Source organism: Streptococcus sp. HMSC074B11, assembly GCF_001808705.1.
In the GTDB taxonomy this organism is placed as follows: Bacteria; Bacillota; Bacilli; order Lactobacillales; family Streptococcaceae; genus Streptococcus.
In genome coordinates, this window is sequence record NZ_KV794260.1 from 115,364 (window position 1) to 172,422 (window position 57,059).

Sequence of the window (57,059 nt, forward strand, 5' to 3'; positions counted from 1 at the left end):
GATAAAAACTACTTGGAATGGTCTCCAATCACTGAAGAAAAAAAGCAAGAGGAAGCCAAGCCTCTTGTAAAACCGATTGAGAAAAAAGAAAAATCCTATGCTGAATTAGCGCGTGAAGAAGCGCGCGCGGATTTGAAAAAGAAGCGCTCGGCTAGATATTTGACTCAGGATGTGAGTCATACGAGACGTCAAACGAAACCAAGCCATGTGCGTCCATCAAATCAACCGACAGCACCTTTTCAAAAGGAAAATCCAGGAGAATTTGCGAAATATAGTCAGAAGTTAGGTCAGTCTCACTATATTTTGGCAGAAACAGTTTCTCAAGTGGAACATCCAATTTCAGATGGTGAAACAAGTCATTCCAAGAAAAACAATTATGACTTTTTAAAGAAAAGCCAAATTTATAACAAAAAAAGTAAACAAAAAGAACAAGAACGTCAAGTGGCACAAGAGCTTAACTTGACTAGAATGAGCGAATAGAGGGGAAGAAAATGGCAAAAACCTATCATTTTATCGGAATCAAAGGATCAGGTATGAGTGCCTTGGCTTTGATGTTACATCAAATGGGGCACAAGGTGCAAGGTTCTGACGTTGAAAAGTACTATTTTACACAACGTGGACTAGAGCAAGCAGGGATTACAATTTTACCGTTTGATGAAAAAAATCTTCAAGGTGACTTAGAAATTATCGCTGGTAATGCCTTCCGTCCAGATAACAATGTTGAAATTGCTTATGCTGACCAAAATGGTATCAGCTACAAACGTTATCATGAGTTTCTTGGTAGCTTTATGCGTGACTTTATTAGTATGGGAGTTGCTGGTGCACACGGTAAGACTTCAACGACTGGGATGCTTTCTCACGTCTTGTCACACATCACTGATACAAGCTACTTGATCGGAGATGGTACAGGTCGTGGTTCTGAAAATGCCAAGTATTTTGTCTTTGAATCAGACGAGTATGAGCGCCATTTCATGCCATATCATCCAGAGTACTCTATCATCACTAACATTGATTTTGACCACCCTGACTATTTCACAAGCTTGGAAGATGTCTTCAACGCCTTCAATGATTATGCCAAACAAATTACCAAAGGTTTGTTTGTCTATGGTGAAGATGCTGAGTTGCGTAAGATTACGGCTAATGCTCCGATTTACTACTATGGTTTTGAAACAGAAGGTAATGACTTTGTAGCAAGTGACTTGCTTCGTTCTACAACAGGTTCAACCTTTACCGTTCACTTCCGTGGTCAAGAGTTGGGCCAATTCCACATTCCAACTTTCGGTCGCCACAATATCATGAATGCCACAGCAGTGATTGGTTTGCTTTATACTGCTGGCTTTGATTTGAATTTAGTGCGTGAACACTTGAAGACTTTTGGAGGAGTGAAACGTCGCTTTACAGAAAAGGTTGTTAATGATACGGTTATCATCGATGACTTTGCTCACCATCCAACAGAGATCATTGCGACTCTTGATGCTGCACGTCAAAAATACCCAAGCAAGGAAATCGTGGCTATCTTCCAACCACATACCTTTACTCGTACCATCGCCTTGTTGGATGATTTTGCTCAGGCCTTGAATCAGGCTGATGCAGTTTACCTCGCACAAATCTATGGATCTGCTCGTGAGGTGGACCATGGTGATGTCAAGGTAGAAGACCTTGCCAATAAAATCAACAAGAAACATCAAGTTATCACAGTTGAAAATGTTTCTCCACTCCTAGACCATGACAATGCTGTCTATGTTTTCATGGGAGCTGGCGATATCCAAACTTATGAATATTCATTCGAACGTCTCTTGTCTAATTTGACAAGCAATGTTCAGTAAGGAAAATCATGGAATTTCCAATTAAAATCAGGGAAGCACAGCAATCAGATATAAATCAGATTTGCTTGATACAAGAAAGTATTTCAAACTCCCTAGAAGTATTGAATAGAGAAATAATAGAAGAACGTATCCGCAACCATGCGGGTACGTTTCTCTTAGCTAGCCTGGATGATCAAGGGATTGCTTATATCACTGCGACGACACCTCCTATTCCCTCTTTAAGAAAATGGATGCTTGAGATCGGAGATGAGGAATTCATTAGTGAGAACTCAATCATCCTTGAAGATTTAGCTGTCGATCCCGATTTTCAGGGGCAAGGCTTTGGAACCTTGTTGCTAGCAGCTTTGAAGGAAGTTACCCGTCAGCAAAATAGACCAGGTATTTATCTGCTTTGTGAGGATGAGTTGCTGGCCTACTTTGAAATGAATGGATTTGTGGAACAGGGGATCGTAGATGGAGAAAGGAGCAGTGAAGTTGCCTTTCTCATGCGTTGGCAGAATCCCTATTATCAGGAGGAACTATGATTATTAGACAAGCTAGATTGACAGATTTAGATCGTATCTTTGAAATTGAACTAGAAAATTTTTCAATTGAAGAAGCCATTCCTCGTCCTGTTTTTGAAGCTCATCTGAAGGAAATTAAGACCAGTTTTTTAGTAGCTGAAAAAGAGGGGGAAATAGTAGGCTATATTGAGGGACCAGTAGTCCCTCATCGATATTTACAAGACCAGTCCTTTACAGAAGACATTAAAGATTATAGCTATCAAAAAGGTGGCTATATCTCTGTGACTTGTCTATCCATTGCTAAGAAAGCTCAAGCTTTAGGTGTCGGACGAAAATTATTGACGGCTTTAAAAGATCTCGCTCTTGAGCATGAGCGTGAGGGAATCAATCTAACCTGTCATGACTATCTCATTGGCTATTATGAAAAACATGGTTTTGTGAATGAAGGAAAATCCAAGTCGACTTTTGCTGGTGAAGAATGGTATGATATGGTCTGGGAAAACACGAATTAGGCATCAGAAAGGCATCTATGGTTGCTTTTCTTTAGTTTTTAAGATATAATATTATGGATTATCAACAAGGAGGTAACACCTTTGAGCGAAAATTCTCGAGAAGAAGAAAAGTTAAGTTTTAAAGAACAAATTTTAAGAGATTTAGAAAGATTAAAAAGAGAAGACGGCATCGCGAATACTAAAAGTAGCAACGATGATTTGTTTTCAAATTTAAGTAATAGTTCAGAAGCGGAAAAAGCAGCGGAAGAACCTTCTGTAGAAGACTTGATGGCCAATTCTGTTTCTTTAGTGGATGAATTGCTTGCTAATGCTCCAGCAGTTCCACCACGTCCAGTTTTACAAGATGATTCAGTTGAAACTTCTGTAGCTTCAGAACCAGTTGTATCTTCAGAGCCAGTTGTATCTTCAGAGCCAGCTGTAGTTTCAGAGCCAGTTGTAGCTCCAGATCCTCTACCATCAACGGAAGCTGTTGAACCCGTCAAGCCTCTTGAACCTGCTCAACCAGCGGAAGAAGAGAAAGAGTTCAATGCTATTTCGGCAAGGATTCCAGTTTCTTATCGTACGAATCAGGCTAAACCAAGTCCTGCTAGAAAGAATATTAAACCTCAACCGAAACCAACAGTTCTTGCAAAAGAAACTCCAAGTCAAGAGCCAGTTGCTCCAGTTGAAACTAGAACTGAACTTCCTAGAAGAAGTCGTAAAGAATCAGTGAAACCAATCAAGAAAAAGAAAAAATCACGCTTGAAAGGATTTTTCGTAACAGTATTTGTTTTATTGATTTTACTAGGTGTGGGTGGATTCTTTGGTTACCGTTATGTCGAATCTGCACTCCAACCGGTTGATGCAAATTCAAAACAGTATGTTACGGTTCAGATTCCAGAAGGGGCCAATCTTCAGCAAATTGGTGATACCTTAGAAAAATCTGAATTGGTAAAACACGGTTTTATCTTTAGCCTTTATGCTAAGTATAAAGACTACAATGATTTGAAATCTGGTTACTATAATTTACAAAAGAGCATGAGTACAGATGATATCATCAAAGAATTGCAAAAGGGTGGAACGCCTCAACCTCAAGAAGTTGCACTTGCAAATCTTACAATCCCTGAAGGTTATACCCTTGATCAAATCGCACAAACAGTTGGTCAGCTTCAAGGAGACTTTAAAGAACCTTTGACTGCTGATGCCTTCTTGGCAAAAGTTCAAGATGAAACCTTCATCTCTCAATTGGTTGCTAAGTACCCAACCCTTCTCGAAAGTCTACCAACTAAAGAAAGTGGTGTTCGTTATCGTCTAGAAGGATACCTATTCCCAGCAACTTATGCTATCAAAGAAAGCACAACTATTGAAAGCTTGATTGATGAAATGGTGGCAGCTATGGACAAAAACTTGTCAGCACATTACACTGCAATCAAAGAAAAGAATTTGACAGTGAATGAACTCCTCACCATTGCATCACTTGTGGAAAAAGAAGGATTGAAAACTGACGATCGCAAACTGATCGCTGGAGTTTTCTATAATCGTTTGAACCTTGGTATGCCACTCCAAAGTAACATTGCTATTCTCTATGCAGAAGGTAAGCTAGGACAAAATATTAGCTTGGCAGATGATGCAGCAATTGATACAACAATCAATTCACCTTATAATGTTTATACAAACCTTGGCTTAATGCCTGGCCCAGTAGACAGTCCAAGTCTAGATGCAATTGAAGCAAGTATCAATCAAACTAAGAGCGACTATCTCTACTTTGTAGCCAATGTACAAGATGGTAAGGTTTACTTTGCAACGACACGAGAGGAACATGATCGAAACGTTGCAGAGCATGTTAACAGTAAATTGACACAATCAAGTAGTTCAAACTAACTCTTAGAACAAGATTTGCTATTACATCCGTGAATGTTGAAGATAATCTCTTCTTTTCACGATCAAAGCAAGTCACACCAGTCTTTCCGCTATGATTAGAAACGCCTGAAATTCACAAGTTTTAGGCGTTCGGAAATTGCGAAAGTAAATCCTACCTAATTATTTGAACCTTAGTCTAGAAGTGATAGAATCATTAGGTTTAGGCACAGATTTTAAAAGGTCGATACTGACCAAAATCATTTAAGGAAAGCTTTTAAAAGACTTTGTCTTCATTGTAAAATTATGTGGTTTACCACATAATTTTGCTTTACTACCTAAAGAAATTTAAATTTAATCAAAAGAAAGTTGAGAAAAATGGCAGAAAAAACATATCCAATGACCCTTGAAGAAAAGGAAAAACTCGAAAAAGAATTAGAAGAGTTGAAACTAGTTCGTCGTCCAGAAGTTGTAGAACGCATCAAGATTGCGCGTTCATACGGTGACTTGTCAGAAAATAGTGAGTATGAAGCAGCTAAGGATGAGCAGGCCTTCGTTGAAGGACAAATCTCTAGCTTGGAAACCAAAATCCGTTATGCTGAGATTGTTAATAGCGATGCAGTTGCTCAAGATGAAGTTGCTATCGGGAAAACAGTCACTATCCAAGAAATTGGTGAAGACGACGAAGAAGTATATATCATCGTGGGATCAGCGGGTGCAGATGCCTTTGCAGGTAAAGTATCAAATGAAAGCCCAATTGGGCAAGCCTTGATTGGTAAGAAAACAGGTGATACTGCTACGATTGAAACACCTGTAGGAAGCTATGATGTTAAAATCTTAAAAGTAGAAAAAACAGTTTAGTAGGAATGAAAAGAAGGAGTAGATATAGGGAAAGCGCTTCCCATCACTCCTTTTCTTAATTCTAAAAACTAGAGGAGACTATATGAATTCAGAAAATAAGCACAAAAAGAAAAATAAAATGGAACGTGGGTTAACCAATCGCCATGTTCAGGTTATGGCGATTGCAGGAACAATTGGAACAGGACTTTTTCTAGGAGCTGGACGTTCCATTAGTTTGACAGGTCCGTCAATCGTCTTGGTCTATATGATTACAGGTGGCTTTATGTATCTTATGATGCGTGCTATCGGGGAAATGTTGTACCAAGATCCGGAGCAACATACCTTTATCAACTTTATTACCCGTTATCTTGGTCAGGGCTGGGGTTACTTCTCAGTCTGGTCATACTGGCTCTCAGTAGTCTTTATCGGAATGGCCGAGATTACGGCTATTGCTCACTATGTTCAGTTTTGGTTTCCATCCTGGCCATCTTGGTTGATTCAGGTTGTATTTCTGACAATTTTGGGATTGGTCAATCTGATTGCTGTTAAAATCTTTGGTGAAGTAGAATTTTGGTTTGCTATGATCAAAATTGTGGCCATTCTCGCCATGATTGCAACAGGGGTCTTTCTTGTCTTGACCGGTTTTGAAACTCCATATGGTTCAGCAAGTCTTGCCAATATCAGTGAACACTTCTCACTTTTCCCAAATGGTGCTATGAACTTTGTCATGGCCTTCCAGATGGTTTTCTTTGCTTACTTGATGATTGAATTTATCGGTGTTACTACATCTGAAACCAAGGATCCAAGAAAAGTCTTGCCTAAGGCTGTTAAGGAAATTCCCTTGCGAATTATCTTTTTCTATGGTGGAGCTCTCTTAGCCATCATGTCTATTATTCCTTGGCGTGAGCTTTCTGCAGCAGATTCACCATTTGTAACGGTATTTGAACTTGTTGGTCTTAAGTGGGCGGCAGCTTTAATTAACTTTGTAGTTTTGACTTCAGCTGCATCAGCCTTGAATTCAACCCTGTACTCAACAGGTCGTCATTTGTACCAAATTGCCCATGATTCACCAAATCGTTTCTTGAAAGCTATTAAGGCAGATACACTCTCACGTCACAACGTTCCTCAGAATGCTATCATTGCTTCTGCCGTATTGATTGGTTTTGCAGCCTTCATCAATGTCCTTCCAGGCGTATCAGATGCCTTTGCTTTGATTACAGCTTCTTCATCAGGTGTTTATATCGCTATCTACATCTTGATCATGGTAGCCCATCTCAAATATCGTAAGTCTAAAGACTTTATGTCGGATGGCTATCTCATGCCTCAATATCGCTTGCTAAATCCTTTAACAATGCTCTTCTTTATCTTTGTATTTGGAACCCTCTTTTTACAAGAATCAACTGTAATGGGAGCTCGAGGTTCAGCAATCTGGATTGTTGCATTTGGTATTTATAGCCAATGGAAGTTTAGAAAATAAGTCAGAAGCTCATCAACTTAGGTTGGTGAGTTTTTTTAGTTTGACAGTTCTTTAAAATAGGAATATAATCAAGGCGTAAGTGTCTTGGAGGAGGGTTTGATGCACATTAGATTGGAGAATACAGAGTCCCAGAAAGCACAGGAGATAGGGGATTTGATTCGCTCCTATAATCGTTCCAAAAGAGAAACTTCTGAAAGTGAGCCACTAAACCTTTATGTCGAAGATGAACATGGTCAACTCCTGGCTGGTTTAGTAGCAGAGACCTTTGGGAATTGGCTAGAAATCGAGTATTTATTTGTGAAAGAAGACTTGCGAGGACAAGGAATCGGCTCCCAACTATTGCAGCAAGCAGAGAGTGAAGCTAAAAAGAGAAACTGTCGCTTTGCTTTTGTGAATACTTATCAATTTCAAGCGCCAGCCTTTTATCAAAAGCAGGGCTACAAGGAAGTCTTTACCTTAAAAGACTATCCGTATACTGGACAAAGGCACTATTATCACAAAGATTTGTAAACAGAGAACTCTCTATCATGTAAGTGGTAGAATTTTTTGTTAAAAAAATCGCACAAAACGACAGATATATATTGCATAATGTAAAATATATGATATAATGAACTTAGAAAGAAGCGCAACTTTTTAAAATCTAAAAGGAGGTAAGAAGTGGCTAAGAATTTAAAATTAAAACTCGCTCGAGTAGAGCTTGATATGACACAAGGTGATTTGGCAGAAGCTGTGGGTGTCACTAGGCAGACTATCGGCTTGATAGAAGCTGGAAAGTACAATCCTAGTCTTTCCATTTGCCAGTCCATTTGCAGATGCTTAGGTAAAACTTTAGATCAATTATTTTGGGAGGAAGAAGATGAAAAATAGAAAAAAACTTGTTATCAAAGATGAACGTACGGAAAAATTGGATGGAAATATTTCAGGAGAAATTCTCTTGGGAATGTACCTATTTTTGGCACTGGAAATTTTTGCCAAAGTTTATATTTTCAATTTAACACTTCTGTCCTATTTGCCAGAATTACTTTTATTGATCGGAGTTGGTTTGTATGCCATTATTCGCCGCATGTATGTAGGAATTGATATTCGGGATATTGTAGAGAATACTGGAAAAGAAAGAGTTTTATCTGCTTTGGGATTTTCTATAGTGATTTTATTGATTGATATCGTAGGAAATCACGAGGAGCTGGTCAGTCTATTGACTTGGAAGTACTCCCTAAAAGTGGTTCTAGCAGTTATCATCTATCTCGTTGGGAGTTATTCTATGGACCGAGTTATCCTATACTTGAATCGCAGAAATCAGCAAGTTTGGGAGGAAGAAGATGAAAAATAAATTTTATTATTATCAATTATTAGATGAAAGAGAAGAGCAACAACTTCATAAAGCTGGTGCAGAGAGTTTTCATATTTCTATCGGATTATTGTTTCTAGCTTATTTCATATCAGTGTTAGCACCAAGCCTTTTTAATCCTAGCATGATTCTCGCTATTATTATCATAGGGAATTTTTACTTTATCAATCGTGCTAGAAGTCTAGGTGTGACCTACTATAGTCGTTTTCATTTTACAATTTTAGGATGCCTGTTATTAACTCTAGTGATTACAGCTACCTTGATGCTACAAAACTACCAGTTCAATATCGAAATTTATCAACACAACCCTCTACATCTTAAATACATTTCTGCTTGGGGCTTTACCTATCTCTTTTATCTTCCTTGGGTCTTCCTTGGAAACTTAGGTTTGAAAAGTTATGGTGAATGGGCTCAGAAGAAGTATGAGAAGGATATGGATGAGTTCGAGAGCATAGAATAGCTTGTTAGCTTTTTATCAATATCGATAAAATGTGTTATAATAGTACTAATTTATGAGAAAAGAAGAATTATTTTCTTCTTTTTACAAATAAGGAAGAAGGACAGTATATGTACCCAGATGACAGTTTAACATTGCACACGGATTTGTATCAAATTAACATGATGCAGGTTTACTTTGACCAAGGGATTCATAATAAGAAAGCGGTTTTTGAAGTTTATTTCCGCCAACAACCGTTTAAAAATGGTTATGCTGTATTTGCAGGTTTGGAACGAATTGTGAAATACCTTGAAAACTTGCGTTTCTCAGATAGCGATATAACTTATTTGGAATCACTTGGTTATCACGGCGCCTTCTTGGAATATCTCCGTAATCTCAAGTTGGAATTGACTGTACGTTCTGCTCAAGAAGGGGACTTAGTATTTGCTAATGAACCGATCGTTCAAGTGGAGGGACCTTTGGCTCAGTGTCAGTTGGTTGAAACAGCACTTTTAAATATCGTCAACTTTCAAACCTTGATTGCGACCAAGGCTGCTCGTATTCGTTCAGTCATTGAAGATGAGCCTTTGATGGAGTTCGGTACACGTCGTGCGCAAGAGATGGATGCAGCTATCTGGGGAACTCGTGCTGCTGTCATTGGTGGTGCCAATGGAACTAGTAATGTACGTGCAGGTAAACTCTTTGGGATTCCGGTTTTAGGGACTCACGCCCATGCCTTGGTTCAAGTCTATGGGAATGACTATCAGGCTTTCAAGGCTTATGCCTCAACTCACAAAAACTGTGTCTTCCTAGTGGATACCTACGATACTCTTCGGATCGGTGTTCCAGCAGCAATTCAGGTTGCGCGTGAACTTGGTGACAAGATTAATTTCCTTGGTGTTCGTATTGATTCTGGAGATATCGCCTATATTTCTAAAAAAGTTCGTCAACAACTGGACGAGGCAGGATTTACTGATGCTAAGATTTACGCATCAAATGACCTTGATGAAAATACCATCCTTAACCTCAAAATGCAAAAAGCTAAGATTGATGTCTGGGGGGTAGGAACTAAGCTCATCACAGCCTATGACCAACCAGCACTTGGGGCAGTATATAAGGTTGTTGCCATCGAAGATGAGAATGGTCATATGCGCAATACCATTAAACTTTCAAACAATGCAGAGAAGGTTTCAACACCAGGTAAGAAACAAGTTTGGCGCATCACCAGTCGTGAAAAAGGCAAGTCAGAAGGTGACTACATTACCTATGATGGTGTCGATGTTGCTAGTATGACTGAAATCAAGATGTTCCATCCAACCTATACTTACATCAAGAAAACTGTCCGTAATTTTGATGCTGTTCCTCTCTTGGTAGACATTTTCAAGGAAGGTAAGCTAGTCTATGATTTACCAAGTTTACCTGAAATTCAAGCCTATGCTCGTAAGGAATTTGACAAGCTCTGGGACGAATACAAACGTGTCCTGAACCCACAACATTACCCTGTCGACTTGGCTCGTGATGTATGGCAAGATAAGATGGACTTGATTGATAAGATGCGTAAGGAAGCTCTAGGTGAAGGAGAAGAAGAATGACCTTACAAGAAAGTATTATTCAACAATTAGGAGTAAAGCCTGTGATTGATCCACAGGAGGAAATTCGTCGTTCTGTTGATTTCTTAAAAAGATACCTGAAAAAACATCCTTTTTTAAAGACATTTGTCTTAGGAATTTCTGGAGGACAGGATTCGACCTTGGCAGGACGCTTGGCTCAGCTAGCTATGGAAGAAATGCGAGCTGAAACAGGTGATAACAGTTATAAATTTATCGCTGTACGCCTGCCTTATGGAGTGCAAGCTGATGAAGCAGATGCTCAAAAAGCCCTAGCTTTTATCCGACCAGATGTGAGCTTGGTCGTTAATATCAAGGAATCTGCTGATGCTATGACAACAGCAGTGGAAGCAACAGGCAGTCCTGTTTCAGATTTTAACAAGGGGAATATCAAGGCTCGTAGTCGTATGATTGCTCAATATGCACTCGCAGGAGCTCATAGTGGAGCAGTTATCGGGACTGACCATGCTGCGGAAAATATCACAGGTTTCTTTACCAAATTTGGTGACGGTGGTGCAGATATTCTCCCGCTTTATCGCCTCAATAAACGCCAAGGGAAACAACTCTTGAAGGAACTTGGAGCTGATCCAGCCCTCTATGAAAAAATCCCAACAGCAGATTTGGAAGAAGAAAAACCAGGTATTGCAGACGAAGTAGCTTTAGGAGTTACTTACAATGAAATTGATGATTACCTCGAAGGTAAGCAAGTCAGCCAAGAAGCCCAAGCAACCATTGAAAAATGGTGGTACAAAGGCCAACACAAACGCCACTTACCAATCACAGTGTTTGATACGTTTTGGGAGTGAGACAGAAATCGGTAACTCGAAGAGTTCGATTTCGTCGTCTCACCCCCGCAACGATGACTAGGCTTGAAAAAACTTGCTAAAGTGCATTTCAAGCCAGACAGCGACTGCGTCAAGTAACTAGATGAAAAAATTGTTTTATATCTGTTACTGAGTATAGTCTTTTTACCCTGAGCCTGAAAATAGAAAAGCGAGGAAAGTCCGGGGGACTTTTTACCCTTTCACCTAGAAATGAGAAAGAGAAGAAGGTCCAGTGGACCTTGAACCCCGAGTCTAGAAATAGGGAAACGAGGCAGGTCGGTAACTCGAAGAGTTCGATTTCGTAGTCTCACCCCCGCAAGGCTGACTAGGCTTGAAAAAGCTTGCTAAAGTGCATTTCAAGCCAGACAGCTACTGCGTCATAAAATTAGAGGAAACTGTTGTTTTCTCAATGTTTATGAGTAAAGTGTTTTTACCCTGATCCTAGAAATAAGAAAACTAAGAAGGTCCAGTGGACCTTTTTAGCTTGAACATTCAAATAGAAAGCGAGTTACGATTATGAAATCCATAGGTACAAAGACATTACATACCGAACGGTTGATATTGAGACGCTTTTGTGAAACTGATGCTCAAGCCATGTTTGATAATTGGGCTTCACGCTCAGAAAATCTAACTTATGTGACTTGGGATCCACACCTGAATGTCGAACAGACTCGAAACTCTATTGGCAATTGGGTAGCATCCTATGACAATCCTAACTATTACAAATGGGCCATTTGTCTCAAAGAAAATCCAGACTATGTCATTGGAGATATTAGTCTGGTCAGTATGGATGAAGAAAAATCTAGCTGTGAGATTGGATATATCTTAGGAATGAACTACTGGGGACGAGGACTCATGACAGAAACCTTGAAGGCAATTTTATCATACTGTTTAGATGAGATTGGATTTGAAGAGGTTGATGCTTGCTATGCAAGTTTAAATCCCGCCTCTGGTCGTGTGATGGAAAAGGCGGGTATGACTTTTTGGAAGATGATTCCTAATGCAGTTGAACGAAAAGGTTATATCGCTGATAAAATTTATTATCAAATCAAAAAATAAGATGGAAAAGTTATTCTTTTCCATCTTTTTTTAAAATATACTTTTTAATCAAAATAAAGTAAATCTTTGCTGGTACTTGTAAAGAGGTCGAAGCCATCCTTCGTTACAACACCGCAGTCTTCGATACGGACACCGACTTTACCAGGAATATAGATACCAGGCTCAACTGAGAAGCACATGCCTTCTTCGATGACCATGTCGTTTCCTTCCATGATTGAAGGGAATTCGTGGACATCCATACCGATACCATGACCGAGACGGTGGTTGAAGTACTCACCGTAGCCAGCTTTTTCGATTACTTCACGAGCCGCACGGTCAACCTCATGAGCTGTTACACCAGGTTTGATAAAGTCAAGGGCAGCTTGTTGAGCTTCTAGAGTCAAGTTGTAAATATCCTTCTTGAATTGGTCAGGTTTTCCAACAGCGACTGTACGAGTCATATCTGATGCATAGCCATTGACCATCACACCGAGGTCAAAGAGGAGAAGTGCATTGTTTTCAACCTTATTGGCTCCAGGAATACCATGTGGATTCGCAGCATTATCACCAGTCAAGACCATGGTATCAAAGCTCATTTCATAGCCTTCACGTTTCATAGCAAAGTCGATTTGCGCAATGATATCAGTTTCCGTATTATCAAGAGAGATATTGTCAAAACCAACTTTAACAGACTTGTCGGCGTAAACACCTGCAACCATCATCTTTTGCACTTCGTCAGCTGATTTAATCAAGCGCATACGTTGGATCAATGGAGTTAAGTTATCAAACTCAGCAGTTTCAAAGACAGTTTTCAAACCGTGGTATTTAGTCAAGATGAGATTGTCAAACTCAACTGCTACACGTTTGAAATCAAGTTGTGGCAAAGCATTTTGAATTTTCTTCCAAGGATTTTCAGAGTCCACATAACCAACAACTGGGAAAGAGACAGTGCTAGTTGCACGCTCAACCTCAAGGGCTGGAACAAAGAGAAGTGGTTCCTGGTCTGCAAGGACAAAGAGGAACATTTGGCGTTCGTGTGGATCACTGTAAAAGCCAGTGAGGTAATTGATAGTGACGGGGTCAGATACGACTGCGACGTCTAACTTTTCAGATTCGAGATATGTTACAATTTGTTGTAATTTAGACATATGTTACCTTCTTTCTACCCCTCTATTTTTGCAAAAATTAGTAGAAAATGCAAGGGAGAAGGGGAAAAGAAACTAAAAAAATTCCAACAGCTAATAGCATGTTGGAATCTAAATATTAATTGAAGTCTGCCTTGCTTTTAACATCGCTGTATTCTTCAGCAACTTCTTGGCTAAGGATATCCTCGTAAGTTGGTAGAACAATGTCCTGACCATATTTTTTCTTAAGAGCAGTAGTGACCAAGCGATAGGCTAGGTTGGCGTTACGAGATAAGATAGGCCCGTGGAAATAAGAACCAAAAACATTTTTATAGTGAACGCCTTCACCGATTTTCTCTTCATTATTTCCGTTTCCGTATACGACCTGCCCCAATGGTTTTTGGTCATCTGAGAGGAAGGTGCGGCCTTGGTGGTTTTCAAAGCCATAGTAGGTTTCATCAAACTCTTCATTATGAATTTTAATGTCACCGATGAAGCGGTTGTTAGTTTGATTAAGGGTATAGTGTCCCATGACACCAAGACCTTCGATGCGTCTTCCAGAAGCTTCAATATAGTATTGGCCTAATAGCTGGAAGCCACCACAGATAGCAAGGACGACACCATCATTTTGGATAAAGTTGTCGATACTTTCTTTTTTAGCAGGCAAATCACCAGCAATGATACTTTGTTCAAAGTCTTGGCCACCGCCGAAAAAGGCAATATCGTAGTGATGTTCATCGAAATCATCATGGAGAGAAACGATGTCAACTGTTACGTGAGCACCCAGCTTTTCAGCCACATACTTGAGCATGAGGATGTTTCCATTATCCCCGTAGGTGTTCATGAGATTCCCATAGAGGTGGGCGATATTTAGTTGGTAAGGATAATTGCCGTCTTTTGAGGAAAGTGAAGTATAAACCATTAGTTCATCTCCTTTCTAACAAGCTGACGATTGGCTAGTAATTCTCGAAATTCCAGCATAGCCGTATATGTCGCAAGGATATAGGCATGCTTGCAGTCTTGAGCTTCGATTGTTTTGAGAACTTGTTCCAGGCTACTTGTTTCAGTGATTTTGTCAGCTGGATAGCCAGTAACACGTAGACGACGAGCAATTTCAGAATGACGAACTCCACCTGCATTGATTTCAGGAATGTCCATATCCGTAATTTGCTCAAAGTCAGCATCCCAAATCCAGCTGGTATCAATCCCATCAGCATAGTTAGCATTGAGGAGAACAGATAGACTAAATGGGTAAGGAGCTAGCTTGATCATTTCGATGGCCTGGGTAGCACCAACAGGATTTTTAATAAGAACCAGTGTGCATTCCTTGTCACCGATATGGAAGGTTTCTTGGCGTCCAAAGACAGCACGGCTCTTGTCAAAACCTTGCTTGATAAGTTGTGGCTCAGCTCCGAGGAAGCGAGCAATAGCAACCGCAGCCAGAGCATTGTAGATGTTGTAGAGACCGCCGATTTGAATACCGTATTCTTGACCGTCGATGACAAAGCGAGAGCGATTGTTGGTCAATTCAACCAGTTCAGTCAGACGATAATCCAGCTCAGGACGCTTGCATCCACAATTATCACAGATATAAGCTCCCAAGTTGGCATATGTATTTAGCTCATATTTCAAAATACTTTGACATTCAGGGCAGAGGATACCTTCAGTATTGTAGTGAGCAAGCTTTGCTGGACCTTTTTCTAGATCAAAACCAAAATACTGAACAGGATTTGAAATTGCAGGCTTGTAGAAAAGCGGACTATCACCGTTTAGAAGAACAGTAGCAGTAGGAACTTTTCGAATAGCGTCCAAAATCATGTTGTAGGTCGTATAAATTTCACCGTAGCGGTCCATCTGATCGCGGAAGATATTGGTGATGACGAAAAGGCTAGGCTGGATGTAGTCACAGATACGTGAGAGACTAGCTTCGTCGATTTCAAGTACTGCTATATTTTTTCCAGTTTTTGAAGATTTTGCAGTCAAGAAGGTAGTTGTAATCCCTGTGATCATGTTGGCACCACTTGGATTGGTCAAAACTTGACCATAAATTTCCTTTAGGATACCAACAGTGAGAGCGGTCGTCAAGGTTTTTCCATTGGTACCAGTAACCACAACAATCTCGTAGTTCTTCGCTAAATGTTGTAAAATATCTTTATCAAGTTGAAGGGCAAGTTTTCCAGGGAGAGTACTTCCACGTCCAAGACGACTCAAAATAAAATGAGAAGAACGCCCAGCAAGAAGGCCCAAAGTAGTTTTTAATTTCATGTTTCTATTATATCATAAATGCTGAAAAAGACAGATTTGAGATTTTAGAAAAAGAAAAACAGCCCAAGGAGGGCTGTTTGATGCGATGAAATTTCAACTTAAATCGCAAATAAGTCATTCAAGTTCTCAGCCAAGGTTGGGTGAGTGAAGATTTGTTTTGTGAAGTAAGTGTATGGGATATTGTTGTCCATAGCAACAGTAATAATGTTGATGATTTCTTGTGATCCTTCAGAGAAGATAGTTGCACCGAGAATTTCTTTAGTTTCAGTATTGACAACAGCTTTAAAGGCTCCACGAAGGTCTCCGTTTACGTGACCACGAGGCATAGCAGCGACAGGAATTTCCTTAACAGCATATGGAAGTTTCAAATCAGCTGCTTGGCTTTCAGTCAAACCAACTTGTGAGAGTGCTGGTGTGATAAACATAGTGTTTGGAACATTGAGACGGTCTTCAAGTGTGTAACTGCCATCACCAGCAAGGTAGCTGTAAACAACACGGAAGTCATCTAGTGAAATGTAGGTAAATTGAAGTCCACCGTTGACATCTCCAACTGCAAAGACACCAGGAACGTTTGTTTGACAATGTTTGTCCACCTTGATAGCACCACGTTCAGTTAGTTCAATATCTGTATTTTCAAGTTGAAGAGGTTCCACATTTGGTTTACGTCCTGTTGCGTAGAGAAGGGCATCGAAACGATAGGTTTCATTTTCAGTCACAACAAGAACTTGGTCACCATCGTTTTTGATTTCAGTAGTATGGATATTTTGAAGCAGTTCAATGCCGTCCTCTTCCATGTATTGTTTAGCAAGAGCAGCAATGGAAGGTTCTGCGCGAGGTAGGAAAGTATCTAGAGCATCCAAGACTGTTACCTTGCTTCCAAGTTTATTGTAGAGCCCAGCAAACTCAAGACCGATATTTCCACCACCAAGGATTCCGAGTTTTTCTGGTAATTGTTCCAAGTTTTGGATACCAGTTGAATCAAAGACATTCTTGCTAGTAGATAGTCCTGGAATAGGCAATACGTTTGAAACAGCACCAGTGTTGATGACGATTGTTTCAGCAGTTAGTTCTTGTTTTTCGTCACCAGCTTGAATTTCGATGACTTTATTAGAAACAAAGTGAGCTTCAGCATCAATGATATCAACTCCAGTACCAGCGATCGTAGCATAATTTTTACCGTTAAGGCGACCAGTGATAGTGTTTTTGGTAGCAATGACTTCTTCAAATGGCAAGTCTTTCTCAGCAGCAACTAGCAAGGTTTTAGTTGGGATACAACCGATATTGATACAAGTTCCGCCGTACATCGCCTTACTACGTTCGATAAGGGCAACTTTTTTACCAGCAGAAGCCAGCTTAGCAGCCAGAGTTTTACCTGCCTTACCAAATCCAATAACAATTAAATCGTATGTTAACATTTTTATTCCTCCTGTTCGATTTTCATTCTAGCACAAGAAAAAAACTTTTGCACAAATCTGCTACGGAAAATAGTTTCAGGAACCGAATGCTCTAACAAATACTTTTTGAGTGAAGCAAATCGAAAGAAAATCGTTTACATGATTTAATCGGGAGGTTAGACTATCTTTTGCCCCTCTCTTATGTTATACTAGATAGGTTGCAAAGAAAGCAGTACTTTTCTTTTGTGGAAAAGAAGCAACACGGTCTTTCATAAAAGATGTGAAAGTACGTCATGACAAGAAAAGTATAAACTAAGCGCTATAGGATGGCTTCGCACCATCTTTAGAAAGAAGAATAACGTGAAATTTAATGAATTTAACCTTTCTGCTGATTTATTGGCAGAAATTGAAAAAGCAGGATTTGTAGAAGCAAGTCCTATCCAAGAGCAAACTATTCCTTTGGCTCTTGAAGGAAAAGATGTTATCGGTCAAGCACAGACTGGTACAGGTAAAACAGCAGCCTTTGGCTTACCAACCCTTGAAAAAATTCGTACAGAAGAAGCAACTATCCAAGCTTTGGTGATTGCCCCAACTCGTGAACTGGCTGTTCAAAGCCAAGAAGAGCTTTTCCGCTTTGGTCGAAGCAAGGGAGTCAAAGTCCGCTCAGTATATGGTGGATCAAGCATTGAAAAACAAATCAAGGCTCTTAAATCAGGTGCGCATATCGTAGTTGGAACGCCTGGTCGTCTCCTAGACTTGATTAAACGCAAGGCCTTGAAATTGCAGGATATTGAAACCTTGATCTTAGACGAAGCAGATGAAATGCTGAACATGGGATTCCTCGAAGACATCGAAGCCATCATCTCTCGTGTCCCAGAAAATCGTCAAACCTTGCTCTTTTCAGCAACTATGCCAGATGCTATCAAACGTATTGGTGTTCAGTTCATGAAAGAACCTGAGCATGTGAAAATTGCTGCTAAAGAATTAACAACAGAACTGGTAGACCAGTACTATATCCGCGTTAAGGAACAAGAAAAATTTGATACCATGACTCGTCTTATGGATGTTGATCAACCTGAGTTGTCAATCGTCTTCGGTCGTACTAAACGTCGTGTGGATGAGTTGACTCGTGGGCTTAAAATCCGTGGTTTCCGTGCAGAAGGGATTCATGGAGATTTGGACCAAAACAAACGACTTCGTGTCCTTCGTGATTTTAAAAATGGCAACCTTGATGTCTTAGTTGCAACAGACGTGGCTGCTCGTGGTTTGGATATTTCAGGTGTGACTCATGTCTATAACTACGATATTCCTCAAGACCCTGAGAGTTATGTTCACCGTATTGGCCGTACAGGGCGTGCAGGTAAGTCAGGTCAGTCTATTACCTTCGTTTCACCTAATGAAATGGGTTACCTCCAAATCATTGAGAACTTGACTAAGAAACGTATGAAAGGTCTCAAACCTGCAAGTGCAGAAGAAGCTTTCCAAGCTAAAAAACAAGTGGCTCTTAAGAAAATTGAACGTGATTTTGCAGATGAGACAATCCGTGGCAACTTTGAGAAGTTTGGCAAGGATGCTCGTCAATTAGCCTCAGAATTCAGTCCTGAAGAATTGGCTATGTATATCCTCAGCTTAACTGTTCAAGACCCAGATAGTCTTCCTGAGGTTGAGATTGCACGTGAAAAACCGTTACCATTTAAACCATCTGGTGGTGGCTTTGGTGGCAAAGGTAAGGGAGGTCGTCGTGGAGATGACCGTCGCGATCGAGATCGCCGTCGCGACAATCGACGTGGTGAACGTCGAGATGACTTCAAAAAAGGCAGTCGTAAAAACGACCGATTTGAGAAGGAAAACCGTTACCGTAAGGATAATAAAAAACCACGCAATACTTCAAGCGAGAAGAAAACTGGTTTTGTAATCCGTAACAAGGGTGATAAATAATAAAAAAAGCGGTTCACTGAGGTGGATCGCTTTTATATATAAGGAGACCGAGAGTCAAGAAAAGTTTCATACGAGAAAATAGATTTATATATTTGTTATCTTGTAATATTATATTATCAAAAATTTAGGGACCTGTCAATAAAAAAATTTAAAAAACTAGTAAAAATTTTCGAACAGTCATGAATTGCAATTCAATAAACAATTTTCAGATAATTATTGAAATAATGGTCATTTTATGATATAATGGAAGCGATTAAATACGAGGTGAAAAATGGCACATTTATTAGAAAAAACGAGAAAAATTACGTCTATCCTGAAGCGTGCAGAGGAGAAATTACAAGATGATCTTCCATATAATGCCATCACACGCCAATTAGCGGATATTATTGATTGCAACGCTTGTATCCTAAATAGTAAGGGACGTCTTTTAGGATATTTTATGCGCTACAAGACTAATAATGATCGTGTAGAGCAATTTTTCCAATCAAAAATTTTTCCTGAGGACTATATTCAAGGTGCAAATATGATTTACGATACAGAAGCAAATCTGACTGTAGATCACGAATTAAGCATCTTTCCAGTTGAGAGTCGTGCAGATTTCGCAGAAGGTTTGACAACCATTGCTCCAATCCATGTTTCTGGGATTCGTTTGGGATCTTTGATTATCTGGCGTAATGATAAGAAATTCGAAGATGAGGATTTGATTCTTGTTGAGATTGCTAGTACGGTGGTTGGTATTCAGCTTTTGAACTTCCAACGTGAAGAAGACGAGAAAAATATCCGTCGTCGTACAGCCGTAACGATGGCAGTCAACACCCTTTCTTACTCTGAGTTACGAGCAGTATCAGCTATTTTGGGTGAATTGAAAGGCAATGAAGGACAATTAACTGCTTCAGTCATTGCAGACCGTATCGGTATTACGCGTTCAGTGATTGTCAATGCTCTTCGGAAGCTCGAATCAGCAGGGATTATTGAAAGTCGTTCATTGGGTATGAAGGGAACTTATCTAAAAGTTTTAATCCCAGATATTTTTGAAGAAGTGAAAAAGAGGGACTATTAATGGCTAAGGCTTTAATTTCGATTGACTATACAGAAGATTTTGTAGCGGATCATGGAAAATTGACAGCAGGAGCTCCTGCTCAAGCAATATCAGAAGCAATCAATCAGGTAACTAGATTAGCATTTGACCGTGGAGATTATATTTTCTTTACCATTGATGCTCATGAGGAAAATGATGTATTTCATCCAGAAAGTAAACTATTTCCCCCTCATAATCTGATTGGGACTAGCGGGCGTAATCTATATGGTAAGTTAGCTGAATTTTATCAGGAACAGGCCCAGGATAGTCGTGTTTTCTGGATGGACAAACGTCACTATTCGGCTTTTTCTGGCACAGATTTGGATATCCGTCTGAGAGAGCGTCGCGTGGATACAGTTATCTTAACAGGTGTTCTTACAGATATCTGTGTCTTGCATACGGCTATCGATGCCTATAATCTCGGGTATCAGATAGAAGTTGTCAAGCCAGCAGTCGCATCTATTTGGCCTGAAAACCATCAGTTTGCACTTGGACATTTTAAGAATACATTAGGAGCGAAACTCCTTGATGAAAATCTAGTTGAAATCAAAGAATAATGTATTCAAAAAAACTGAAAAAAATCTGAAAAAAGTGTTGACAAAGTTATTGAAAGTTGATATACTAGTAAAGTAATCGACGCGGGGATGGCGGAATTGGCAGACGCGCAGGACTAAGGATCCTGTGACCGCTTTAGGTCGTGAGGGTTCAAGTCCCTCTCTCCGCATAGGAAAAGAGTTAGCTTCGGCTAGCTCTTTATTTTTTGAAATAGGTATAGTGAAAAACATACAAGATAGTTTTTTGTATGTTTTTTGTTTTCTTTTAAAAAGTGTTACAATATAGATAAAAAAGAAGGAAAAGAAATTAGTTTTAAAAAAATAGAGAGAGTAGTGTAGAAAAGTTTAATCTATCCTAGTTTATAACGGTAATTATCGGGAAAGCTTTCATAGTTAAAGACTTGTATTTCCTGATTTAAAATAGGTATTTCAAAAATGTAAAGGAGGATTACGATGGTTAATGAACTTCAACGAATCATAAGTGCCTTTATTCAAATTCTCTTTATTATTTTACTACCTTCTATCTGGTGGTTTCTGACTGTGAGGGGGAAAGTCCCATTTATAGAATGGATTGGTTTAAAATCTATTAAAAGGGTTAAAGATTCTGATCTGATCTCATGGATAATTGTTGGGTTTCTCTTATTTACTATTTTTTATATGTTTGTCTTTCCTCTAACACGTAGTATAGAAACGGCTACTTCGGCTTTTTCTGGTATGGGCTATAAGGCTTTACCAAGTATTCTAATTTACAGTATTTTGCAAACATCTTTGCCAGAGGAACTGCTATTTAGAGGATTTCTACTGAAACGAATGGCAAATCACATGCCGTTTGTCTTTGCAAATACGATACAGGCTATCGCTTTTGGATTGCTTCATGGAGTATTATTTACTTCAGTAGTAAGTTTAGAAGTCACTTTTTTCATTATATTTTTTACTGGAGCAATAGCAGCTTATCTTGGTTTTGTTAATGAAAAGAAAGCTGGAGGATCCATTTTAACAAGTTGGATCATACATGCACTAGCTAACATCCTGTCTGGTTTAGTTGCTGCATTTTCTCTGTTTTAATCTGGGGGATTTATAAATATAAAGTCAGTAGAAATACTGGCTTATTTTATTTCAAAAATTTTTCTTATTTCATAAACATTTCATATTTGAATATTATAATGGTTTTACAAATATGGAGGTGCTATATGAATCCCACTCAAAGAGCTTGGGCTTACGTCAGCAGAAAACGACTGAGAAGTCTCATATTATTCCTGATTTTATTTGTCTTATTGGCTGGAATATCGGCTTGTCTGACGCTCATGAAGTCTAACAAAACAGTAGAAAATAATCTCTATCGCTCATTGAATACGTCTTTTTCGATTAAAAGAATAGAAGCAGATCAGACCTTTCAACTGTCTCAACTAGACGAGCTTAAAAAGATAAAAGGTCTTGAGGAGATTTCCCCAGAGCTTGAGACAATAGCTAAGTTGACTGACAAAGAAGTGGTTACTGGAGAACAAAGTATCCAAAGAGATGATTTGACAGAGGCTGAAAAAAATCTCATCAGTTTAATTGCTTTGAAAGATTCTTCCAAGGACGTTTCTTTTACAAGTTCTGCCTTTACCCTTAAAGAAGGAAGACATATCCAAAAAGGGGATAGTAAAAAAATCTTAATCCACGAAGATTTAGCAAATAAAAACAATCTAAAAGTAGGAGATAAGATTAGCTTAAATCCTGCTCAAGTTGAAGGAAATAGTGGACAAAGGCTAGACTATGAAATCGTAGGTATTTTCTCAGGTCAAAAACAAGAGAAATTTACCGGTCTCTCATCAGACTTTAGTGAAAACACGGTCTATACAGACTACGAAAGTAGCCAAACTCTTCTTGGAAATAAGGAAGCTCAAGTTAGCGCCGCTCGTTTCTATCTAGAAAATCCAAAAGATATGGATAGTATCATTCAAGAGGTTGAAAAGTTATCTCTGGAAACGAAAGGTTATCAAGTTGAAAAGGAAAATAAGGCTTTTGAACAAATAAAGGATTCAGTTTCGACCTTCCAAACCTTCCTACAGATTTTCCTCTATGGCATTATGATTGCTGGTGTAGGAGCGCTGATCTTGGTCTTGTCACTTTGGTTACGAGAGAGAGTCTACGAGGTTGGTATTTTATTGGCACTAGGTAAGGGAAAAGGAGCAATCTTTAGCCAATTCTGCCTAGAAGTCATCATAGTTTCATTGGTATCTATTTTGCCGGCATTTGTAGCTGGAAATGCCATTACTTCCTATCTCTTGAAGACTGTACTAGCAAGCGGTGACCAAGCTGCCCTACAAGATACGCTAGCAAAAGCGACTAATTTTTCAACAAGTCTTCTATCATTTGGAGAATCTTATATTTTCCTACTTATAATCAGCTGCTTGTCAGTTGCACTTTGTTTCCTATTTTTATTTAGAAAATCACCGAAAGAAATTTTATCATCCATCAGTTAATAAAGGAGAAATTATGACTTTACTACAATTACAAGATCTTACTTATCGTTACAAGAACACTGCAGAAGCAGTATTATATAAAATCAATTACGATTTTGAACCTGGCAAGTTTTATAGTATTATCGGAGAATCAGGAGCTGGGAAGTCAACACTCTTATCTCTATTAGCAGGACTAGATAGCCCAGTCGAAGGTGCTATCCTATTCGAAGGCAAGGATATTCGTGAACAAGGTTATTCTTATCATCGCATGCACCATATCTCGCTAGTTTTCCAAAACTATAACTTGATTGATTATCTTTCTCCATTGGAAAATATCCGCTTGGTTAATAAAAAAGCTAGCAAGGATACCCTTCTTGAACTTGGTTTAGATGAAAGTCAAATCAAGCGGAATGTTCTCCAATTATCAGGTGGACAGCAACAACGGGTTGCCATTGCTCGTAGCCTTGTATCGGAAGCACCAGTGATTTTAGCAGATGAACCAACAGGAAACCTAGATCCTAAGACTGCTGGAGATATTATCGATTTGCTCAAATCTCTTGCTGAGAAAACAGGCAAGTGTGTGATTGTTGTGACCCACAGTAAGGAAGTGGCACAGGCGTCAGATATTACACTTGAATTGAAGGACAAGAAACTGACTGAAAAATAGAGTCTACTTCTTAAACTTTTGGAATTGCTTTAGTAAACTATTAAGGAATTATAAACGAAGTGATTCTTAAACAGTTATTTCCCGCTATAGTGGTATCCTAGATAATAACTTTGTTATTATCTAGGACGGGATTTTTGAGACAGATGGCTCAAAAATTAGGGATGAAATTCTAAAATGAAGTTGCTCCCGTCCGCACTATTTAAGGGAAATAAAGAAATATAAAAACATATAAGCGAAGTAAATCTAGAAAGGAATCTTATGTTACACAACGCATTTGCCTACGTCACAAGAAAATTCTTTAAGTCTATTGTGATCTTTCTTATCATTCTCTTGATGGCTAGTTTGAGTTTGGTCGGCTTGTCTATCAAGGGTGCGACAGCCAAGGCTTCTCAAGAAACCTTTAAAAATATCACCAATAGTTTCTCCATGCAAATCAACCGCAGGGTCAATCAAGGAACTCCACGTGGTGCTGGGAATATTAAGGGTGAGGACATCAAAAAAATTACCGAGAATAAGGCTATTGAGTCCTACATCAAACGGATCAATGCTATCGGTGATTTGACAGGCTATGAACTGATCGAAACGCCTGAAACCAAGAAAAATCTAACGGCTGATCGAGCTCAACGTTTTGGTAGTAGTTTGATGATAACAGGTGTCAATGACTCTTCTAAGGAAGATAAATTTGTATCAGGCTCTTACAAACTGGTCGAAGGTGAGCATTTAACCAATGACGACAAGTACCAGATTCTCATGCATAAAGATTTGGCAGAAAAGCATGGATGGAAGGTAGGAGATAAGGTTAAACTCAACTCCAATATCTACGATGCCGATAATGAGAAAGGAGCTAAGGAAACAGTAGAAGTCACTATCAAAGGACTTTTTGATGGACACAACAAATCTGCTGTGACCTACTCACAAGAACTGTATGAGAATACAGCTATCACAGATATTCACACAGCAGCCCAACTCTATGGTTATACAGAAGATACAGCTATTTATGGAGATGCTACCTTCTTTGTAGCTGGGGATAAGAACCTAGATAGTGTCATGCAAGAATTAGGATCTATCAACGGTATCAACTGGAAGATGTATAGCTTGATTAAGAGTTCCTCTAACTATCCTGCCCTTGAACAATCTATCTCAGGCATGTACAAGATGGCTAATCTTCTCTTCTGGGGTAGCTTGAGCTTCTCTGTTCTTCTACTTGCTCTCTTATTGACACTATGGATTAACGCCCGTCGTAAAGAGGTTGGAATTCTCCTTTCAATTGGTCTAAAACAAGCAAGTATTCTAGGTCAATTTATCACAGAAGCACTTATGATTGCAATTCCAGCACTAATTTCAGCTTACTTCCTAGCCAACTATACTGCTCGAGCAATTGGGAATACAGTTCTTGCCAATGTCACATCAGATGTGGCCAAGCAGGCAAGTAAGGCTGCACAAGCTTCCAATCTCGGTGGTGGTGCAGAAGTTGACGGCTTTAGCAAAACACTTTCTAGTCTCGATATTTCCATTCAACCATCAGACTTTGCTATCGTTTTTGTACTTGGATTAGTTCTAGTGGTACTAGTTATGGCACTTGCTTCCAGCAATCTCCTCTTTAAACAACCAAAAGAACTTTTGATAGATAGTGAATAAAAAACCTGCTACCTATTCTCACTCAAATGAGATATAATATAGGTAGCATTTTTGATAGAAAAGGATTTATATGAAAATTCTAATTGTAGAAGATGAAGACATGATTCGTGAGGGAATTAGTGACTATTTGACGGATTGTGGCTATGAAACCATTCAGGCAGCAGATGGCCTTGAGGCCTTAGAACAATTTTTTCATCACCAAGTTGCCCTGGTTCTCTTAGATATTCAAATGCCGAAACTCAATGGTTTAGAAGTATTGTCAGAAATCCGTAAGACTAGCCAAGTTCCGGTCTTGATGTTGACAGCTTTTCAGGATGAAGAGTATAAGATGAGTGCCTTTGCCTCACTAGCTGATGGATATCTGGAAAAGCCCTTTTCCCTTTCTTTGTTGAAGGTTCGAGTGGATGCTATCTTTAAACGTTATTATGATGCAGGTCGTAGCTTTACCTATAAGGATACCAAGGTCGATTTTGACAGTTATAGTGCCACAGTGGCTGATCAAGAAGTTGCAGTGAATGCAAAAGAATTAGAAATTTTAGACTATCTCGTTAAAAACGAAGGTCGTGCTTTGACTAGAGCTCAGATTATCGACGCTGTATGGAAATTGACAGATGAGGTACCTTTTGACCGTGTTATCGATGTCTATATCAAGGAATTACGAAAAAAATTGGATCTAGATTGTATTCTTACCGTGCGCAATGTTGGTTATAAATTGGAGAGAAAATGAGACGTTCAGGTTTATTTAAAAAGATATTTATTTATACCTTTTCGGTATTTTCTACCTTGGTCATTTGTTTGCATTTGGCCATCTATTTCCTCTTTCCTCCGACCTATCTCAGTCATCGTCAGGAGAGTATAGGGCTCAAGGCTACAGAAATTGCTCAAACTCTCCAAGGAAAGGACAGTCAAACTATTCAGGAAGTCCTTGAACTTTATTCTAAAAGCAGTGATATTAAGGGAGCCATCAAGGGAGAGATGACCCAGGATAAGTTGGAGGTCAAGGACAATCTTCCCATTGATAAAGAACGACAGACGGCTTCTTTGGTCATTGAGGAAAGAGAAGTCCAATCTAAAGATGGTCAGACCTTGACCTTACAGTTTATTGCTTCTATGGATTTGCAGAAAGAAGCAGAAGATATGAGCCTGCAATTTCTACCCTACACACTATTAGCTTCCTTTCTGATTTCACTCCTGATTGCTTATATCTATGCGAGAACAATCGTAGCTCCGATATTGGAAATCAAACGAGTAACTCGACGGATGATGGACTTGGATGCTCAAGTACGGTTGCGCGTGGATTCCAAGGATGAGATTGGGGATCTCAAGGAACAAATCAATAGCCTCTATCAGCATCTTTTGACGGTTATTGAGGACTTACATGAGAAAAACGAGGCCATACTCCAGTTAGAAAAGATGAAGGTGGAGTTTTTACGAGGAGCTTCCCATGAACTGAAAACACCTCTAGCTAGTCTAAAAATCCTTCTGGAAAATATGCAAGCCAATATTGGACGCTACAAAGACCGTGACTATTACCTGGGAGTTTCTTTGGGTATCGTAGATGATTTGAGTCATCATGTTCAGCAAATCCTATCCCTTTCTTCAGTGCAGGAATTGCGAGATAAGAAGGAAGAAATCAACCTTCTGGAGATGACAAATCTCCTATTGCAGGACTATGACTTATTAGCCAAAGAGAGAGAAATCACTGTAGACAATCAACTGACTAACCAACAAACTTATCTAAATTCTTCTGTACTCAAGCTGATTCTTTCAAATCTTATCAGTAATGCTGTGAAACACTCTGTTCAAGGTGGTTATCTGAAAATTGGAGAAAAAGATGGTTGGGTCTTTATTGAGAACGCCTGTACATCTGAGGAACAAGATAAATTTGAACAATCCTTCACTTCCTCTAGTCGACAAAGCAAGGGAGCTGGTTTGGGACTCTTCGTCGTCAAAAGTTTATTGGAAAACGAAGAAATTGACTATCGCTTTGAAAGACATGATGATCACTTGGTATTTTATATGAATTTGCCTGAGAACAAGGATTAGACCAAGTGGGAAAAGGTTTACATATCTGAAAATAGAAGAAATTCAATCGAAACTACGGGAAAAACTAGCTTTTTTTGCTAAAAAGTGATAAAATGAACAATGTAAATGGGATGTCCCATAAAAATATACAGGAGGCCTGATAAAATGGCAATCGTTTCAGCAGAAAAATTTGTCCAAGCAGCTCGTGACAACGGTTATGCAGTTGGTGGATTTAACACAAACAACCTTGAGTGGACTCAAGCTATCTTGCGCGCAGCAGAAGCTAAAAAAGCTCCAGTTTTGATCCAAACTTCAATGGGTGCTGCTAAATACATGGGTGGTTACAAAGTTGCTCGCAACTTGATCGCTAACCTTGTTGAATCAATGGGTATCACTGTACCAGTAGCTATCCACCTTGACCACGGTCACTACGAAGATGCACTTGAGTGTATTCAAGTTGGTTATACTTCAGTTATGTTTGATGGTTCACACCTTCCAGTTGAAGAAAACCTTGAAAAAGCTCGTAAAGTTGTAGAATTTGCTCACGCAAATGGTGTATCAGTAGAAGCTGAAGTTGGAACTATCGGTGGTGAAGAAGACGGAATCATCGGTGATGGTGAATTGGCTCCAATCGAAGACGCTAAAGCAATGGTTGCAACTGGTATCGACTTCTTGGCAGCTGGTATCGGTAACATCCACGGTCCTTACCCAGAAAACTGGAAAGGTCTTCACCTTGATCACTTGCAAAAATTGACTGAAGCTGTACCAGGATTCCCAATCGTATTGCACGGTGGTTCAGGTATTCCTGATGACCAAATCCAAGCAGCTATCAAACTTGGTGTTGCTAAAGTTAACGTTAACACTGAATGCCAAATCGCATTCGCTAACGCAACTCGTAAATTTGCTCGTGACTACGAAGCAAACGAAGCAGAATACGACAAGAAGAAACTCTTCGACCCACGTAAATTCTTGGCTGACGGTGTAAAAGCTATCCAAGCATCAGTTGAAGAACGTATCGACGTATTCGGTTCAGAAGGTAAAGCTTAATCTAGCTGAACCATACAAAATGAAACCCGCCTGTGAAGGTGGGTTTTTTGTGTTGGATTTATAGAGATTATAGACTAGAAGGACCATCCTTAAGTTGCTAAAAGAGTCTAATTTTTGTACAATAATGCTATGAAAATACTGAAAAAATCAGCCCTTGTCCTTCTTACTTTCCTTATCTTGTTTTTAGTAGCAACATTTATCTTTCATCGTATCAGCTTAGAAAAGGAACAAGCCTCTCTAACTCCTATGGGTAAAACTGTTCTCGTTAATGGGCACAAAATCAATGTTTACGTTGAGGGGGATGGTCCAGAGACAATAATAGTTCTATCAGGTGCTGGAATTGCTTCCCCAATCTTGGACTTTAAGAATGTTTCAGATTCCTTATCAAAAAAATATAAGGTAGTCATCGTGGAGCGGGCTGGCTATGGTTATAGTGAGGATAGCAATCAATCCAGAGATGTGATGGAAGTTTTGTCTGAGACACGTCAAGCTCTATCACAAGCAAATATATCAGGACCTTTTATCATTCTGTCTCATTCAATGGCTAGCCTTGAAAGTCTGGCTTGGCAGGAAAAGTATCCTGATGAAGTGAAAGCCTTGGTTGGTCTGGATTGGGCATTACCAGCAAGTTATGAGGACTTAAAGGATAATCAGGCCTTGCTTACTGTGGCCTATTGGACTAGCAAGATTGGTTTATTACGCTATTTCCCTGAGTCCTTTTATATAAAAAATCCATCTCTGACTGAAACTGAACGACAACAATATAAATTACTAGCATATAAGCAGTTGATGTCACAAGCCATGCTTCATGAATCCCGTTTGGCAAAGGAAAATGCCAAGAAAGCTCCCTCTAGCATCAATCCGAAAATTCCCACCTTATTACTGGTTTCTAACGGTGAAGGCACGACCTTTAGCCAATCAGAATGGCAGCATTATGCAGAGACATTTGCTAGTGACCAGTCTAATGTTCAAGTCATCTATATGGATGCGCCACATGACCTCTATCATTATCAAAATAATGAACTTGTTTCTCGAATTGAAGAATTTTTAACAGAGTAACTGTGATTTAGAAAGTTATTTTGAACTGATTCCAATAATTGAGAGGTGACATTTTATGAAGAACACTTATATTGTACTTAGACATGCTCATTCAAGATTCTCGAGTGATGATTTTAATAGAACATTGTCGGAAAAAGGATTTTCTTCTCTTGAACAGTTGGAGTTTTTAAATGCTTGTAAAATAGATTACTTTATTTCAAGCCCTTATAAGCGAGCTTTTGAGACAGTAAATAGTTCTCCCGTTCAATTTGATAAGATAGTACTTGATAATCGTTTACGTGAAAGAAAATTATCCTCAAGATTTATTGAAGATACTGAGTTTGAAAAAACAATTCAATATTTATGGCAAAATCCAGATAAATCTCTCATTGGAGGCGAGTCCAATCGAGAAGCATTAAATAGAATTTTAGATTTATTTGCGGACTTGGAAGAAAGGTATTCAGATAAAACCATTTTACTGAGTTCTCATGGAAATTTGCTAGGAATTTTAATCAATCATTTTGATTCAAGTTTTGATTATAAAAAATGGGAACAGATGACCTTTCCAGATTGCTTTCTAGTTGACAAAGATGAGAGTGTGAAAAGAATTATGCCAGATACTTTTAGGTAATCATTTAGCTCAATCTATGTGATTTTTGTTTTCTGTTATTGTAAATAGAATAGAAGGGACAATAGCCATGATATTCGATCAGTCCTTGCAAGCCTACCTACATGAAGTAGATGATGTTCTTGTAGCTTGGGAAGAAAAACCAAGTGGAAATTTTGAGATAGAAGCTCAGTTGCTTGCAGCTAATTACCATAAAAATAGAACTCGTATTCTTGCTTTTATACTGCCTCATTTACAAGAATTTTATGGGTATTTCACAGATGAAGAAGCTACTGAAAAATTGGGTAAACCCATCATCGAGCCAGAAAGACAAACCGTTACTTTCTGCGATCAAACTTTTGATGATATTCATATCTTTTCTTTTGACTATCAGGGTCAGGCATTTGAGAGTCTGGAGAATTTTGCCATTGATGGTTAAGGTCTGTTTTCAGTTTTAAAAAGAAGGAGAGAGACTGATGAGTACTGCTGATTTTGTCTTTATTGAGAGTAAAGACCCCATATTCCTAGATTTACAAGCCTTTTGTACTGCTTTGAGAGAAAAATTCCCAGGTATTTTGATCAGAGAAAGGACGAATCCTGAAAAAGCTTACTCGCTTTCTTGGGATTATCAAAGTCCTCAGCTTACCTTGGAAAGTTCTTTAAGTAGCAAGAAAAATGTTTTTGTGATTGATTACTTTGATTCAACAAATAGATTACAAGATTATGCCTCCTATATCATCTGGCTTCGTCAGTGGTTCCCGTCCAATCTAAAGGTTTCCTTTTGTGATGAAGGATATGAGTATGTGTTTGAACTTCCTAGTGATTTATCCCAAAAGGAGTTGGAAAACTACTTACGAACAAGGTTTGATGAGTGAAGAAGAAGTTCGAAAACGAATAATGATATGGAAAAGTTGAAAAGGAGAATCAGATGCTTACTAAAGATGATATGTTAGTTGCTTTGCATGATGCAATTACTGAAGACCAAGAATTTGAGTTGGCAGATGAAATTATGGATGCTATGGAGCTTTATGATCAATCCTTTGATTTGGTTGCCCCCATTTTAGACTTTATTTCCAAGCATCCAGAAGTAGATTTTGGAGCTCCAGGTGAGTTGGTTCACTTCGTGGAGCGATTTTATCATCAAGGCTATGAGGAATTATTGATGGAGTCAGTTCTAAAAAGTCCAACTGTGCATAACATCTGGATGCTTCATCGATGCTATAATGACAATGATCCAAATCTAGTCCGGCAGATTCAGACTTTGGTTGGAGAACTGAAGAAGGATAAGACCCTTGATTCACAAGTAAGAAGCATGATTGAAGACTTAACTTGGTAGAGGGAGGTGATGCAGCATCACCTTTTTATCTTTTCTTAGGGATAAAAATTTTCGATATAAATTAACACTTGTTTTCCGTAGATATTTGCACTATAATTCCGAGAATCGATTTGAAACAAAAAAGAATGCTGATAAATCAACATTCTTTTTAAGTATTATTTGCAAAAAACAAGATATTTTGTCTGTTTAGCTACCAAAAAGATACCATATTCATTCATTCTTTAACTTCTACATCTTCAAATCTATGGTTTATCTGATAGCATTTACTTCTTGAGTCACAATAAATACAACCATGTGTACAGCCTCGGAATAAATTCATTCCATTTTTTGAAGATAATATTCCTTTTACCTTCGTAAAATGCATTCTATCATCTCCATATCTGCTTATTTTTTCTTACAATTTTTTTGATGTGCTTTTAATTTTTTCATCGCCCAATCATAATGACTTGAAGTAGTGCTTACAAAATACGAACCAAGTACACTTCCTCCTACCCACTTATAGACATCTTTTGAAAACAATTCTTCGTTTGTAAATCTCTCAGCTAATTCTAAAATATCTTTATGAGATTTATGAAACATTTCTTTTGCATCTTCAAGAGAAGTATTTTGATGTTTTTTCCAAAACTCGACATTCATATCTCCATAAGTTTTCCAATTATATGGAGCTGGAATAAAAGGTTTTGCCACTCCCTTTAAATTTGTATCTACCCAATTCAAAAGAAGTTGGTGCCATTCATATAAATGAATCAAAATATCTCTTAAATTTTTGTCTCTTTTCCAATGAGCCTCTTTCTTTTTTTCATCACTTGAAAAGTCAAGAGGTGTGTTTAATTCTTCGTCAGATAGCTTAGCAATTAATACGTTCAACTTACCATAGTTTTCTTTCGCTGCAATCATTAAATCTTCTTTTGTTCTTGGTCTTGGCATAATATTTCCTCCTACTTTACGCTATATCTCAATATGGTTTTTAAGCTTTAGTTATCGGAATCCAAAGTTCCATTTTGTAGTCTTTGCTGTGCATATCACCTTCATAGTAATATTCAAAGTCAGATTTTCCTGAATGAATATAGCCATGCTCAGGGAAGAATACTTCCATTGCATATTTCCACCCGTTATGAATGCACTCCGGAACACTTCCTACTAATTCTACAACTGCATACTCTGCTTCTTCCACTTCCAAAACATCTAAGCCCATACTTGTGGCTTTATCTACATCATTAACGATATAACCAGCCATATAGTTTATTGTGCTTGGGTTTTCCACATCATGGCAAACGCCAACACTTTGACCGTTTCCCAGACTTGCAAGTTCATCGTGGCTATATTTTTCATACAGCTTATCCCAGACACTTGGACATAATGATGAATTGATGCTTTGTTCATTTACCCCTGCAACTGTAAATGCTTGTTTCTTTTGAATTGTAATGTTCATGCTTCTTCCTCCTCTTACACTTAGTGCTAACTGCACTCGTGATACTAATTTGAATGGTTTTCCATTTCTTACCTCAGAAGGAGTAAATCCATGAAAATTTTTAAAAGCTGTTCCAAATGAATCTGATGACTCATATCCAAATTTGAAAGCAACATCAATAATTTTTTCATCCTTATTTCTTAATATAACGGCCGCTTCCGTCAATCTTCTGCTTCTTAAATATTCTGAAAGCGTTGTTTCAGTCAGAATAGAAAATAAGCGACTGAACATTGAATACGAATATCCGGATAACTGAGTTACTTTCTTTTCATCAATTTCATCATCAAGAACTGTTTCAAGATAATCAATCGTATCGTTAAACGACTTGATAATATTCACTTTGATTTCCCCTTTCTTTTGGTTTATTTTAGTATAGAGGAATATTTCTTTTCTTACCCTACAGTATCCGTACAAATTTTATAGGCTTCATCTCATAGAAACTTATACCTTGCTAAGTTCAACAAATTCAAATTTGTCTACACCGCATAAACAGATTGAAGTAAGTCAAGCCAAAATGACTGACTGTCTTGTCTTTCATTGCCACGGTTTTCCCAGCGTTTAATAAATGCTTTAGCTTGCTTTTTTTGTTCTCGGATGTTATTCACTTTTAATTCTCCAACCAATGCATTATTTTGACTTGTTTATTAAGAAGTCCTGTAAAAGACTAATAATTTGGTTTTTATCTTCCTCTGTTAATTCATGCTCTCTCAATAAACTAACTATCTCCTCAAGGCCATCATCTCGTCCTTTAAGAATCTCAAAAGAAGTATTTAAGATTTCAGCTAGTTTCTCTACTGTATCATCCTTTGGATTTCTCCCCCCGTTCTCCCCCCGTTCTCCCACCTAGCATATTGAGCTTGAGCCACACCTAACTTTTCAGCAACTTCTAATTGAGTAAGTCCTGCATCTAGTCGGGCTTTTTTTATATTGTCTTTCAACATTTTAAAATTCCTTTCGCTTTTCTATTGGCCTATAACCAAAATGGTTGTATTATGATTATATGACTAAAAGATATACAATGTAGGTAATACTAGTTCGCTTATGAATATGAAAAAACACCCCAGAAAGCTCTGCAAAGCATTCTGAGGCTTTCGTTTAAAACCAATATGATTATACCAAAATGGTAATAAAAAGTCCATAAGAAGCGAAATTTGGCTAGCTAAGGATATTATGGCTTCTACACAGTAAATGTCAGAAAAATTGGCAATACTTACTCCTACCATTCGCCTAGTTTAGAGATTGTGAGACAAGAGCAAGGGTCCAAGCCGAAGGCAATGCGCCCGAAGCACGTAGTTCTCTCAATCTCTAAAAAAGCTGGCGTTTCTAACAGCCAGCAAACAGATACACTTAAGGCAAAGCCCTAAGTAACGTGTCGTCAGCAAAACTCAATAGTAACATTGACCTACGCATTTAGCAATTATAGAAAGGAGGCGTTACAGATGAAAAATAACCTTCAAGCACTACGAGAATATCAAAGTCGAGTAGATTTATCAGAACTAGAAAAATCTATTTATATCAGTATTGACCGACTAACAGTAATCCTTGATAGAGACAACTGTTCTCTAAGACGTATACAGGGTGTTATTAGGGCTTTCTTTCCTTATGTTGAAAAAGAAGGCAGGTTTTTGTGTATCTTAAGGAAACTATTGAACCAGAATTTCTGTTTCAAAAGCATTATTATAAGAGAGAAATCTCTAAATTCATAATCTATAAGCAAACGCTTGCATTCCTTTTTTTATTGGACTATAATAGGTTGGTATAAAGCCTTCTGTAATAATAATGAGAAAGTGTAGAAAGTAAGGATTTAGAATATTTGTAGTCAAAAATACAATGTTGTTTCTTACGATAGGGAGATAGATATGGCAATGATAGAAGTGGAACATCTTCAGAAAAATTTTGTGAAGACTGTTAAGGAACCGGGCTTGAAGGGAGCCTTGCGCTCCTTTATTCATCCTGAAAAGCAGACCTTTGAAGCGGTCAAGGATTTGACTTTTGAAGTTCCAAAAGGGCAGATTTTAGGATTTATCGGGGCAAATGGTGCTGGAAAGTCAACCACCATCAAAATGCTGACAGGGATTTTAAAACCCACATCTGGCTTTTGTCGGATTAACGGCAAGATTCCCCAGGACAATCGCCAAGATTATGTCAAGGATATTGGAGTCGTTTTCGGACAACGCACCCAGCTATGGTGGGATCTGGCCCTGCAAGAGACCTACACGGTTTTAAAAGAGATTTATGATGTGCCAGACTCGCTCTTCCATAAGCGTATGGACTTTTTGAATGAAGTTTTGGATTTGAAGGAATTTATCAAGGATCCTGTGCGGACTCTTTCACTGGGTCAACGGATGCGGGCGGATATTGCGGCTTCCTTGCTTCACAATCCCAAGGTTCTCTTTTTAGATGAGCCGACCATTGGCTTGGACGTTTCGGTCAAGGATAACATTCGTCGAGCCATTACTCAGATCAATCAGGAGGAAGAGACAACTATTCTCTTGACTACTCATGATTTGAGTGATATTGAGCAACTTTGTGATCGGATTTTTATGATTGATAAGGGGCAAGAGATTTTTGATGGAACGGTAAGCCAGCTCAAGGAGACCTTTGGTAAGATGAAGACTCTCTCCTTTGAACTGCTACCAGGTCAAAGTCATCTCCTTTCTCACTATGAAGGCCTGCCAGATATGTCCATTGATAGACAAGGAAATAACCTGACTATTGAATTTGATAGTTCCCGCTACCAATCAGCTGATATTATCAAGCAAACCTTATCTGATTTTGAAGTCCGTGATTTGAAGATGGTGGATACGGATATTGAGGATATTATCCGTCGCTTCTACCGAAAGGAGCTCTAAGATGGTCAAATTGTGGAGACGTTATAAACCCTTTATCAATGCAGGGATTCAGGAGTTGATTAGCTATCGAGTCAACTTTCTACTTTATCGGATTGGCGATGTCATGGGTGCTTTTGTGGCTTTTTATCTATGGAAGGCTGTCTTTGATTCCTCCCAGGAGCCTTTGATTCAGGGCTTCAGTATGGCGGATATCACCCTCTACATCATCATGAGTTTTGTGACTAATCTTCTGACTAGGTCGGATTCTTCCTTTATGATTGGTGATGAGGTCAAGGATGGTTCCATTATCATGCGCTTGTTGCGACCAGTGCATTTTGCGGCTTCTTACCTCTTTATGGAGCTTGGTTCCAAGTGGTTGATTTTTATCTCTGTTGGACTGCCATTTTTAAGTGTCATTGTTTTGATGAAAATCTTGTCTGGGCAAGGGGTTGTAGAAGTACTGGGATTAACCATCCTTTATCTCTTTAGCTTAACCCTGGCTTATCTGATTAACTTTTTCTTTAATATCTGCTTTGGATTTTCAGCCTTTGTGTTTAAAAATTTATGGGGTTCTCAAGTATTTAAGGATTCACTAGTATCCTTTATGTCTGGAAGTCTGATTCCCTTGGCTTTTTTTCCAAAGGTGGTTTCAGAAATTTTATCCTTCTTGCCTTTTTCATCCTTGATTTACACTCCAGTCATGATTATTGTTGGGAAATACGATGCCAGTCAGATTCTTCAAGCACTTTTGCTTCAGTTTTTCTGGCTTATAGTGATGGTGGGCTTGTCTCAGTTGATTTGGAAACGAGTCCAGTCATTTATCACCATTCAGGGAGGTTAGTATGAAAAAATATCAACGCATGCATCTGATTTTTATCAGACAGTACATCAAACAAATCATGGAATACAAGGTTGATTTTGTGGTTGGTGTCTTGGGAGTCTTTCTCACTCAAGGCCTGAACCTCTTGTTTCTCAATGTCATCTTTCAACACATCCCCTCGCTAGAAGGTTGGACCTTTCAAGAAATTGCCTTTATCTATGGATTTTCCTTAATTCCAAAGGGATTAGATCATCTCTTTTTTGACAATCTCTGGGCTTTAGGTCAACGACTAGTTCGAAAAGGCGAGTTTGACAAGTATCTGACTCGTCCTATCAATCCTCTCTTTCACATCCTCGTTGAGACCTTTCAGATTGATGCCTTGGGCGAACTTTTAGTCGGTGGAATCTTACTAGCGACAACGGCGACTAGCATTGCTTGGACTCTTCCCAAATTCCTGCTTTTCCTAGTCTGTATTCCTTTTGCGACCTTGATTTATACTTCCTTGAAAATTGCAACAGCCAGTATTGCTTTTTGGACCAAGCAGTCAGGCGCTATGATTTACATTTTTTATATGTTTAATGACTTTGCTAAGTACCCGATTTCCATTTACAATTCCCTTCTTCGTTGGTTGATTAGCTTTATCGTACCTTTCGCCTTTACAGCCTACTATCCTGCCAGCTATTTCTTGCAGGACAAAGACGGGCTCTTTAACATTGGTGGTTTGATTCTGATTTCCCTTGTCTTCTTTGTCATTTCTTTGAAACTCTGGGACAGGGGCTTGGATGCCTACGAAAGTGCAGGTTCGTAAGAGCTAAAGTAAGAGTAAAATAAAGAAAGGAACTTATGATGCTTGTAATTAAAGAAGTCAAGGATGAAGAGCCCAAAATGGCAGTTGTCGCTGAGGTTTTAAAGGATTTGCCAGAATGGTTTGGAATACCAGAAAGCACGCAAGCCTACATCGAAGGAGCCAAGGACTTGCAAGTGTGGGCCGCCTTTCAGGAGAGTGATTTGCTTGGCTTTGTAAGCTTGTCCTATTCTAGTGAAGATTGCGCTGAGATTGATTGTCTCGGTGTAAAAAAAGCTCATCAAGGTAGAGGGATTGGGAATCAATTGCTTGCTGCTTTAGAAAGTGAAGCACGCAAAAACGTTGATTATTTACAAGTGAAAACAGTAGCAGAAGGCTCTAATAAAGATTATGATCGAACAAATGTCTTTTATCGCAGTCTTGGCTTTAAAAAATTAGAGATTTTTCCACAACTTTGGGGGCCTCAAAATCCTTGTCAGATTTTGATTAAAAAGATGGGTTAAGAATCCCTTGACATCCTTTCTTATAGTGCTATACTATAAGTGGAATCGCCGATTTAGCTCAGTTGGTAGAGCACCGCATTCGTAACGCGAAGGTCACAGGTTCGATCCCTGCAATCGGCATAAGAAAGAGCAATAAAATAAATATTATATTAGTTTATTAGAATCATCAATACTCATCAAAATGAGGAGGAGTATCATGAAAAAGAAAGAACGGATAAAACAAGTAGATAAGACTCACGTTCGAAAAGGAACTTCATCTAGATTGGCAGAAACCCTTTCTATAATTAATAATATAAAAATGTATATCGGTCTTGCCATAACAGCTCTAGTTATAATCATTGTTGCTAGCATCTTTTTAAATTCACCTAATCTCAAGCAAGAAGCAAATCAAACTTCTTCCTCATCTAAGACTGAAGAGACGACAAAAAGTCAGGGGAAAGAGGATGATAAGGATAAGGTAAAGGAAGAGGAAATTCAAAAGCTAAAGGAGCAATTGGCTGATTTGGATACCAAGATCTCAGAAGCGGAGCAGCATGTTAGTCAATTAAAAAAAGAAGCTTCTGTTCTCAAATTAGATATTGAAGCCCTCAGAAATAATGATTTATCAAGTTTAGAGGGTACTTGGCGGACACAGTCTGGTAATGAATATATCATTAATGATTCAGGGGAAGTCCAATCTTCTTGGATATACAATGATCAAAAGCATGAGTCTATTGTTGAATTGAAAGTATCAAAAAGTCAGAATGATCGCAACCCAGAAACAGTAGCCCTTGGTGCTTGGGCAAAAGGTTCTCAGGCGGGAGGGTTTGTGGTAGTCGTTGTACCAAGTGGTGTTGTCATGGAACCTGGTGGTGATGGTAAAATAACAGACAATTCCAATCAAACTGAGGATAGACTCTTTGCAGGACAACAATATGAAGGAATGTTGATGCATCCAGAAAATGTTTACTATCGCGTTAAACCAGATACGAGCCAATTAGAATCAGAAGAGAAGAATTTAGCGAAATTGAAAGCTGATCGTGATGCCATCAAATCAGCTTTAGAGTCTAAAGAAAAATGAAAAATGAATGAAAAGAAGCCAGCAATGGCTTCTTTTTTAGAAAAATTCTGACCACATAGTCTATCATATCTGCCACATAGACAAAAGCTATTGTTTGCGATTTTTATTTCTGTTATAGTTGTAATTGTTAAAGGGAGATAAAACTTCCTAACAAAATAGAAAATGAGGTCGTATCATGAAAAAAGTAGTAGGTATCGGATTTTTAGTCGTTGCAGTAGCAGTTTTGTATTTTGGTTTTGTTGGATGGCCAAGTTTGGATGTCAATATCTGGGCCCTCTTTCCAGTAGGTTTATTCCTATTTTTTACCCTTGAGAATTTGGTGAAAAAAGATTACAAGGCCAGTCTCATGAGCTTGATTATTGCCTTTATCATCGCCAATGCCATTCTTGATATCTTGCCACTTTCAAGCGGTTTGGTTATCGGTGCTGGAGTCTTGGCTTGCGTTGGAATTGGATTTCTTTTTCCTGAAGCCAATAAGTAAGAAAAATAATACAAAAAAATCTCGAGATTTTCTCGAGATTTTTTCTTTATTGACCTGCGTAATATTTTTGAATCCCTTTTACAATACCTGCAACCAATCTGTTTTGGTAGGCATCACTGCGGACTTGTTGATTCTCATTGAAATTGTCAATATATCCCAATTCCAATAGAACGGCTGGTTTATTAGTTTCTCGAAGGACAGCAAAACTACTTCGTAGACGACCTGCATCCTTAGCACCAGTTTCAGCTAATAGTGAAGAGTGGATATCTGCCGCGAGGCGATTGCTTTCACTGATTCTGTCAGGGTGGTTATGCCAGTAAGGATTGATCTTAGAAGGATAACCAGCAGCTTCTTCATAAGAATAAGTCTGGATTCCAGCTCTGTTTGAAGCTGGATTACCACTAGCATTGAAGTGAATACTAATAAAGATATCTGAGTCAGTCTTATTAACCATTCTTGAACGTTCGGTGACATAGTCTACAAAGACATCACTGTCTCTTGAAGAAAGAACTGTATAGCCGAGTCCTTCAAGCTCCTTGCGTAGCTTTTGGTAAACTTGCATGTTCAGTTCTTTTTCGGTGATGTTATAATAAGATGCTCCAGGATCTTTACCACCATGGCCTGGATCTAGGAAGATGATATTGTTATATTTCCCCTTTTCAAACCCGTGGCTTGTAGAAGCTTCTCCAAGCCATTTTCCATCACTTTGAAATTGCTGGTCTTTCCCATTAATTTTATAGGTACCTGTAACATAGACTCCATTTTCATCTACATAGTAGCGAGCTTTATAGTAACCATCGTCAATCCATTCGCTCTTAGCCATGTAGCCACCTGCCTTGAGGTAGTAGGATCCGATCCATTGACGCTCTGCATAGGTTCCACCAGATTTCAAGTAGAACCAACTATCATAGTTTTTATCGAAAATCCATTCTTTTTCAGCCATAGCACCGCTACCTTTTAGGTAGTAGCTACCTTGCCATTGGTTGTTTGCCATAGTGGCGTCTTTGTTAAAATAGTACCAGGTACCACTAATTTTGTCCCACTTATTTTTGATTAATTTACCAGAAGCAGGGGCATAGTACCATTGTCCATCTTGTTTTACCCAAGAACTCTCAGCCATGGCACCACTATTAGTAAACAGATAGTCGTCAAAAATCGTGTTGCTGAGCATGACACCGTCTTGATCAAAATAGTACCAGACACCACCGATCTTTTCCCATTTTTGTTGAGAAATTTTTCCATAAGCGTTAGCGTAATACCATTTTTCTTGGAGTTTACTCCAACCGGAATCGATCATGGCCCCGCTACTAGTAAGGATATATCCGTCAAAAATAGTATCGCTCAACATGATGCCATCTTTGTTGAAGTAGTACCATTTTCCGTGGATTTTTTTCCAGTTAAGAACAGGGGCATTATTTTCATAGAAGCGCCAGATATTTTCCTCTAATACCCAACCTTCTTTTTGAACTTCTGGTGCCTTGTCTTCTTCTTTCTTAGTTGGATTTGTCGTTTGATTGGCATTTGCTTCAGTTGAAGGTTCAGCTTCCTTGGCAGGAAGACTATTTTTCTCTACTTTGTCAGTAGAGGTTTCACTATGTGTTGTTTCTACTGGGGTTGACTGTACTTTGTTTTCCTCAGCATAGCTAAGGTTGGTTGTTAGACCAAAAACTGAAAGCGTAATGGCGCTTGCCAAGAGCGTTTTTTTCACTTGATTAATCTCCTATACATTTTTTATAATCTTTTTTAAAATCTCATTAGAAAAGCCCCTCTTAGGAATATCTAGAAAGCAAGATCGAGGTGTTGGTGGGCTATATTGTAATAGTTGACTATTTCATCACGAAAATTTGAACAATCATGATGATATAGATGAGCAGTGTTAGTAAAAATCCAGCTCGCCAAAAGAATTTAATAAATTTTGGATAATAAAAACTACGTTTTTTATTTAAGAAGAAAAAGACTAACACAATTGCTAGTATTGATAAGGCCGTTCCCAATACTGGAAGTTGATTGTGTGTGAACATCTTAGCCGTAATCAAATAGTATTCAAAAATTAGAAAAGGAAAAGCTAAATCAGCAGCATTGATGCCCCTTTTTTTTAACTTAAAGAGTCTGCTTAAAATAATCGCCAGAGCTAAGGTTAGTACCAAAAGCAAGATGGAAGCAAGTTTCATTAAAATCATACCATTATTGTATCATAAAATTTAGAGAATAGAAAAGTAAATTCCTTGATTTATCACTGTTTTAGCAAAAAATCATTGGTAAGAAACAGATTTTATAATTCCTGCTTGATCAGAATAAATCATGTGTTCGATACAATGATAGTTTGAGTCCTCAATATAAATCTTTTTTATGTTCACCATAGAAAATATATATTAGTCAGAAGTGAAGAATCGTAGTAGAATGAGTAGCAAATAAAACAAAGGAGTTTCTTATGAAATTAGTTACTTTATGGTCAAAACTCTCACTAGGTATTCAATTATTGGTGGCTTTGGTCTTGGGTGTTATCGCTGCCCTTATCTGGCCACAATTTGCAGGCTTTTATCAATTTTTAGGTCAAGCCTTTATTAAATTGATCAATATGGTTATCATTCCGCTAATCTTCCCAACCATCGTTGTTGCAGTAGCTGGAGTTATCGGAAAAAAATCTTTCGGAAAAATCTTGACCAAGAGTTTGGTTTACTTTTTTGCCGTAACAACTGCCATTACTCTTTTGTTTGTATTTGCTAGTTACTATTTAGGATTTGGTCAAGGAGTGAATATCGGTCAAACTGGTGGAAACCTTGATGGGATTGCTAACAATGTCAAGTTCAGCGAATTTTTGCTTGGTTTCATTCCATCAAATATCGTTAAATCTCTTTCAGATGGCGCTCTATTGCCAATTATCGTTTTTGCCATCTTTCTTGGTTACGGAATTGGTAATCTTAAATCAGAGAAATCTCAGAAAATTATCCAAGGTTTCCAAATCTGGATTGAAGCCATCTACAAGATTGTTACAGTGATTGTCAAACTATCACCGATTGGAATTTTTGGATTTATCGCCAAAGATGTTGCAACTACTGGTGTAGACAAGCTGATTGGACTTGGTCAATTTGTCATTGGAACTTATTTGGCTTATGCTGTTTTAGTTCTTCTTATTTTCCCTTTGATTGCAGTCTTCTTTAAAGTTCCGTATTTGTCATCCTTTCGTGAAAATTGGAGCCTCTTGACACTGGCCTTTGTTACGGGTAGTTCTAGTGTTGTCTTGCCATCACTTCTTAAAGATTTGAAAAAACAGGGGCATGACGAGCATACGATTGATTTAGTTGTTCCTTTAGGATATACTTTTAACTTAGAAGGAGCAGCAGTTTATTTCTCAGTAGCGACTATCTTTATCGCCCACGCCTACGGCATTCAATTCTCTTTATCAAGTCTCTTGTTTACTGTTTTACTCTTGACCTTGATTGGAAAAACTGCAGCAACCGTACCATCAGGAGCTATCGTAGTTCTATTAGCTGCAGCACCTCAATTAGGATTGCCAGTTGAAGGAGTAGCCTTGATTTTTGCAGTTGATTTCTTTGTCAATGCCGGCCGTACCATGATCAATGTTTTGGGACAAATCTTAACAGTTAGCGTTATCGAAAAAACAGAAGGATATATTTTAGAGGAAGAAAAGGAAAGCCAATTATCAGTCAGCTTTTCTTAAGGAGATATAAATAATGAGTGAAGCAAAAGTTTATGTGATTCATGAGAATCTAGAATGGACTCAACATTTAGTGAAATGGTTGGAAGAATTAGAAGTCCCTTATGAACTATGGGATTTGTCTAGTGGGATTTTAGATTTGCAAAGCCAACCGCCGCAAGGTATCTTTTACAATCGTATGTCTGCCTCTTCTCACACAAGAGGACATCGTTATGCGCCAGAATTTACAGAGCAAGTGATTACTTGGTTAGAAGCACACGGACGCAAAGTTGTGAATGGTACCGGTGCTATCAACCTTGAAATTAGTAAAATCAAACAATATTTGAAGTTAAACGAGTCTGGTATTGAAACGCCTGCGACAGTTGCAGTTTTAGGGCAAGAGAACATCATTGAAGCAGCAAGAAAATTGAACATCTATCCTTTGATTACCAAACATAATCGAGCAGGTAAAGGCTTAGGAGTTCAACTCTTCCAAAATGAAGAAGAACTTGAAGCCTATGTCAATAGTCCCCTCTTTGAACCTTCAGTGGACGGGATTACCTTGCTACAAGCCTACATCAAACCAAGTGATGGACGTATCCGTCGTTCAGAGTTTATCAATCAAAAGTTCCTCTACACTGTTTCAATCGACTCTTCAGATGGTTTCCAACTTTGTCCAGCAGATGGTTGTCAAATCGGCAAGAGACCAGAACAACTAGAAACGTCTGAGAAATTCCAGATTACAGAACCTCTACCAGATGGCCGAAGAGAAGCTTATGAGAATTTCTTGAAAAATGCTCAGATTGAAGTTGCGGCGATTGAATGGGTTCAATCAGAGAGTGGAGATATTTATGTCTATGATGTAAATACCAACACCAACTACAATCCTACTGCAGAAAAAAATGCCAATATTTTTGCTCACCAACATTTGGCTCAGTATCTAAAAACAGAATTGCAAGCACTCACTAGTGGACAATAAAGTAACTAATTCAAAAATCCCCCAGTATCAAATGACTGGGGGATTGATTTGTTTATACTCCTCGAAAATCTCTTCAAACCACGTCAGCTTCCATCTGCAACCTCAAAATAGTATTTTGAGCTGACTTCGTCAGTTCTATCCACAACCTCAAAACGGTGTTTTGAGCAACCTGCGGCTCGCTTCCTAGTTTGCTCTTTGATTTTCATTGAGTATTAATCGATAAAAAATTATTGATTTGCTTTAAAGTCCGGGTCTTTTAGACTTTGAACACTGGCATTGATCACTGCACCGATAATTAATATCTTGGCAATAATTATAAACCAGAACATCATGACAACAACGATGATGGAACTAAAAAATCGAACGTCGACTAGATAGTTAACATAATTGTTGAAATAAGCTGAAAAGATTGTTAATAGAGATATGAGAGTAAGAAGTACGAATAGACTTCCAGGAAGGACGTAACGAATACGACCGACTTTCACATTCGGAAGGAAATAATAGAGCATAATCAAGATCGCAAAAAGAAAGGCATAAATCAGCGGTCCTGTAAAATCCTGTAAATATGCAAATAGAGAACTTTCGGATTTCCAGTAGTTTTTTAACAGATTCAATAACATATGACCAAACATACTTAGGAATAGAGCAAGTGCAAAGAGAATCTGTAATCCCAAACTAACCAGGAGACTCATCAGTTGATGGGAAATAAGCCCTCTATTTTTTGCGATTCCATAAGCTTTATTAAAAGATTTTTGGAGGAAATTCATGGATTTTGAGAAGGTCCAAAGGGCTGAGATAACTGCAAAGCTCAAGAGACCAGCAGATGGTTGAGTCAATACTTCTCGAGCAATCTTTGCTACTACATCATAGATCGTATCTGGTAAAAATTCCTTTAGTGTGATCAAGAAATTGGAGACTGGAATTTGAAAATAAGGCAAGATATTGACAGCTATCATAAGTAAGGGGAAGATTGAAATCAACCAATAATAGGCCACAGCTACACTGGTTAATTCAATATCTGAAACACGATAGTAGTGCAAAAAAGCTTTCAATAAAGGCCTATTGGTTAGTTGTTTCCACAACTTTTTCATTGCATAATCCTCCACAATAATAACCTAAATCTTAATTTCTGCGAACTAATTCCATCATATCATAAGGTAGTGTGTTGGCTGCTTCTTTTAGAGAATAGGTTTCTAGGTTGTTTACATTTTGTCGTAATTTTTTGGCATACTGGGCTGAGATGAGTTTTTGTTTTTCGTATTCAAAGATAGACTTACGCTCTAGATAGTAGCCTCTTAACATTTCGTCGATATTATTGGGTTTGATACGATTGATAACCCGTTCCACAAAGGCACCACTGGTAATATGACTGGTTTCACGGAGACGTGATTCCTGCATAAAGCTAATCAAGGAACTCTTATAAATCCCTTTCAGGTTTTCCAAACTTTCGATGATGATTTCAGTGTTGGCTAGATAGAGCTCTGCAATTTGGTCATAATCGATGGCAAGAAGTCTTTGATTTCCCTTGTCTCTCCAAGAACGGAAGGCTTTTCCAAATGTGAGCAATTCATGAAGGAGAAAACGCACAATCCGGATAGAAACAAGGAAGTAGTAGGTTAGGCGAGAAGCAAAGTTTCGCTTAATATTTTTCTCCATGCTTTTCAAGTACCGTTGATAAACACGATAACCTCTTTCACCGATTTTGCCTTCTTCATAGGCCTGTTCCAAACCATCGTTCTCGATACTGAGAATCAAGAGTTTAAGAGCTTCCCAGTCTTCTTGGATCTCTTTGTTTTCTTGGCTGAGGATGAGATTTTCAATCCGTCCGTGATAATTATCGATAGCAGCATAGAGGGGAACCTTGTTTTTAGTATGTTCCAAATCTTTCTCTAACTCTATGGCAACATCGTTTAGGATAGCGATGTGCATGAGATGATCCTTAGATGGTTCTTGCTCTTCAGAAAGGTGTGGTAAGACCAATAATCCAGTAAGGAAACTGACCAGGGTTACACCGGCTACGAGGAAGAGAAGGAGCGGATATTCCTGCTCCAGATTAGAAGGTATCAAGAGGATGGTAGCAATAGAAACCGTTCCTTTAACTCCAGAAAATGTCAAGAGAAGCATATCTTTGACATACTTATGGAGGCTTTTTTTAAGTTTCTTTATTCGAAACGCGTAAAAGCCGTAAATCATGAGAAAGCGGATGGCAAAGAGTAGGAAGGTTAAGAGGAAGATAGTGATGAGAAGGAGCACATTGTTATAAAAAGCACTCTTCAGAATTGGCTCCGCAATCATTTCCAGTTCCATTCCTAACAGAACAAAGACAGAACCATTGAGCATAAAGGTAACAGTGTGCCAAACGGTCTCAGTCACTGTATCCACTTGAGCTTCGAGAAGATTTATCTTTTTAAAACGACTGGCTTTTAAAATACCAGCGACAACGACTGCGATAATTCCAGAAACATGAATCTCTTCAGCGATGAAGAATGTTAAAAGTGGTAAACTAAGTTCCAGCAAGAGTTCACTGGCGATATCAGTAGCTCGAACACTGAGTAGAAAAGTATGGAGGAAACGATTGATTAAGGCTGTTATAAAGCCGACTGCAAACCCTCCAACGATGGAAATTGCTAATGAAGTACCAGCTTGGGTAAGTGAGAAAGTCCCTGTTGTCCATGCGATGAGAGCTACACGAAAAGCAATTAGCCCAGAAGCGTCATTTAACAGGCCTTCCCCTTTTAAGATATTTGAAATTCGTTTTGGAAAGGTAAAGCGTTCAGAAAGGGAAGCAAAAGCAACTAGGTCAGTAGGACCAAGTGCAGCCCCTACGGCTAGGCAAGCAGCTAATGGTAAGCTAGCCCAAAGGACATGGGCAAGTCCTCCCATACTTAAGGTTGAAACAAAGATAACAGGGAAAATCAAGAAGAGGACAATCCTCCAGTGTTTTAGGATGGAGGTAACGTCTGCTTCTTGAGCTTCTCGAAAGAGGAGCGGACCAATCACTAAAGCTAGAAATAGTTCAGTGTCTAAGTGATACTGGTTATTCGGTAAGCATAGACCAATCCCGATACCCAGCAAAATCTGAATCAGGGGCATGGGTAAAAAGGGAAGAAGTTTATTGGTCGTACTAGAAACAATGAGAACAAGTAAAAATATCAAGAGATAAAAAAGTAAATCCATCTTCTACCTCCTTATTTTTGTTTTCGACAAGCTTCAAAAAGTTCTTTTTGTTCTTGGATTTTTTGATCAATCTTCGAGCAGTCCTTATGCTCGATTTTCTTCTGACAACGCTCCATTTCAAGTGTTATCATTTTCTTCTTGATTTTTAGCATCTTTTTGCTCATATGAGCTTCATCTAACATACCAACTGCCCGTTCATGTTGGGTTGATTCGACAAATTTGTGACGAAGTCCTTCTATTTTATCTCGTAGGTATTGTTTATCCATGTCGATACCTTTCTAATTTTTCAATCATGACTAAAAATGGTGGATTGTTGATTTGGTTGAGGGTACGATAGATCATAGCGGTATATTCTTGTTGTGGCAACTGACTGACAAAATCTAAGACAGCATCTCGCTCTATATCTCCGCCTTCATGCCCGTAGTAAATCATAATGGCTATCCGTCCGCCCTTAATGAGCATCTGACAGAGTTTTTCTAGTGCCTCAAGGGTTGTCTGAGGTTGAGTGATAATGCTTTTATCAGCTGAAGGAAGATAACCAAGATTAAAGATGGCAGCTTTCACCTCAGTTACAAACTGATCTACGGATTCATGACCTTGTAGGATTAAGTCTACATTGGACAAACCAGCCTCTTGTAGACGTTGACTAGTCTTTTCTAGAGCTTGTTCCTGTATATCGAAAGCATAGACTTGTTTAGCCAACTTGGCAAGAAAAAGGGTATCATGACCATTTCCCATGGTCGCATCAACTACAATATCCTCTCGGGTGATAACTTGGGCAAGAAAATCATGCGCCATTTCAAGTGGTCTTTTCATTCATAAACTCCTGTTTTACAGCCTTGCATCCTTGAACACTACCTCGACGTCTCATTTCAGCCTCAATGCTATTTAGAACTTCCCATTTATTGAGACTCCACATAGGACCAATCAGCATATCTCTAGGCGCATCACCCGTAATCCGATGGATAACTATATGTTTGGGAATGATTTCTAGCTGATCACAGATGACCTTGACATATTCATCCTGACTCATGAGCTGCAAACGACCTTCATGATAATCACGTTGCATCCGAGTATTGGTCATGAGGTGAAGTAGGTGAAGTTTAATCCCTTGAATATCATTATCCGTCACACAGCGACGAACATTTTCCACCATCATGTCATGAGTTTCCCCTGGCAAGCCATTAATCAAATGGGCAACAATTTCAATCTTGGGATATTTCCTTAAGCGTTTAACTGTCTCCACATAGAGTTCATAGGAGTGGGCACGGTTAATCAATTCAGAAGTGGCTTCATATGTTGTTTGTAAGCCTAACTCTACGGTAACATGCATTCGCTCTGATAATTCTGCCAAGTATTCGATAGTCTCATCGGGTAGACAGTCTGGACGAGTACCGATATTGATACCGACAACCCCAGGTTCGTTGATAGCTTGTTCATAGCGTTCGCGAATCACTTCCAGTTTTTCATGGGTATTGGTAAAATTTTGGAAGTAAACCAAATATTTTTTAACTTCAGGCCATTTACGATGCATAAAGTCAATTTCCTTATAAAATTGCTCGCTGATAGGTGCATCAGGAGCAACGATTGCATCTCCAGAACCAGAAACCGTACAAAAAGTACAGCCCCCATGTGCTACAGTTCCATCACGGTTTGGACAGTCAAAGCCAGCATCAATAGGAACTTTAAAAGTTTTTTCTCCAAATAAGTTTCGATAGTAATCATTCAAGGTATTATAGGATTTCATAGCTAATATTATATCAGAAAACACTAGTAAACTCAAAGTTAGCAAATGAGTGAGGGATATCGAAATGATAAAACTAAAAAAAATCTTTTAAAAAAGACTTTACAAAAAAATAAAAAGTGGTATAATTAAGTCACAAACAAGTGCAAACGTTTTCGTAAAACGTTTGCCGAATAAATATAAAGGAGATTTGAATGATGAAAGATACATTCAAAAATGTCTTGTCTTTCGAATTTTGGCAGAAATTCGGTAAGGCTCTAATGGTGGTTATCGCTGTTATGCCAGCGGCTGGATTGATGATTTCAATCGGTAAGTCGCTTGCAATGATTGACCCAAACCTTGCCCCTCTAGTGATTACAGGAGGAATCCTTGAGCAAATCGGTTGGGGAGTTATCGGTAACCTTCATATTTTGTTTGCCCTAGCTATTGGAGGAAGCTGGGCTAAAGAACGCGCTGGTGGTGCTTTTGCTGCTGGTCTTGCCTTCATCCTAATCAACCGTATCACTGGTACAATCTTTAGTGTAAGCAGTGATATGTTGAAAGATCCTAACGCAATGGTATCAACACTCTTTGGTAACTCTATCAAAGTTTCTGATTACTTCATTAGTGTACTTGAGGCGCCAGCCCTTAACATGGGTGTATTTGTAGGGATTATCTCAGGTTTTGTTGGAGCGACTGCTTTTAACAAATACTACAATTTCCGTAAACTTCCTGATGCACTTTCATTCTTTAACGGGAAACGTTTTGTACCGTTTGTAGTTATTCTTCGTTCAGCAATCGCTGCAATTCTTCTTTCAGCTTTCTGGCCACTTGTTCAAACAGGTATCAACAACTTCGGTATCTGGATTGCTAACTCACAAGAAACAGCACCAGTACTTGCACCATTCTTGTTTGGTACTTTGGAACGCTTGCTCTTGCCATTCGGACTTCACCACATGTTGACTATCCCAATGAACTATACAGCTCTTGGTGGTACTTATGATATTTTAACTGGTGCAGCAAAAGGCACTCAAGTATTTGGACAAGATCCACTTTGGCTTGCATGGGTAACAGACCTTGTTAACCTTAAAGGTACTGATGCTAGCCAATACCAAACATTGCTCGATACAGTTCATCCAGCTCGTTTCAAAGTTGGACAAATGATTGGTTCATTTGGTATTTTGATGGGTGTGGCTGCTGCGATTTACCGTAATGTTGAAGCAGACAAGAAACACCAATACAAAGGAATGATGATTGCGACAGCTCTTGCAACTTTCTTGACTGGTGTTACTGAGCCGATTGAATATATGTTCATGTTCGTTGCAACACCTCTTTACCTTGTCTACGCTGTGGTTCAAGGTGCTGCCTTTGCAATGGCTGATATTGTTCACCTTCGTGTGCACTCATTTGGTTCAATCGAATTCTTGACTCGTACTCCACTGGCTATCAATGCTGGTCTTGGTATGGATATCATTAACTTTATCTGGGTAACAGCACTATTTGCAGTTATCATGTACTTTATCGCCAACTTCATGATTCAAAAATTCAACTATGCTACTCCAGGACGTAACGGAAACTACGAAACTGCTGAAGGTTCATCAGAATCTGCTGCTTCTGGTGAGTCAAAAGTTGCAGAAGCTTCTCAAGCTGTTAACATCATCAACCTTCTTGGTGGACGTGCTAACATCGTTGACGTTGACGCATGTATGACTCGTCTTCGTGTTACTGTTAAAGATGCAGATAAAGTAGGAAATGCAGAGCAATGGAAAGCAGAAGGAGCTATGGGACTTGTCATGAAAGGACAAGGGGTTCAAGCTATCTACGGTCCAAAAGCCGACGTATTGAAATCTGATATCCAAGATATCCTTGATTCAGGTGAAATCATTCCTGAAACTCTTCCAAGCCAAATGACTGAAGCACAACAAAATACAGTTCAATTTAAAGGTGTAACTGAAGAAGTTTACTCAGTTGCTGACGGTCAAGTGATTGAATTGGATCAAGTGAAGGATCCTGTATTCGCACAAAAAATGATGGGTGACGGATTTGCAGTGGAACCAGCAAACGGAAACATTGTATCTCCAGTATCAGGTACTGTATCAAGTATCTTCCCAACTAAACACGCTCTTGGTCTTGTGACTGAAGCAGGACTTGAAGTACTTGTTCACATTGGTTTGGACACAGTAAGTCTTGAAGGAAAACCATTTACAGTTCGTGTTACTGAAGGACAACAGGTTGCTGCTGGTGATCTTCTTGTCACAGCAGACTTGGGTGCTATTCGTGAAGCTGGTCGTGAAACTACAACTGTGGTTGTATTCACAAATGGTGATGCGATCAAATCAGTTAAGTTAGAACAAACAGGTTCTCTTGCAGCTAAAACAGCAGTTTCAAAAGTAGAATTGTAATATGTAGGAGGTTGGAAGCTGTTTCCAACCTCTTGTTTATAGGAGAAAAGCATGAAGTTTTTAACACTCAATACCCATAGTTGGATGGAAAAAGATCCTGAACAAAAGTTCCAACTTTTGCTTCAAGATATAGTAGAAAACAGCTATGATTTGATTTGTTTTCAGGAAATCAACCAAGAAATCACTTCAGCGAAAGTAGAAGCTGGCCCACTTTATCAGCCATTACCATCTGCTGAGCCGATTCATCAAGACCACTATGTGCGACTTTTGGTAGAGAAGTTGGCTGAGCATGGTCAAAATTATTATTGGACTTGGGCTTACAACCACATCGGTTATGATCGCTACCATGAGGGTGTTGCAATCCTATCTAAAACACCAATTGAAGCGCGTGAAATTTTGGTTTCAGATGTAGATGATCCAACAGACTATCACACTCGTCGAGTTGCTTTAGCAGAAACAGTAGTTGAAGGCAAAGAGCTTGCAGTTGCCAGTGTCCATCTCTCTTGGTGGGATAAAGGCTTCCAAGAGGAATGGGCGCGCTTTGAAGCGGTTCTGAAAGAATTGAACAAGTCACTCTTACTAGCAGGTGATTTCAATAATCCTGCTGGTCAGGAAGGTTATCAAGCCATTCTAGCTAGTCCACTAGTCTTACAAGATGCATATGAAGTTGCAAAAGAAAGAAGTGGAAGCTTTACCGTTCCGCCTGAAATTGATGGTTGGAAGGGGAACAGCGAACCACTTCGAATTGATTATGTCTTTACGACAAAGGATATGCAGGTAGAAAATCTTCACGTCGTCTTTGATGGTAAAAACAGTCCACAGGTGAGCGATCATTATGGTCTCCAAGCAGAACTAGTTTGGAAAGACTAAATAAGGTATTTTAGTAAAAACAAACCAGTCCCCCTTCTACTAGCAGAAGGGGTTGATTTATTTAAGGAGTTAATATAGTTAAAGTTTTTTATTGAATAACTTGTAAAAAAAGATAAAATCCTATAAAATAAAAAGTGTTGGAGGAATTTATGATTGTAAATCAAATAAAGCGTATGATCCCGACGCTAAAGGTAAATAATAGAAATTTAAATGAATCATTTTATATTGAGACTTTGGGGATGAAACCCTTGCTTGAAGAGTCAGCCTTCTTATCACTAGGAGACCAATCAGGTATTGAAAAGTTAGTTTTAGAAGAATCACCAAGTATGAGAAGCCGTAAGGTTGAAGGGATTAAAAAATTAGCTAGACTACTTTTAAAAGTAGAAAATGCATCTGAAATTGAAGCCTTACTAGCTAGAATGGAAAAACATCCTCGCCTCTATAAAGGAAACAAGGGCTATGCTTTTGAGGTTCTTTCTCCGGAAGGAGATTGTGTCCTTATCCATGCGGAAGATGACATTAAAGATTTGAATAAAGTTGAGGAAGAAGTCACTTTTTCAAAAGATGAGAAACTGAGATATTTGACAGCCTTTGAAATCTCTGTGGAAATTAACTTGCCAGAAAAGACAGCTAGTCTGCTTGAAAAAGAAGAGATCGAAAACCGACTAGCTTTTAATCAAGCTCAAGGTAGTGATTTGCTGGTTGAAAATAATGTAACTTGGGACTTGTCCATGTTGAAATTTCAAGTAGAGAATCTGGATCTTGCTGTATTGCGTCAGCGTTTCGAAGAAGCTGGTTACTTTATTCCAAAAACTGAGAAGTTTTTCCTAAGTAAGGATACCAACAACATCGAATTGTGGTTTGAAGAAGTATGAAACAAGAAATCATTCAAAAAATAAAGCAACAAATTGAGGCAGGGATTTATCCTGGTGCCTCTTTTGCATATTATCAGGATGGCGCTTGGTCTGATTGGTATCTAGGAGAAGCAAATCCAGAAATTGGCGAGCAGACTCGTGAGGGTTTGGTCTATGATTTGGCCAGTGTGAGTAAGGTTGTTGGAGTAGGAAGTGTCTTAATCTTCTTGTGGAAGGAAGGTAAGATTGAGCTAGATAACTCCATAAGAGACTATCTTCCAGAGGTGGATTATCCAGACATCACTCTTCGACAACTCCTAACGCATGGGACGGATTTAGATCCTTTTATCCCAAATAGGGATCAGCTTTCAGCTGACCAGCTAAGAAAAGCTATGTTTCATTTGAATCGACGTGAGAAGAGAGCCTTTCTTTACTCGGATGTGCACTTTCTCTTGCTGGGTTTTCTCTTGGAAAGTTACTTCAAGAAAGATTTAGACCAGATTTTACAGGAGCAAGTTTTGGATCCGTGGAAGATGAAAGAAACACAGTTTGGCCCAGTTAGCAGTGCTGTTCCAACGGTTCGTGGACAGAAAGCAGGAGTGGTCCATGATCCCAAAGCTCGTTTGCTTGGGAAACATGCAGGTAGTGCAGGTTTGTTTTCAACAGTTCATGATTTAAAAATCTTCCTTGAGCATTATTTGCAGGATGATTTTGCCACATCCTTAAGTCAAAATTTTTCAGATTTGAGTGATAAAGAACGCTCATTGGCCTGGAATCTTGAAGGTGACTGGCTAGACCATACAGGCTATACTGGGACCTTTATCATGTGGAATCGTAAGAAGCAAGAGGCGGCAATTTTTCTATCTAACCGAACCTATGAAAAAGATGAGCGTGCTCAGTGGATATTAGATCGTAATCAGGTCATGGACTTGATTCGAGATAGAGACTAGGGGGAAGTATGTCAAAAGCTTTAAAAGGAACTCTTTTTACAGTGATTGCAGGTATTGCCTGGGGCTTGTCTGGCACCAGTGGTCAGTACTTGATGGCACATGGGATTTCTGCTCTTGTTCTGACCAATATCCGTTTGATAATTGCTGGATTACTCTTGGTTCTTCTGGCTTATACTAAATCAAGGGATAAATTTATGGCCTTTCTGAAGGATAAATCAAGTCTGATTTCTCTTTTGCTATTTTCTTTATTTGGTCTTTTTCTGAATCAATTGGCATATCTATCGGCTATTCAGGAGACAAATGCTGGGACAGCGACAGTCCTCCAGTATGTCTGTCCAGTTGGAATTCTTGCTTACACTTGTATCAAGGATAAGGTGACTCCGACGCTTTCGGAAATCATCTCTATGTTTTTAGCTATAGGTGGTACCTTTCTCATCGCAACTCATGGACAGTTGGATCAGCTTTCTATGACACCAGCGGGTCTTTTCTGGGGCTTGTTCTCAGCCCTGACCTATGCTTTTTATATCATTTTACCCATAAAATTGATTCAAAAATGGGGGAGCATTTTGGTTATTGGTGTTGGAATGACCATCTCAGGTATACTAGCAGTACCTTTTACGGGGATTATTGGAGCTAGTATTCCCTTGTCTTTTGATATTATTCTAGCTTTTTTAGGCATCATCTTGATTGGAACGGTCTTTGCCTATACATCCTTTCTTAAAGGAGCTAGTATGATTGGCCCAGTCAAGTCTAGCCTCTTGGCCTCTATTGAGCCTATTTCAGCAGTATTTTTCGCTTTCATGATTATGGGAGATATTTTCTATCCGATTGACTTTCTTGGAATGGCCATGATTTTATTAGCTGTAACCATTATTTCATTAAAGGATTTAATGCTAGAAAAGAAACACCACTCAGTGTAATTTACTAGAACAGTCTTTTTACAAGGACTGTTTTTTTGTGTTTACATCCATCTAAGTCTTTAAGCCCCTTAAAATGGTTTGATATTTTTATCGTGACTGTTTTAATGTTTGGAGAGTTTATCATTCGTTCTACCCAACAATTTATGGCAAGTTTATCACCTTCAACTCTTACTAACTTTGCTGAAACTAGGACAAATGTAGCTAGTGATGGGGCAGCTTATTCTAGTAATTTTACTTTTCAATTAATGATGTTAGGGATTACTTTCCTTTATCTCTTGATTCGAAATTATGATTTTAAACAAGATCTATACGCTGGAGCTGGTCTGTTTTAATTTGGGTACTCCTTATCTTTGCTGTAGTTGGGATATTTGGTGATATTGTAACAACCCTTAGTGATAAGTACAATTATTTTACTACTCAGTTGATCCCTTTTATTGATCCCATGGAAATCATTCGAAAATTTATGGTTTTGACGCCAATGGCCATTGGCTATGCTCTTCTAAATGGTTTTTATGAAGAATTTTTCTTCTTGGGATTGCTGACTTCAGTAAAAGAAAAGCATCAGTGGCTGGTTCTAGTATATTCTGTAATTATACGAATTTCTTTCCATACCTATCAAGGCCTACTCTGAACCTTGGTTATTGGCCTTGTTTATGGTCTCTTTTATTATTTCTTGTACAAGTATGTAGTCAAGAATTTACTCCCATTCTTTATCATGCATGCTCTTGCTGCAGATATGTTTGGTTCAAGTCTCTTGTATCTCTTAATTGCTTGGGGAAATTAGGAATTTAGGACAGGAAATTGAGAAATCAAATTTTTTGACAACAGTCCAATGAGTCACTGTATCAAAGTCTTCTTGTGAATAAAAATTGAGGTCGGGATTTTGGTCCCGACCTCTTGTTGATTCTATATGGGTTAGTCTTTGTTTTCGTATGGCAAGATCAAGTTTAGGATGATACCTGTCATAGCTGATAGGGCAGTACCTGAAAGGGTAATTGGACCAAGTTTAAGGATTGCTCCACCAAGTCCAAGCACCAACATAGCACTAGCGATGATAAGGTTACGCATTTGTCCGAAGTCAACACGTTCTTTGATCAAGACTTTCAAACCGTTACTTGCGATAACCCCGTAAAGAAGGATAGACATACCACCAAGTACAGCGTTTGGAATTGTTGAAATCAAAGCAGTAAATTTACCAAGGAAGCTAAGGGCAATCGCAATAAAGGCAGCATTACGGATAACTGAGACAGAAGCGATACGAGTCATACCGATAACCCCTGTATTTTCTCCGTAAGTTGTATTGGCTGGTCCACCAAGGAAGGCAGAAACAGAAGTTGCGATACCGTCACCAAGAAGAGTACGGTGAAGACCTGGTTCTTTCAAGAATTGGCGTCCACAGATTTGACCTAGAACAGTGTGGTCTCCGATATGTTCTGAAATGGTTACGATTGCGATTGGTAAGATGGCAATTGTTTCAGGACCGAAGTAAAGGTTGTATTGTTTGAAGGCACCACCTGTATTGAACGGTAGGTAGAAACCAGGGATTTCAAACCAGTTTGCTTCAAGAACAGGAGTGAAATCAACTAAACCGAGAGCTAGAGCGAAGAGGTAACCACCGATAATGGCAAATAGGAATGGGATGATTCGTAGGAAGCCTTTTCCTTTTGTATTGATAAAGGCAGCAATCAAGAAAGTAACAACGGCTACAAGAGCGTTTTTCCAATTTCCGTCCGCTACAAGACCAGCGTTGGTAACAGCTGAACTAGCAAGTCCAAGACCGATAACGATGATCATAGGACCGATAATGATTGGAGGTAAGAGTTTGTCGATCCACTTTGTACCTGCAAAGCGAACACTTGCAGCAACAAGGACATAGACAAAACCTGTAAGAATAACCCCAGTTTGAGCGGCAGATACATCGCCACCCATTTCTTTCATGGCAAGTGACATAGCTGTGATAAAGGCGAAAGAAGACCCCAGATAAACTGGAACTTTAAAGCCAGTACAAACCATGTAAATGAGTGTTCCTACACCTGATGCAAAAAGGGCAACAGATACAGGCATTCCCAAGATTAAAGGCACCAAGATAGTAGCACCAAACATGGCGAATACGTGCTGGAAGCTAAGAAGAATTCCCTTTCCAGCTGAAG

Annotated in this window: 56 protein-coding genes, 2 tRNA genes and 4 pseudogenes (2 of these 62 running past the window's edge); 45 read left to right on the plus strand and 17 right to left on the minus strand. The window is 38.8% G+C overall.

From position 1 onward, the window contains the following. The 14 genes from HMPREF2619_RS03700 to HMPREF2619_RS03765 all read left to right on the plus strand — a co-directional run. Positions 1-480 carry the 3' portion of a divisome accessory protein ZapJ gene (locus HMPREF2619_RS03700; RefSeq protein ID WP_070459119.1) on the plus strand. 117 nt of this gene lie to the left of the window's left edge, so only the last 480 of its 597 coding nucleotides appear in the window; its start codon lies off the left edge, out of view; its stop codon occupies positions 478-480. Positions 481-491: 11 nt separating this feature from the next. Further along, positions 492-1,826, plus strand: coding sequence for a UDP-N-acetylmuramate--L-alanine ligase (gene murC / locus HMPREF2619_RS03705; RefSeq protein WP_070459121.1), 1,335 nt, complete (start codon positions 492-494; stop codon positions 1,824-1,826). Positions 1,827-1,834: 8 nt separating this feature from the next. Continuing rightward, positions 1,835-2,350, plus strand: a complete 516-nt coding sequence (locus HMPREF2619_RS03710) for a GNAT family N-acetyltransferase (RefSeq protein ID WP_070459123.1) — start codon at positions 1,835-1,837, stop codon at positions 2,348-2,350. Next, positions 2,347-2,841 carry a GNAT family N-acetyltransferase gene (locus tag HMPREF2619_RS03715; RefSeq protein WP_070459125.1) on the plus strand — a complete coding sequence of 165 codons (495 nt, stop codon included), beginning with the start codon at positions 2,347-2,349 and terminating at the stop codon, positions 2,839-2,841. The genes HMPREF2619_RS03710 and HMPREF2619_RS03715 overlap by 4 nt, the downstream gene beginning before the upstream one ends. 81 nt (positions 2,842-2,922) lie before the next feature. Beyond that, complete coding sequence (gene mltG / locus HMPREF2619_RS03720) at positions 2,923-4,701, plus strand: endolytic transglycosylase MltG (protein ID WP_070459127.1); 1,779 nt, start codon at positions 2,923-2,925, stop codon at positions 4,699-4,701. A gap of 354 nt (positions 4,702-5,055) precedes the next feature. Beyond that, positions 5,056-5,538 carry a transcription elongation factor GreA gene (greA, locus tag HMPREF2619_RS03725; protein WP_000818756.1) on the plus strand — a complete coding sequence of 161 codons (483 nt, stop codon included), beginning with the start codon at positions 5,056-5,058 and terminating at the stop codon, positions 5,536-5,538. Between the two features lie 82 nt (positions 5,539-5,620). Beyond that, positions 5,621-6,994 (plus strand): amino acid permease, encoded by a 1,374-nt coding sequence (locus tag HMPREF2619_RS03730; protein WP_070459129.1) that lies wholly within the window; start codon positions 5,621-5,623, stop codon positions 6,992-6,994. 99 nt (positions 6,995-7,093) lie between these two features. Then, the gene (locus tag HMPREF2619_RS03735; RefSeq protein WP_083279582.1) at positions 7,094-7,504 is read left to right on the plus strand and encodes a GNAT family N-acetyltransferase; all 411 of its coding nucleotides are present in this window, start codon (positions 7,094-7,096) and stop codon (positions 7,502-7,504) included. A 147-nt stretch (positions 7,505-7,651) separates the two neighbouring features. Further along, the gene (locus HMPREF2619_RS03740; RefSeq protein ID WP_070459132.1) at positions 7,652-7,861 is read left to right on the plus strand and encodes a helix-turn-helix transcriptional regulator; all 210 of its coding nucleotides are present in this window, start codon (positions 7,652-7,654) and stop codon (positions 7,859-7,861) included. Further along, positions 7,851-8,324, plus strand: a complete 474-nt coding sequence (locus HMPREF2619_RS03745) for a DUF6773 family protein (protein WP_070459134.1) — start codon at positions 7,851-7,853, stop codon at positions 8,322-8,324. Before HMPREF2619_RS03740 ends, HMPREF2619_RS03745 begins: the two co-directional genes overlap by 11 nt. Then, positions 8,314-8,802, plus strand: coding sequence for a DUF6773 family protein (locus tag HMPREF2619_RS03750; RefSeq protein WP_070459137.1), 489 nt, complete (start codon positions 8,314-8,316; stop codon positions 8,800-8,802). The genes HMPREF2619_RS03745 and HMPREF2619_RS03750 overlap by 11 nt, the downstream gene beginning before the upstream one ends. Positions 8,803-8,909: 107 nt before the next feature. Continuing rightward, positions 8,910-10,370: a nicotinate phosphoribosyltransferase gene (locus HMPREF2619_RS03755; RefSeq protein ID WP_070459139.1), complete on the plus strand. Its 1,461-nt coding sequence runs from the start codon at positions 8,910-8,912 to the stop codon at positions 10,368-10,370. Continuing rightward, positions 10,367-11,191 carry an ammonia-dependent NAD(+) synthetase gene (gene nadE / locus HMPREF2619_RS03760; protein ID WP_070459141.1) on the plus strand — a complete coding sequence of 275 codons (825 nt, stop codon included), beginning with the start codon at positions 10,367-10,369 and terminating at the stop codon, positions 11,189-11,191. The genes HMPREF2619_RS03755 and nadE overlap by 4 nt, the downstream gene beginning before the upstream one ends. A gap of 534 nt (positions 11,192-11,725) precedes the next feature. Then, positions 11,726-12,268: a GNAT family N-acetyltransferase gene (locus tag HMPREF2619_RS03765; protein ID WP_070459143.1), complete on the plus strand. Its 543-nt coding sequence runs from the start codon at positions 11,726-11,728 to the stop codon at positions 12,266-12,268. Between the two features lie 44 nt (positions 12,269-12,312). On the opposite strand, the gene HMPREF2619_RS03770 is transcribed toward HMPREF2619_RS03765, so the two are convergent. From HMPREF2619_RS03770 to HMPREF2619_RS03785, 4 genes are all read right to left on the minus strand, one after another. Next, positions 12,313-13,395 (minus strand): M24 family metallopeptidase, encoded by a 1,083-nt coding sequence (locus tag HMPREF2619_RS03770; protein ID WP_070459145.1) that lies wholly within the window; start codon positions 13,393-13,395, stop codon positions 12,313-12,315. 115 nt (positions 13,396-13,510) lie between these two features. After that, positions 13,511-14,293, minus strand: coding sequence for a lipid II isoglutaminyl synthase subunit GatD (gene gatD / locus HMPREF2619_RS03775; RefSeq protein WP_070459148.1), 783 nt, complete (start codon positions 14,291-14,293; stop codon positions 13,511-13,513). Beyond that, entirely contained in the window at positions 14,293-15,636 is a 1,344-nt protein-coding gene (gene murT, locus HMPREF2619_RS03780) for a lipid II isoglutaminyl synthase subunit MurT (RefSeq protein WP_070459150.1), read from the minus strand. Before murT ends, gatD begins: the two co-directional genes overlap by 1 nt. Positions 15,637-15,734: 98 nt before the next feature. After that, positions 15,735-17,051, minus strand: coding sequence for an FAD-containing oxidoreductase (locus tag HMPREF2619_RS03785; protein WP_070459153.1), 1,317 nt, complete (start codon positions 17,049-17,051; stop codon positions 15,735-15,737). Between the two features lie 339 nt (positions 17,052-17,390). Between HMPREF2619_RS03785 and HMPREF2619_RS03790 the strand changes: the two genes are divergently transcribed. The 16 genes from HMPREF2619_RS03790 to HMPREF2619_RS03865 all read left to right on the plus strand — a co-directional run bounded on the left by HMPREF2619_RS03790 (position 17,391) and on the right by HMPREF2619_RS03865 (position 31,405). Then, complete coding sequence (locus HMPREF2619_RS03790; RefSeq protein ID WP_070459156.1) at positions 17,391-18,968, plus strand: degradosome RNA helicase CshA; 1,578 nt, start codon at positions 17,391-17,393, stop codon at positions 18,966-18,968. A gap of 271 nt (positions 18,969-19,239) precedes the next feature. After that, positions 19,240-20,028, plus strand: coding sequence for a GTP-sensing pleiotropic transcriptional regulator CodY (gene codY, locus HMPREF2619_RS03795; RefSeq protein ID WP_000940719.1), 789 nt, complete (start codon positions 19,240-19,242; stop codon positions 20,026-20,028). After that, positions 20,028-20,603 carry a cysteine hydrolase family protein gene (locus HMPREF2619_RS03800; RefSeq protein ID WP_070459159.1) on the plus strand — a complete coding sequence of 192 codons (576 nt, stop codon included), beginning with the start codon at positions 20,028-20,030 and terminating at the stop codon, positions 20,601-20,603. Before codY ends, HMPREF2619_RS03800 begins: the two co-directional genes overlap by 1 nt. Before the next feature lie 81 nt (positions 20,604-20,684). After that, a tRNA-Leu gene (locus HMPREF2619_RS03805) sits at positions 20,685-20,770 on the plus strand. A 283-nt stretch (positions 20,771-21,053) separates the two neighbouring features. Next, the gene (locus HMPREF2619_RS03810; protein WP_070459161.1) at positions 21,054-21,665 is read left to right on the plus strand and encodes a CPBP family intramembrane glutamic endopeptidase; all 612 of its coding nucleotides are present in this window, start codon (positions 21,054-21,056) and stop codon (positions 21,663-21,665) included. A gap of 125 nt (positions 21,666-21,790) precedes the next feature. Further along, complete coding sequence (locus tag HMPREF2619_RS03815; RefSeq protein ID WP_070459163.1) at positions 21,791-23,068, plus strand: ABC transporter permease; 1,278 nt, start codon at positions 21,791-21,793, stop codon at positions 23,066-23,068. A 13-nt stretch (positions 23,069-23,081) separates the two neighbouring features. Continuing rightward, complete coding sequence (vex2, locus tag HMPREF2619_RS03820; protein ID WP_006150586.1) at positions 23,082-23,714, plus strand: ABC transporter ATP-binding subunit Vex2; 633 nt, start codon at positions 23,082-23,084, stop codon at positions 23,712-23,714. A gap of 258 nt (positions 23,715-23,972) precedes the next feature. Further along, positions 23,973-25,352 carry an ABC transporter permease subunit Vex3 gene (vex3, locus tag HMPREF2619_RS03825; protein WP_070459165.1) on the plus strand — a complete coding sequence of 460 codons (1,380 nt, stop codon included), beginning with the start codon at positions 23,973-23,975 and terminating at the stop codon, positions 25,350-25,352. Between the two features lie 70 nt (positions 25,353-25,422). Next, positions 25,423-26,079, plus strand: a complete 657-nt coding sequence (gene vncR / locus HMPREF2619_RS03830) for a response regulator transcription factor VncR (RefSeq protein ID WP_070459167.1) — start codon at positions 25,423-25,425, stop codon at positions 26,077-26,079. Continuing rightward, a complete protein-coding gene (gene vncS, locus HMPREF2619_RS03835) occupies positions 26,076-27,398 on the plus strand; it encodes a sensor histidine kinase VncS (RefSeq protein WP_070459169.1) in 1,323 nt (440 codons plus the stop codon). The genes vncR and vncS overlap by 4 nt, the downstream gene beginning before the upstream one ends. A gap of 144 nt (positions 27,399-27,542) precedes the next feature. Next, complete coding sequence (locus tag HMPREF2619_RS03840) at positions 27,543-28,424, plus strand: class II fructose-bisphosphate aldolase (protein WP_060955987.1); 882 nt, start codon at positions 27,543-27,545, stop codon at positions 28,422-28,424. Between the two features lie 129 nt (positions 28,425-28,553). Further along, on the plus strand, positions 28,554-29,483 hold the full coding sequence (locus HMPREF2619_RS03845) for an alpha/beta fold hydrolase (protein ID WP_070459242.1): 930 nt from the start codon (positions 28,554-28,556) through the stop codon (positions 29,481-29,483). Between the two features lie 55 nt (positions 29,484-29,538). Next, positions 29,539-30,093 carry a histidine phosphatase family protein gene (locus tag HMPREF2619_RS03850; RefSeq protein WP_070459171.1) on the plus strand — a complete coding sequence of 185 codons (555 nt, stop codon included), beginning with the start codon at positions 29,539-29,541 and terminating at the stop codon, positions 30,091-30,093. A gap of 67 nt (positions 30,094-30,160) precedes the next feature. Further along, entirely contained in the window at positions 30,161-30,508 is a 348-nt protein-coding gene (locus tag HMPREF2619_RS03855; protein WP_060955985.1) for a hypothetical protein, read from the plus strand. Positions 30,509-30,545: 37 nt separating this feature from the next. After that, positions 30,546-30,944: a hypothetical protein gene (locus HMPREF2619_RS03860; RefSeq protein ID WP_070459173.1), complete on the plus strand. Its 399-nt coding sequence runs from the start codon at positions 30,546-30,548 to the stop codon at positions 30,942-30,944. A gap of 53 nt (positions 30,945-30,997) precedes the next feature. Next, on the plus strand, positions 30,998-31,405 hold the full coding sequence (locus HMPREF2619_RS03865; protein ID WP_070459177.1) for a hypothetical protein: 408 nt from the start codon (positions 30,998-31,000) through the stop codon (positions 31,403-31,405). A 217-nt stretch (positions 31,406-31,622) separates the two neighbouring features. Here the strand turns inward: HMPREF2619_RS03865 and HMPREF2619_RS11745 are convergent. From HMPREF2619_RS11745 to HMPREF2619_RS03880, 5 genes and pseudogenes are all read right to left on the minus strand, one after another. Beyond that, a pseudogene (locus tag HMPREF2619_RS11745) lies at positions 31,623-31,769 on the minus strand (radical SAM protein); the annotation flags it as partial. A gap of 20 nt (positions 31,770-31,789) precedes the next feature. Then, entirely contained in the window at positions 31,790-32,332 is a 543-nt protein-coding gene (locus tag HMPREF2619_RS03870; RefSeq protein ID WP_070459179.1) for a ClbS/DfsB family four-helix bundle protein, read from the minus strand. Positions 32,333-32,372: 40 nt separating this feature from the next. Beyond that, on the minus strand, positions 32,373-33,215 hold the full coding sequence (locus HMPREF2619_RS03875; protein ID WP_070459244.1) for an AraC family transcriptional regulator: 843 nt from the start codon (positions 33,213-33,215) through the stop codon (positions 32,373-32,375). 140 nt (positions 33,216-33,355) lie between these two features. Then, positions 33,356-33,481: pseudogene (locus tag HMPREF2619_RS11785) on the minus strand (methylase); the annotation flags it as partial. Between the two features lie 22 nt (positions 33,482-33,503). Further along, positions 33,504-33,817: pseudogene (locus HMPREF2619_RS03880) on the minus strand (helix-turn-helix transcriptional regulator). A gap of 918 nt (positions 33,818-34,735) precedes the next feature. Here HMPREF2619_RS03880 and HMPREF2619_RS03890 point away from each other — a divergent pair. The 7 genes from HMPREF2619_RS03890 (at position 34,736) to HMPREF2619_RS03920 (ending at position 39,376) form a co-directional block, all read left to right on the plus strand. After that, a complete protein-coding gene (locus HMPREF2619_RS03890) occupies positions 34,736-35,728 on the plus strand; it encodes an ABC transporter ATP-binding protein (RefSeq protein ID WP_070459182.1) in 993 nt (330 codons plus the stop codon). Between the two features lies 1 nt (position 35,729). Further along, positions 35,730-36,548: an ABC transporter permease gene (locus tag HMPREF2619_RS03895; RefSeq protein WP_070459184.1), complete on the plus strand. Its 819-nt coding sequence runs from the start codon at positions 35,730-35,732 to the stop codon at positions 36,546-36,548. 1 nt (position 36,549) lies between these two features. Next, entirely contained in the window at positions 36,550-37,335 is a 786-nt protein-coding gene (locus HMPREF2619_RS03900) for an ABC transporter permease (RefSeq protein ID WP_049509910.1), read from the plus strand. A 38-nt stretch (positions 37,336-37,373) separates the two neighbouring features. After that, the gene (locus HMPREF2619_RS03905; protein WP_049503797.1) at positions 37,374-37,835 is read left to right on the plus strand and encodes a GNAT family N-acetyltransferase; all 462 of its coding nucleotides are present in this window, start codon (positions 37,374-37,376) and stop codon (positions 37,833-37,835) included. Between the two features lie 47 nt (positions 37,836-37,882). Beyond that, positions 37,883-37,955, plus strand: a tRNA-Thr gene (locus tag HMPREF2619_RS03910). A 76-nt stretch (positions 37,956-38,031) separates the two neighbouring features. Beyond that, a complete protein-coding gene (locus tag HMPREF2619_RS03915; RefSeq protein ID WP_070459186.1) occupies positions 38,032-38,895 on the plus strand; it encodes a DUF6287 domain-containing protein in 864 nt (287 codons plus the stop codon). A 175-nt stretch (positions 38,896-39,070) separates the two neighbouring features. Further along, a complete protein-coding gene (locus HMPREF2619_RS03920) occupies positions 39,071-39,376 on the plus strand; it encodes a hypothetical protein (RefSeq protein ID WP_049504204.1) in 306 nt (101 codons plus the stop codon). A gap of 46 nt (positions 39,377-39,422) precedes the next feature. Here HMPREF2619_RS03920 and HMPREF2619_RS03925 read toward each other — a convergent pair whose 3' ends face one another. Both HMPREF2619_RS03925 and HMPREF2619_RS03930 read right to left on the minus strand, forming a co-directional pair. Then, entirely contained in the window at positions 39,423-41,084 is a 1,662-nt protein-coding gene (locus HMPREF2619_RS03925; protein WP_070459188.1) for an N-acetylmuramoyl-L-alanine amidase, read from the minus strand. 118 nt (positions 41,085-41,202) lie between these two features. Next, complete coding sequence (locus HMPREF2619_RS03930; RefSeq protein WP_060955976.1) at positions 41,203-41,556, minus strand: DUF3397 domain-containing protein; 354 nt, start codon at positions 41,554-41,556, stop codon at positions 41,203-41,205. Positions 41,557-41,807: 251 nt separating this feature from the next. Between HMPREF2619_RS03930 and HMPREF2619_RS03935 the strand changes: the two genes are divergently transcribed. Together HMPREF2619_RS03935 and HMPREF2619_RS03940 are read left to right on the plus strand one after the other, a co-directional pair. Beyond that, positions 41,808-43,058: a dicarboxylate/amino acid:cation symporter gene (locus HMPREF2619_RS03935; protein WP_070459190.1), complete on the plus strand. Its 1,251-nt coding sequence runs from the start codon at positions 41,808-41,810 to the stop codon at positions 43,056-43,058. Positions 43,059-43,071: 13 nt separating this feature from the next. Continuing rightward, complete coding sequence (locus HMPREF2619_RS03940; protein WP_070459192.1) at positions 43,072-44,013, plus strand: ATP-grasp domain-containing protein; 942 nt, start codon at positions 43,072-43,074, stop codon at positions 44,011-44,013. A gap of 227 nt (positions 44,014-44,240) precedes the next feature. Here HMPREF2619_RS03940 and HMPREF2619_RS03945 read toward each other — a convergent pair whose 3' ends face one another. From HMPREF2619_RS03945 to HMPREF2619_RS03965, 5 genes are read right to left on the minus strand one after another with little or no spacing between them, the layout of a single operon-like run. Continuing rightward, a complete protein-coding gene (locus tag HMPREF2619_RS03945) occupies positions 44,241-45,104 on the minus strand; it encodes a YihY/virulence factor BrkB family protein (protein ID WP_070459195.1) in 864 nt (287 codons plus the stop codon). Between the two features lie 31 nt (positions 45,105-45,135). Continuing rightward, complete coding sequence (locus HMPREF2619_RS03950; protein WP_070459196.1) at positions 45,136-47,190, minus strand: cation:proton antiporter; 2,055 nt, start codon at positions 47,188-47,190, stop codon at positions 45,136-45,138. Between the two features lie 11 nt (positions 47,191-47,201). Beyond that, entirely contained in the window at positions 47,202-47,456 is a 255-nt protein-coding gene (locus HMPREF2619_RS03955; protein WP_006150587.1) for a hypothetical protein, read from the minus strand. Further along, positions 47,449-48,006: a tRNA 5-(aminomethyl)-2-thiouridylate-methyltransferase MnmM gene (locus HMPREF2619_RS03960; RefSeq protein ID WP_070459199.1), complete on the minus strand. Its 558-nt coding sequence runs from the start codon at positions 48,004-48,006 to the stop codon at positions 47,449-47,451. The genes HMPREF2619_RS03955 and HMPREF2619_RS03960 overlap by 8 nt, the downstream gene beginning before the upstream one ends. Then, positions 47,990-48,937 carry a tRNA modification radical SAM protein MnmL/YtqA gene (locus HMPREF2619_RS03965; RefSeq protein WP_070459201.1) on the minus strand — a complete coding sequence of 316 codons (948 nt, stop codon included), beginning with the start codon at positions 48,935-48,937 and terminating at the stop codon, positions 47,990-47,992. Before HMPREF2619_RS03965 ends, HMPREF2619_RS03960 begins: the two co-directional genes overlap by 17 nt. Positions 48,938-49,128: 191 nt before the next feature. On the opposite strand from HMPREF2619_RS03965, the gene HMPREF2619_RS03970 reads away from it, so the two are divergent. The 6 genes and pseudogenes from HMPREF2619_RS03970 (at position 49,129) to HMPREF2619_RS03995 (ending at position 55,693) form a co-directional block, all read left to right on the plus strand. After that, a complete protein-coding gene (locus tag HMPREF2619_RS03970; protein WP_083279584.1) occupies positions 49,129-51,315 on the plus strand; it encodes a PTS transporter subunit IIBC in 2,187 nt (728 codons plus the stop codon). A 51-nt stretch (positions 51,316-51,366) separates the two neighbouring features. Beyond that, positions 51,367-52,185, plus strand: coding sequence for an endonuclease/exonuclease/phosphatase family protein (locus tag HMPREF2619_RS03975; protein ID WP_070459203.1), 819 nt, complete (start codon positions 51,367-51,369; stop codon positions 52,183-52,185). A 149-nt stretch (positions 52,186-52,334) separates the two neighbouring features. Further along, positions 52,335-53,060: a CppA N-terminal domain-containing protein gene (locus HMPREF2619_RS03980; RefSeq protein ID WP_070459205.1), complete on the plus strand. Its 726-nt coding sequence runs from the start codon at positions 52,335-52,337 to the stop codon at positions 53,058-53,060. Continuing rightward, positions 53,057-53,989, plus strand: a complete 933-nt coding sequence (locus tag HMPREF2619_RS03985) for a serine hydrolase domain-containing protein (RefSeq protein ID WP_070459207.1) — start codon at positions 53,057-53,059, stop codon at positions 53,987-53,989. The genes HMPREF2619_RS03980 and HMPREF2619_RS03985 overlap by 4 nt, the downstream gene beginning before the upstream one ends. Positions 53,990-53,997: 8 nt before the next feature. Then, positions 53,998-54,909 (plus strand): DMT family transporter, encoded by a 912-nt coding sequence (locus HMPREF2619_RS03990; RefSeq protein ID WP_070459209.1) that lies wholly within the window; start codon positions 53,998-54,000, stop codon positions 54,907-54,909. Positions 54,910-54,944: 35 nt separating this feature from the next. Beyond that, positions 54,945-55,693: pseudogene (locus HMPREF2619_RS03995) on the plus strand (type II CAAX prenyl endopeptidase Rce1 family protein). Positions 55,694-55,824: 131 nt separating this feature from the next. On the opposite strand, the gene HMPREF2619_RS04000 reads toward HMPREF2619_RS03995, so the two are convergent. Further along, positions 55,825-57,059: the 3' portion of a uracil-xanthine permease family protein gene (locus HMPREF2619_RS04000; RefSeq protein ID WP_070459250.1), read on the minus strand. Its footprint extends 49 nt past the window's final position; the window shows 1,235 of its 1,284 coding nt (coding positions 50-1,284); the start codon falls outside the window, past its right edge — the gene reads right to left on this strand; the stop codon is at positions 55,825-55,827.

What these genes read in the sequence shown, in the direction of transcription:
- murC (WP_070459121.1), top strand. Translation starts at nt 492, where the DNA reads ATGGCAAAAACCTATCATTTTATCGGAATCAAAGGATCAGGTATGAGT.
- HMPREF2619_RS03710 (WP_070459123.1), top strand. Translation starts at nt 1,835, where the DNA reads ATGGAATTTCCAATTAAAATCAGGGAAGCACAGCAATCAGATATAAAT.
- HMPREF2619_RS03715 (WP_070459125.1), top strand. Translation starts at nt 2,347, where the DNA reads ATGATTATTAGACAAGCTAGATTGACAGATTTAGATCGTATCTTTGAA.
- greA (WP_000818756.1), top strand. Translation starts at nt 5,056, where the DNA reads ATGGCAGAAAAAACATATCCAATGACCCTTGAAGAAAAGGAAAAACTC.
- HMPREF2619_RS03730 (WP_070459129.1), top strand. Translation starts at nt 5,621, where the DNA reads ATGAATTCAGAAAATAAGCACAAAAAGAAAAATAAAATGGAACGTGGG.
- HMPREF2619_RS03735 (WP_083279582.1), top strand. Translation starts at nt 7,094, where the DNA reads ATGCACATTAGATTGGAGAATACAGAGTCCCAGAAAGCACAGGAGATA.
- HMPREF2619_RS03745 (WP_070459134.1), top strand. Translation starts at nt 7,851, where the DNA reads ATGAAAAATAGAAAAAAACTTGTTATCAAAGATGAACGTACGGAAAAA.
- HMPREF2619_RS03750 (WP_070459137.1), top strand. Translation starts at nt 8,314, where the DNA reads ATGAAAAATAAATTTTATTATTATCAATTATTAGATGAAAGAGAAGAG.
- HMPREF2619_RS03755 (WP_070459139.1), top strand. Translation starts at nt 8,910, where the DNA reads ATGTACCCAGATGACAGTTTAACATTGCACACGGATTTGTATCAAATT.
- nadE (WP_070459141.1), top strand. Translation starts at nt 10,367, where the DNA reads ATGACCTTACAAGAAAGTATTATTCAACAATTAGGAGTAAAGCCTGTG.
- HMPREF2619_RS03765 (WP_070459143.1), top strand. Translation starts at nt 11,726, where the DNA reads ATGAAATCCATAGGTACAAAGACATTACATACCGAACGGTTGATATTG.
- HMPREF2619_RS03770 (WP_070459145.1), bottom strand. Translation starts at nt 13,395, where the DNA reads ATGTCTAAATTACAACAAATTGTAACATATCTCGAATCTGAAAAGTTA.
- gatD (WP_070459148.1), bottom strand. Translation starts at nt 14,293, where the DNA reads ATGGTTTATACTTCACTTTCCTCAAAAGACGGCAATTATCCTTACCAA.
- murT (WP_070459150.1), bottom strand. Translation starts at nt 15,636, where the DNA reads ATGAAATTAAAAACTACTTTGGGCCTTCTTGCTGGGCGTTCTTCTCAT.
- HMPREF2619_RS03785 (WP_070459153.1), bottom strand. Translation starts at nt 17,051, where the DNA reads ATGTTAACATACGATTTAATTGTTATTGGATTTGGTAAGGCAGGTAAA.
- codY (WP_000940719.1), top strand. Translation starts at nt 19,240, where the DNA reads ATGGCACATTTATTAGAAAAAACGAGAAAAATTACGTCTATCCTGAAG.
- HMPREF2619_RS03800 (WP_070459159.1), top strand. Translation starts at nt 20,028, where the DNA reads ATGGCTAAGGCTTTAATTTCGATTGACTATACAGAAGATTTTGTAGCG.
- HMPREF2619_RS03810 (WP_070459161.1), top strand. Translation starts at nt 21,054, where the DNA reads ATGGTTAATGAACTTCAACGAATCATAAGTGCCTTTATTCAAATTCTC.
- HMPREF2619_RS03815 (WP_070459163.1), top strand. Translation starts at nt 21,791, where the DNA reads ATGAATCCCACTCAAAGAGCTTGGGCTTACGTCAGCAGAAAACGACTG.
- vex2 (WP_006150586.1), top strand. Translation starts at nt 23,082, where the DNA reads ATGACTTTACTACAATTACAAGATCTTACTTATCGTTACAAGAACACT.
- vex3 (WP_070459165.1), top strand. Translation starts at nt 23,973, where the DNA reads ATGTTACACAACGCATTTGCCTACGTCACAAGAAAATTCTTTAAGTCT.
- vncR (WP_070459167.1), top strand. Translation starts at nt 25,423, where the DNA reads ATGAAAATTCTAATTGTAGAAGATGAAGACATGATTCGTGAGGGAATT.
- vncS (WP_070459169.1), top strand. Translation starts at nt 26,076, where the DNA reads ATGAGACGTTCAGGTTTATTTAAAAAGATATTTATTTATACCTTTTCG.
- HMPREF2619_RS03840 (WP_060955987.1), top strand. Translation starts at nt 27,543, where the DNA reads ATGGCAATCGTTTCAGCAGAAAAATTTGTCCAAGCAGCTCGTGACAAC.
- HMPREF2619_RS03845 (WP_070459242.1), top strand. Translation starts at nt 28,554, where the DNA reads ATGAAAATACTGAAAAAATCAGCCCTTGTCCTTCTTACTTTCCTTATC.
- HMPREF2619_RS03850 (WP_070459171.1), top strand. Translation starts at nt 29,539, where the DNA reads ATGAAGAACACTTATATTGTACTTAGACATGCTCATTCAAGATTCTCG.
- HMPREF2619_RS03855 (WP_060955985.1), top strand. Translation starts at nt 30,161, where the DNA reads ATGATATTCGATCAGTCCTTGCAAGCCTACCTACATGAAGTAGATGAT.
- HMPREF2619_RS03860 (WP_070459173.1), top strand. Translation starts at nt 30,546, where the DNA reads ATGAGTACTGCTGATTTTGTCTTTATTGAGAGTAAAGACCCCATATTC.
- HMPREF2619_RS03865 (WP_070459177.1), top strand. Translation starts at nt 30,998, where the DNA reads ATGCTTACTAAAGATGATATGTTAGTTGCTTTGCATGATGCAATTACT.
- HMPREF2619_RS03870 (WP_070459179.1), bottom strand. Translation starts at nt 32,332, where the DNA reads ATGCCAAGACCAAGAACAAAAGAAGATTTAATGATTGCAGCGAAAGAA.
- HMPREF2619_RS03890 (WP_070459182.1), top strand. Translation starts at nt 34,736, where the DNA reads ATGGCAATGATAGAAGTGGAACATCTTCAGAAAAATTTTGTGAAGACT.
- HMPREF2619_RS03895 (WP_070459184.1), top strand. Translation starts at nt 35,730, where the DNA reads ATGGTCAAATTGTGGAGACGTTATAAACCCTTTATCAATGCAGGGATT.
- HMPREF2619_RS03900 (WP_049509910.1), top strand. Translation starts at nt 36,550, where the DNA reads ATGAAAAAATATCAACGCATGCATCTGATTTTTATCAGACAGTACATC.
- HMPREF2619_RS03905 (WP_049503797.1), top strand. Translation starts at nt 37,374, where the DNA reads ATGCTTGTAATTAAAGAAGTCAAGGATGAAGAGCCCAAAATGGCAGTT.
- HMPREF2619_RS03915 (WP_070459186.1), top strand. Translation starts at nt 38,032, where the DNA reads ATGAAAAAGAAAGAACGGATAAAACAAGTAGATAAGACTCACGTTCGA.
- HMPREF2619_RS03920 (WP_049504204.1), top strand. Translation starts at nt 39,071, where the DNA reads ATGAAAAAAGTAGTAGGTATCGGATTTTTAGTCGTTGCAGTAGCAGTT.
- HMPREF2619_RS03930 (WP_060955976.1), bottom strand. Translation starts at nt 41,556, where the DNA reads ATGATTTTAATGAAACTTGCTTCCATCTTGCTTTTGGTACTAACCTTA.
- HMPREF2619_RS03935 (WP_070459190.1), top strand. Translation starts at nt 41,808, where the DNA reads ATGAAATTAGTTACTTTATGGTCAAAACTCTCACTAGGTATTCAATTA.
- HMPREF2619_RS03940 (WP_070459192.1), top strand. Translation starts at nt 43,072, where the DNA reads ATGAGTGAAGCAAAAGTTTATGTGATTCATGAGAATCTAGAATGGACT.
- HMPREF2619_RS03945 (WP_070459195.1), bottom strand. Translation starts at nt 45,104, where the DNA reads ATGAAAAAGTTGTGGAAACAACTAACCAATAGGCCTTTATTGAAAGCT.
- HMPREF2619_RS03950 (WP_070459196.1), bottom strand. Translation starts at nt 47,190, where the DNA reads ATGGATTTACTTTTTTATCTCTTGATATTTTTACTTGTTCTCATTGTT.
- HMPREF2619_RS03955 (WP_006150587.1), bottom strand. Translation starts at nt 47,456, where the DNA reads ATGGATAAACAATACCTACGAGATAAAATAGAAGGACTTCGTCACAAA.
- HMPREF2619_RS03960 (WP_070459199.1), bottom strand. Translation starts at nt 48,006, where the DNA reads ATGAAAAGACCACTTGAAATGGCGCATGATTTTCTTGCCCAAGTTATC.
- HMPREF2619_RS03965 (WP_070459201.1), bottom strand. Translation starts at nt 48,937, where the DNA reads ATGAAATCCTATAATACCTTGAATGATTACTATCGAAACTTATTTGGA.
- HMPREF2619_RS03970 (WP_083279584.1), top strand. Translation starts at nt 49,129, where the DNA reads ATGATGAAAGATACATTCAAAAATGTCTTGTCTTTCGAATTTTGGCAG.
- HMPREF2619_RS03975 (WP_070459203.1), top strand. Translation starts at nt 51,367, where the DNA reads ATGAAGTTTTTAACACTCAATACCCATAGTTGGATGGAAAAAGATCCT.
- HMPREF2619_RS03980 (WP_070459205.1), top strand. Translation starts at nt 52,335, where the DNA reads ATGATTGTAAATCAAATAAAGCGTATGATCCCGACGCTAAAGGTAAAT.
- HMPREF2619_RS03985 (WP_070459207.1), top strand. Translation starts at nt 53,057, where the DNA reads ATGAAACAAGAAATCATTCAAAAAATAAAGCAACAAATTGAGGCAGGG.
- HMPREF2619_RS03990 (WP_070459209.1), top strand. Translation starts at nt 53,998, where the DNA reads ATGTCAAAAGCTTTAAAAGGAACTCTTTTTACAGTGATTGCAGGTATT.